Source organism: Pontibacter sp. H249 (assembly GCF_037892465.1).
Taxonomy (GTDB): domain Bacteria; phylum Bacteroidota; class Bacteroidia; order Cytophagales; family Hymenobacteraceae; genus Pontibacter.
This window is the reverse complement of the sequence record NZ_JBBKTR010000014.1, coordinates 57,672-115,342: the sequence shown is the minus strand read 5'-3', so window position 1 is coordinate 115,342 and position 57,671 is coordinate 57,672. Positions and strand designations below refer to the sequence as shown.

Here is a 57,671-nt window from a genome sequence, read left to right as displayed (position 1 = left end):
AGCAAAGGATGGGGTGCCTGCCGAAGAGATGGAAGCAAAGTTGAAAGCTATACTTGCACAGCGCCATAAGTTTTCTGAGAACGACGATATGGCCCTTGGCATTGAGAACACAGAAGCAGAGTTTAAAAAGGTGACGGGGCTTTTTAACGGCATCCGCGTGTTTGTTTGGATTGTGGGTATCGGTACTTTAATTGCGGGTATCGTGGGCGTGAGCAACATTATGCTGATAATTGTAAAAGAGCGCACCCGTGAGATCGGTGTGCGAAAAGCCTTAGGTGCCACGCCTTTTTCTATTGTGAGCCTCATACTTCAGGAGTCGGTGGTGATAACGGCGCTTTCCGGGTACATGGGTTTGCTGGCTGGTACAGGCTTGCTGGCTTTACTGGAGTATGCTATGGTGTCGTCGGGGGCGGAAATGCCATTTTTTGCTAATCCTGAAGTAGATCCCGGGATGGCGCTTTCTGCAACGGCGGTGCTGGTAATTAGCGGTGCCTTGGCAGGTTTAATGCCAGCTTTGAAGGCTGCCAGAATTAAACCAATAGAGGCGCTCAGGGCGGATTAAGCTGATTGCGGATTGTTAATTGTTGAAAGTTTTCGATTAGGATTAGCAACCGAACAGCATGAGCAACATTAGTATCAGATAAATAAATAATAGCTAGGGTAACATACATAACAAGCAACAATAAACAACCAGCAATTAAATGATAGACATCGATAAATGGACCGAGATTTACAACACTGTAAAGAAGCACAAGCTTCGTACAGCGTTGACGGCCTTTGGCGTGTTCTGGGGCATCTTTATGCTGGTTGTGCTGTTGGGTGCCGGCAAAGGACTGGAAAACGGTATTACGAGTGAGTTTAACATTGCCAAGAATGCTGTTTTTATATGGACACAGCGCACCAGTGTGCCTTATATGGGGCTGAAAGCGGGCCGTTTTATACAGATGACAAATGATGATGTGGATGCCATTCGTGCCAACATTCCTGAGGTGGCAGTAATAGCCCCAAGCAACCAGTTGCGCGGTGACTTCTCGGTAAACTATGGTACCAAAAGTGCTGCCTTTACAGTGGACGGCGAAACACCAGACCTGCTGCACGTAAAGCCGATCAAAATTAAGGCGGGCAGGTTTTTAAACGAAAAAGACACAAAAGAACGTCGTAAAGTAGCCATTGTTGGGCCCAGAACCTTAGAGCTGCTTTTTAAAGACGAAGACCCAATTGGGAAGTATATCCGCATCAAAGGCAGCTATTTTTTAGTGGTGGGTTCTTTTGAGCCAGTTGGTAAAGGCGAAGACATTGTAGAGGATTCAAAAATCATTTACATCCCAAACACTACGCTGCAGCAGACATTTAATCAGCCGAACCAGGTAGGCTTTATGGCACTCACGCCAAAGCCAGGAGTACCGGCAGCGGTAATAGAAGAGAAAGTAAAAGCGCTGCTGATGAAGCGCCACAACGTAGCACCGGAGGATCTGAAAGCTTTTGGCTCTGCTAACATCGAGAAGGAGTACCAGGATGTTCAGGGCTTGTTTTTAGGCATAGCAGGCTTTAGTTGGCTGGTAAGTATAGGCACCATCTTCGCGGGTATTATCGGGGTGGGCAACATCATGCTGATTGTAGTGAAAGAGCGTACCAAAGAGATTGGCGTACGAAAAGCACTTGGCGCTACACCTTGGTCCATCATCAGCCTGATCATACAGGAATCTGTTGTGATCACGGGCCTTGCCGGATACATTGGTTTACTTGGAGGTACAGGATTAATTGCAACTATTGAGTATTTCATGAAAAAGTATGATGTGCAGGCAGGCTTTTTTGGGGCTCCGGAGGTAAACTTAAGTATAGCAGTTGCGGCAACCGTACTACTAGTGCTAACTGGTGCCCTGGCCGGCTTGATACCCGCCACTAAGGCTGCGCGTGTAAACCCGGTGGTGGCTCTCCGGGACGAATAATGAATGAATAACAACGAATAACTAAAGTATGAAAAAGGTTTTTTTAGGCTTGTTTATCGTGGTGTTCCTAGGCCTTTCGGGGTGGCTAGGGTATTACTTCTACAACAAAGCAAACACCGACCCTGTGGTTTATAAAACCGAGGCGCCTTTCGAAACAGAAATTGTGAAAAAGACGGTTGCCACTGGCTCTATTGTGCCGCGTAAAGAGGTGCAGGTAAAGTCGCAGGTGTCGGGTACGGTAGAAGAGCTGTATGTAGAAGCAGGGCAGGTGGTAAAGCAGGGGCAGTTGCTGGCTAAAATTAAGATTGTGCCCAACATAGTAAGCGTGAATAACGCCGAAACGCAGTTGCAAACCGCCAAGTTAAATTTTGATGAGGCCAAACGTGAATTGACGCGTTACGAAAAACTGTACGAAGAGAAAGTGGTGGCAGAGCAGGAGTTTAGAAAGTATAAAGCCGACTATAACCTGAAACAGGAAGCATTGCAGGCAGCTGAGAATAACCTGCAGCTGGTGCGCGAAGGCTCGTCTCGGAAACGTGGGCAATCGTCTAACCTGGTGTACTCTACCATAGATGGCATGCTGCTGGATGTGCCGGTAAAAGTGGGAACATCCATTATAGAACGCAACAATTTTAACGAGGGCACTACTATTGCCACTGTAGCCGATATGCGCAGCCTTATTTTTGAGGGCAAAATAGATGAGTCGGAAGTAGGCAAGCTGAAAGAGAACATGGATTTGCTGCTAACCATCGGTGCTATTGAGAACCGTGTATTTAATGCCAAGCTGGAGTACATTGCGCCCAAAGGTGTGCTGGAAGAAGGTTCTATTAAGTTTCCGATACGTGCCAAGGTACTGCTAGATGAGAAAGACTTTATACGTGCAGGCTACAGCGCCAACGCCGACATCGTGCTAGATAAGCGCGACAAAGTACTTGCTATAAAAGAAAGCATGCTTAAGTTCGAAAAAGATCAGCCTTACGTGGAAGTGGAAACGGCGCCGCAGGTGTTTGAGAAGCGCGTCATCAAAACCGGTCTTTCGGATGGTATCAACATAGAAATCGTTTCGGGACTTGAGAAGAAGGAGAAGATTAAAGTACCGGATGCAAGCATTGCCACGATATAAGCAAACATATAGTTCTGTAGTATAAAAGCGGGCAAGTCCCGCTTTTATACTTTATAGCCTTAGTTAAAGATCCAGTTAAGTATAATGTGCGATGGCAGGTAAACAACAACCGGGAAGAAGAACAGCGAAAGTATAAAGTATAACAAAGGCGGTATCTTTTTCTGTGGATCATCACCAAAGCCAAACACCCAGTTGATGTTCTCTTTAGGCGGCGTTAAAAAGTAAGTAAGCAGCAGCACCACCCAGGCAAGTACCGTTTGCCAGTAAATAGCTCTGGTTTCATAGCCCCACTCTATCAGCAGCCAAATTACAATAGCCGGTAAAAACACATGGAAAAGCGACAAGCCGCGCAGGAACAGGTTCTTGTCCTTGTGAAACATGTAGTTGCTCAGCCCCAGCAGTTGTTTGCCTGTTAGTAAACGACCAAAGTAGTCTACACACCACACTAACTCCAGGCCTAGCACCCCGACAGCCATCATACTTAACAGCAGCTTATTTTCCGTCCAGAGCACAATGCACACCGAGAAAAGCGCCACATCCGAAAACCAAAGAAAATTGGCTGGTCCGTAGTGCCTCCAGTAAACAGGTATAAGTATCAGCAGAAATAAAGTATAGGCTATCGGCAGCCAAAGCGGAATGGTATCGCTCATACTTTTAAGGCTATGTATGTAAGGCTTTATACTTTAATGCGGAATAAAAAGATAGAACCTCTGCTGCTGTGCCTCCTTAATAAGCAAACTTGTGCGTAACGGTTACTTACAATGCTGCGTTTGCTCATGAAACACAGCTGAGCAAAGTATACCTAACTCCCGGGCTCGGCAGCTAAATAAGCTAAACAGAAGTATGGCACAGATAGGATATCATATATCGCATGAGCAATTTCCGCCCAGCGAACTACTAGAGTTGGCAAAAAAGGCAGAGGCAGCAGGCTTTCAGTTTTGTCTTTCCTCAGATCATTTTCACCCCTGGATGGAGAGTCAAGGCCAATCTGGTTTTGCCTGGTCGTGGTTGGGGGCTGCTATGGCGCAAACTTCTTTAAGTTTTGGAGTGGTAAACTGTCCTACTTTCCGGTACCATCCGGCCATTATAGCACAGGCTGCTGCCACACTAGATGAGATGTTTCCCGGCCGCTTCTGGATTGCACCAGGCAGCGGACAAGCATTGAATGAGGCTATTGTGAGCGAACACTGGCCTGAGAAAAGCATACGGAACAGCAGGCTCAAAGAGGCTGTAGAAATAATGCGTGATCTCTGGAATGGCGAAACCGTTACGCGCCACGAGTTAATAAAAGTAGAAAATGCCAAGCTCTATACCCGCCCCAAAACAAAAATAGCTGTAATAGGCGCGGCCATAACTCCAGAAACAGCTAGTTGGCTGGCAGGTTGGGCAGATGGTTTGATTACTGTTTCCAAGCCTATCGATAAACTAAAAGAAGTTATAAAAGCATGGCGCGATAACGGTGGCGAAGGCAAGCCCATGGTGCTAAAGGCGCAGCTTTCTTATGATAAAACGGAGGATGAAGCCCGTAGAGGAGCCCACGAACAATGGAAGAGCAATGTGTTTGGCAGCAGGCTGCAGAGTGAACTTAAAACGCCAAAAGATTTTGAGGAGGCCGCCAAGTTTGTTACACCTGACCAGATGGATGAAGCCGTGAACATCTCAAGCGATCCGCAGCGGCACATCGAGTGGCTGCAGGAGTATATAGATCTGGGCTTCGATAAGATTGATCTGCACAACGTGAACAGAAAGCAGGAGCAGTTTATAGAAGTGTTCGGCGAAAAAGTACTGCCCGCCTTAAGCAATAAGTAAAAGTATAGAATCCATTCCTGTTCAGGTCTCTGTTACCTTTTGGTGGCAGAGACCTGTGCTTTTGTAGCGGTTACATTTTGAGTAGACTAGTGCTTCGCTTAATTTTGCAGCACTCGCATTATACTTACAATGGCACAGCATTACAATACTCCGTCCGCAATCCAGATCGTAGACTTTAACCCTTTTTACGCAAAGGCTTTTTACGACCTCAACCACGAATGGATATCCAAATATTTTGTGATGGAAGATGCTGACAACAAATCTCTCTCAGACCCACAGGGCTATATCATCAGCAAGGGAGGTTATATATTAATTGCGCTGTTTAATGGAGAGCCGGTAGGCACCTGTGCTTTGATAAATGATGGCGAGGATGTATACGAACTGGCTAAAATGGCTGTAGCTCCCAAAATGCAAGGTATGAAGATCGGCAAAATGCTCGGAGAGGCTGCTATAGACAGAGCCAGCCGCGTAGGTGCAAAAATGGTGTACATAGTCTCGAACAGGCGCCTCGAAACTGCCTTAAACCTTTATAAGCGCCTCGGATTCATAGAGGTACCCATGCCGCCCAGCATCTATGAGCGCGCAGATATTAAGATGGAGCTTGTCTTATAGAAATCTTTTACGTTAAGCTGGTTTGCTTAGCTGGTTCCATGCGTGCAATGCCTTCTGTCATCCAACAGCCTTTATATGCTCCTTTTCTTTGCTTGGCAAGTATAAAAAGGTACACATCTTCTGTTCCGTCTCTACCTGTAACTACCACCAATTGGTAAGCTTTATCATCTGTAACTACCATCTGTCCGGTTTTGTAACTTTTAAAGTTTAGCATTGTACGATAAGCAGGGTCACGAACGATAAGTCTAAAGTGATTTATGGGCCCGATGTGCATTCTGTTCTTCGGCGACGAGAAGTTAAATACAGTAATTATGCCGCTGTCGTAAGAGTCGTTTTCCTGGAGTGCGCGCATCTGTATACGGATAACCTGGCGTGGCGAAAGTGCTTTATCCGGCTTGATATAAGTCCATTTAGAGGTGGAGGTTGTTACCTCGGCAGGGGAAGTATGAACAGTGTAGTGCTGTTGATCAGGGGAAGGCATGGCAGGGAACTGCCACCATAGCAAAAGCAACAAAGCGATTCCTGTTGCAAGCATAATCTTATCAAACACTTGATCTAACCCCTTCATACTAAATATGTACTTTATTTAGACAAGGAGAGTTGTGTTATGACGCATTTTTAAAGGTGTATAACTCTAAATTAGCAGGCAACAACACCAGCCGGCAAACAAAAGAGCATCAACGCGTATAGCATAGCAACAGCTCAGCGCCATGAAAAACCCATTATCTAATAAAGTAAAACAGGCACGGCAGTGGCTCCTGGATCACTCGGTAGTCAAAACATTTCAGTATAAGTTTCCCAAAGCATCGGAATTTATTGGAAACAGGTTTCAGACACAGAACTTTCTGGGGCTACCTTTAACCTTACTGGTAGTAGTAGCTTATGTTAACATATCGCTGCTATCGGAGCTTACAGAAAGCGTAATGGACGCTGAATGGATAGTAGTTACAGATCTGCAGTTTACCACCATGCTATATAATACACGTTCGCCGTGGCTAAGCCAGTTATTTTTTGTTATAACAAAACTGGGCGAACGCGAGGCAGTTTTTGGAATTGGGGCAATTGTAACGGCCATTTTTTTGTACCGCAGGCGCTTTGTAGCGTTAGTTATATTTTGGCTGATAATGGCAGGAGTTGGCCTATCGGTGCAGTCTGCTAAGTCGTTTATTAGCCGGGCACGGCCTGCTAATGTAGCCTATTACGAAGTGCAGCACTACTCCTTCCCGAGTGGGCATGCCACTACTGCCTTTGCCATGTACGGCCTGCTGGCATACTTCCTGTACAGGCACTATGATCGTGAAAAATATCAGAATCTTACTTTTTGGGCAGCAGTTATACTTATTATACTGGTGGGTTTTAGCCGGATATACTTAGGAGTGCATTACCTGTCAGATGTGTTGGCTGGGTTTCTGCTGGGCCTGCTCTGGATGCTGGTGGGCATAAGTTTAATGGAAATGATGATGTACCGCAAAAGCAAACGTCCGTTTAATAATCATACCTAATTTCAGCCACTTTATTTTGTGCGACGTACTTCTTGTGTTATGCTATCTACATTACACCGCAGCTTCTGCTGTTTCGCCCTTATACTTTTCTGTGCCGTTTTAAAGCCTACGGGTGCAGATGCTTATAGTGTGCTTACGCACCAAGCTGTGATAGATGCCGCTTGGGAAAAAAGTCTGCAGCCTACCTTACTTAAGCACTTTCCTAACGCTACCGAAGAAGAATTACGAAAAGCCCGTGCGCATGCCTATGGCGGCTCTATTGTGCAGGATATGGGTTACTTCCCGTTTGGCAATGCCTTTTTCACAGACCTGGTGCACTATGTACGCACCGGCGACTTTGTAGAAAACCTGATCACATCGGCCAAAACATTAGACGAACTAGCTTTTGCCCTTGGTGCACTGGCTCACTATAACGCAGATATTTACGGACACCCCATTGGTACTAACAGAGCCGTACCGCTGGTATATCCCAAAGCAAAGGCAAAGTATGGCGACACTGTAACTTATGCCGATGACCCGGTAGCGCATATAAAGGCTGAGTTTGGATTTGATGTACTGCAGGTGGCGCGTGGCAACTATGCACCCGAGAATTACAAAAACTTTATAGGGTTTGAGGTGGCGCCAGAAGTACTGGAAAGGGCTTTTCTAGAAACCTATAGTATAGAGTTGAAGGACGTCTTTACAAGTTTGCCTATGGCTATAGGCTCTTATCGTTATACTATCCGCAACCTAATTCCAGAGTTAACTCGCGCAGCTTGGCAGGCGAAAAAGCATGAGATACAGGAAGAGCACCCAGGAACAACGCGGCGTGAATTTGTGTACCACATGCGTATACCGCGTTACCACGAGCAATGGGGCAACTGCTACGAAAAACCTAATCTATTTGGGCGCTTTGCTGCCTGGGTTATAAGAATAGCACCTAAAGTAGGCCCGTTAAAACCGCTGGCTTTCGTGCCCCCGGGGCCGGAGGCAGAGGAGCTGTTTCAGGAAAGCTTTAACACCACAGTAAAAAAGTATAGCGCCACCTTACAGCAATTGCAGGCAAAGGAAAAGCCAAACCTCCGAAACCCTCAACTAGATACCGGTGAGCCTAACGTAGCCGGTAAGTATAAATTAGCTGATGAAACATACGCCAAGCTACTGGAAAAGCTATCAGACCGGGACTTTAAATACCTTAACGAGCAACTACGGACAGATATCCTGCAGTTTTACAGTAAAGCTCAAAAGCCAAAAACCGATAAAGAAGATTTAAAGGAGTGGGAAAAGACAATGCAGGCACTGGAAAAGTTAAAGAAACACTACCTGTAGGTAATTTTTGTGGAATTGTACCATAACACAGCTGTTACTGCCTGAAATAGCCTGATTAGCTGCTTATTGTATATGTAAATATAACATGTTTTAGTGTTTCCTTTCTATAAAAGCATAAGATAGACGTAACCCTAAGCTAAATTTTAGCGATAAAATAAGTCTGAGGCCTACTCATCTAAGGTCTTTTTTTGAGTCTGGGTGAGAATAGAGGGCTATCGAAAATAAACTTAAAATCAAAGACCATGGAAAACAATCAAGGTAATACGAACAATAAAAATCAACAATCGCAGGCGCAAGCCAGAAACAATACATCATCGTCGCAAAGCAATATGCAAAGCTCTGCTGGCGGCAACCAGTCATCGGGCTCAGCTCAAAGCAGAAGCAACATGACAAGCTCAAGTGGTTCTTCTTCATCAGGATCTTCGCAGGCTAACCAGAGTGGCAGAAACTCAGGTAACTCTAATTCTGGTAACTCTAACTCTATGCAGGGCCGCAGCAGCCAGCAGGCAACTACAGGCCAGGGTGGTATGAAAAACATTCAGGACAAGTTGCAGCAGTTTAGCAATACAGCTATGCAGCGTGTTAACGACATGAGCACAACTCAGAAAGTAATTGGCGGATCTCTTCTGGCATTAGGAGCTGGCTGGCTTGCAATGGGATCAAAGAATAAAGCTAATATCAAGAATAAAGTGAGTTCTATTGCTTCAAAGAAATCAAAAGGAAGTAAAGGCACTTCAGGCTCACCTAACATCAGCCCAAGGTAAAAGCTTGATTTGAGAATAAAGCGAAAGAGGCGCCAGGCATATTTGCCTGGCGTTTTTTTTATGAGTCAGTTTATAATTTGATGCTGTTTATACTATGCAGTAGCGATACCTTCGCGTACAAGTATACTTTAAAGAAGAAGCAAGTATGGCAAAAAAAGTAACACTCCATTTTAGCGGTAACTTAAGTATGGTAAATGAGAAGCATGTACGTGATGGCCTCTCTGCCGCTTTTCGCACAGAAAATGATCTTTGGCTTAGCTGCGACGAAAGAACCACTATAGAAAGGCTGTCGCTACAGCAGGACGGTTCGTTTGCTGATCATACTTCCTTTGAATTGGCCAGTTACTTAGACCTGCCTGCTAAAGACAAAAGCGAGATTGATATAGAGGGCATTGGTATGGCCGGCAACTACCTGTGGATAATTGGCTCCCATAGCCTTAAACGAAGAAAACCGAAGCGCCATCAAAGTATAAAAAAGCAGATGCAACGGCTGTCAGAAGTTATCAGCGACCCAAACCGTTATATCTTGGCCCGTATTCCAATCCTTAAAAACGAAGAAACCGGCCATTACGAATTGTATAAAGAAACTACTGACCCTTTAAGGCCTGGCCATACTTTAAGGGCTGCGCAGTTAAAAGGCGACACTACCAGCTCTCTCTTAACTGAGGTGTTGCAGCACGATGAGCATATAGGTCCGTTTATGAACATACCTGGTAAGGATAACGGTTTTGATATTGAAGGTTTGGCTACATGCGGCAGACGCATTTACCTGGGTTTGCGCGGACCTGTGCTGAGGGGTTGGGCTGTTATACTTGAAGTTGAGGTAGAAGAAGACGAAAAAGGAACGCTGCACCTTAAAAAGCTAACAGAAGAACATTATTACAAAAAGCATTTCCTGAACCTGCGCGGCAAGGGCATCCGGGAGTTACGTGTCTTTGGTGATGATATTTACATATTGGCCGGCCCAACCATGGACCTGGATGGTGTAATAGCTATTTACCGCTGGCCTGGCGCCCTGAAAGGTAAAACAGAGCACATGGTGCACCACAACGAGCTGGAGCGTCTGCACGAGGTGCCGCACGGCACAGGAGAAGACTCGGGTAAAGATAAAGCAGAAGGCCTGGCTGTGTTCGATGAGCAGCACGTGCTTGTTGTATTTGATAGCCCTACCGATAAAAGAAAAATAGGAGAGGATAGCGTAGAGGCTTTGTTAATGAAGGTAGTAGACTAAGCTGATTGGGTTGGGAAAGTATAACCTTTACCTGCATCTTCAGTTTAAAATGTAAACAAGAACAGAAACCGCTAATATATAAACTATGAACAATGCTTTAAAAGCCATGGCAAGCGGCCTGGCCGGAGCCGTGGTCTTAACTGTGGTGCATGAAACACTGCGCAGATTTGTGCCCGACGCACCTCGTATGGATGTGCTGGGTATGCGCTCTATAGAAAAGCTAATGACCAAGGCAGACGAAGAGCCGCCACAGGATAAACAGGAACTGCACAACTGGGCACTTGCCGGAGATGTGGTCTCAAACTCACTTTACTATAGTCTGGCAGGTGTAGGCAGAAATGCTTGGTGGCGCGGAGCCGTGCTGGGAGCAGCTGCAGGCGCAGGCGCTGTGCTTTTGCCGGGGCCACTTGGCTTAGGCGAGGAACCAAGCAACAGGACAACTAAAACACAGGTAATGACAGTAAGTTATTATCTGCTGGGTGGTTTGGTGGCAGCAGCTATCGGGTATGCCTTTGGTAACGATGAGGATGAGGAAGTATAAACTGGCTTAAACAAAAAATAAAAGGGGCAGGCGCTGTTTAAGCGCCTGCCCCTTTTATTTTATAGTCGTTGTTAATTATTGTCCGGTAGTCGTTCCCGTTGTACTTCCAGTGGTTGTACCAGCGGTTGTACCGGTAGTCGTGCCTGTGGTAGTGCCAGTCGTTGTGCCTGTTGTATTCTGAGCTGTGTCTAACGGGCTGATATTGTCCTCTGTCATGCCGCCTTCCTCTTCGTTGTTCAGTCTGCCGTCCACTTCGTTATCTGTTGTCTGCGTATCTACGCCGGTAGTGGATTCTGTGCTACAGCCAGGTAAGGCTGTAACTATTAGCAGAGAGCCTGCAAATAATAAAACATATATTCTTTTCATAGCTTTCAAAGTTTAGTTAACAATTATAAAAGGCTTTTACGGGTATTGTCTAATCCTGGCTATTTTACTTACACTACTACTTATACTACTCCGGCAGATTTGCACAGGTGCATAGTACTTCTCTGGTTGGGGTGGCAACCTGGTAATCAGGTAAAGAGGGCTCTTTCATATAAATTACCTCTAATTGCTTAATTTGTTGGTTTGGGTGCGCCTCATTCCAACGGCGAACCAGGTAATTACAGTAGTATGGCCGCGCGTAGGAATGGTGAATGAAGAGGTAATTTTCAGAGTACTTGCGCCAACGGTCGTTCTTGAAAAGCGAAACGACAGATGCCGGCTTATTATGATCAACCTCTTTGCCCTGCTGGTTCAGGTCTATCTTTTTGCCGTTGACCGTCTGGCCTTCCAGCACATACCATCCATCATCTTTAAAAACTACAGGTGCAAACATGCCCCAATGCTGGTCTAAGCGTAGCAGATAGCCAAACCACCTGCTATTTTCTGGTATTTTTTGCAAAGGAAGTTGGGTGCCGCTTAAATTCCACCAGATACAGTACAGCAGTACTGTGCTCACAAACAAATTCTGTAGTTGTGATACACGGTGCGGGGGCAATTTTGGGGTTCGTAGCTGTACCTGCAGGCTTATAGGCGAAGGCTGCCTCAGGCGCTCAAAAATCTTTTTAAACTGGCCGGTTCTAGGCCTGCGCAACGATGACAGAAAGCGTTTATCTACCCAATCCATAACAGGGCCAGGCACGAGACCTGCTACAGAAGCAATGTTTATCAGGTAAAATAAGCCTACAAAAAGTGTAAGACTGATACCTATATGGAAGCCTACCAGCACCACCACCGCTACCATCCGGAAGAAGTTGTTGTAAAACGGAATGAGCAGCAGGAAAGGCAGGAGCAGCTCTGTATAGTATGCTGTAAGTGTAAGAATGCGCAGCAGTTCGGGGTATGGGTAAATTAACCGGCCACCTGGCATCAGTATCTGGTCAAGGCTGAGGGCATAGTATAAAGCTGTGCCTTCGGTGGTCCATTCGGGAGAGTTTTTAAGCAAGGCAGTACTTACGTATACCAAGCCTATTTGTACAATGTAGGCAACCGTGGCGGCGCTAAAGTAATTAGTGTTTGTATTGCTTAAATCTTTGTTTTGTGTGGCATCATATGAGTAAAATTTACCCCATGGCAGGAAAATAGCCCAGAACAACAGCATGCGGAGCAGGTCATCGCCGCCCTGGCCAATAAGCGGGTTGCGGTTTTGCAGGGATAGCAGCAGCAGCCAGCTTGCAATGGTGGCTATGCGTGTTTTATATCCTATAAGTAACCACACGGCAAAAAAAGCAGCCAGCAAAAAAAGTACAACCTGAAACTGCCATAAGCCACTTAATGTGTGAAACGAAAACAGGTGAGGCAACCACAAATGCTTGTGCAGTACATGCAGGGGTAATACTCCCATGTTAGAGTAGTGTGCCTCTAGGTCTGTTGCTCTGATTGCAAGATCAGTTAGAAGAATGCCAGCTATCCATATCCGCATAATAGCCAGCGCACGCAGGTCTACAGTAAAAACTTTGCGGAAGTATAGCTCTAGGTATTTCATGTACAGCTCCTGCTAGAAGTGGTTAAAAGCAAAAAGGCAATACCGCGCTGATCTTGCCTTTTTGCTTTTATAATGTCTAAAAACTACGACCGAACTACATAGTAGTTGTGCCAGTCGTGGTTCCTGTAGTTGTTCCAGTTGTAGTGCCTGTTGTTGTTCCGGTAGTCGTACCTGTTGTGGTTCCGGTTGTTCCTGTCGTCATACCAGTTGTTGTGCCAGTGGTAGTTCCTGTTGTTGTACCGGTTGTAGTGCCTGTAGTAGTTCCAGTAGTTGTACCAGTAGTTGTGCCCGTGGTGGTTCCAGTGGTAGTACCGGTTGTTGTTCCGGTAGTCGTGCCAGTGGTAGTACCAGTTGTTCCAGTTGTCATGCCAGTTGTGGTACCCGTTGTTGTACCCGTAGTGGTACCGTAATCCTCTTCAGTATCCATGCCTTCCGAGTCAGTTGTTGTATCAGAACTGGTGCAACCAACCAAAAGCGTAGCTACTACAAACGATGATGCACAAAGGTTAATGAAAGTCTTTTTCATAGCGTTAAAATTCTAATTACTACTTTATTTATTTGTTTAATCTAGAACTTTTACGAGCTGCATTAAAAAACGGTGATAAAATGTGCGTAAATAGCTGGTTTTTGGCAGTTTATTCAGGGTGAAATAAGTATAAAACAGTACTAAAAATCAAAGTTGCTATGCAGGATAAAGTACAAAATCAGGCGCTACGAAGATTGCCTGTATCCGGTGTTTCCTGTAAATATTCTTTTCGTGCCTGTTCGAGTTCAGCAACAATCGCCTCACGTTGCGCACGCAGATCCTCTACCACCTGCTGGCGCTTAAAGAACAAGCGTAGCAGCAGCCAGTGTTCTCGGGTATGTGTAGCAACGTTCCAATAACCGAGGGTAAAAAAGCCGCTCAACGGTAAGCTCAGGATATACAGTAACACTAAAGGTGTACTTGGTTCGAGCCATTTTGCTACCAGCCATACTTCCAGCGCATACAGCACCGGAAAGCTAAAGATGCCAACCGTTAGCATAATTGGAGCGTACCACTCCTCTTCTTTTGTTACAGCTCTGGCTACCTTCGATGGAATGATGTACGGAATATAGTTGTGCAGTAACCCGTATAAGTAAACCGGCAAGCCCAGTATCATCAATATTAATCCTGTTATACTTTGGCGGATTATGGCCTGATGCCCTTTGCCAAGTATGGCATCTTGTAACCGTAGGCGCTTTAACTGCAGCATGTAATCATTAATATGCTGCTTAAGGGCAGCTACACGTGCTGGCGAGGTCTGACTGAAGTGAGTTATACTTTTTACAATAGCGCGGGTAAGATTGAAGTCGTGTTCGTGTGGTGGTTCGGAGGTCGGTGCCACTGCGGCAATTCTCCCTTTGTACAGCACCTCTACCTGCCGTGCCAGTTCATCCTCTTCGTCGGTAGGCGTGTGTATAATTAAGTTCTCCATGCGGTTTCTGATTTCGTCAGTAAGAGCTAGCACGGTATCCTGGCTGTCTTCATCAAACAAATGCGCATAATCAGCCACTGTAATGGGCTCTCCAATGTTAACAAATACTTCGCTGCGGAAGCGGCTAGGGGCAGAGTAGTTTAAGCCTACTGGCAGTATTTTCAGGCCAAGCATGTTCTGGTTTTCAGCCTCTACGCCAAGGGCAATACGTGCCGTGCCTGTTTTTATTTTGCGCAGGCGGCGCTGGTTAAAGCTGTTGCCCTCCGGGAATATAAGAATGGTTTTACCTTGTTGCAGCGCCTGAAAGCTTGCAGCAAATGCTTCGTCGTTACTTACAGCCGTGTCGGGGTTGTCTTCGCGGCGGTTTATCGGGATGAGGTGCATCTGGCGCAGTATCCAGTTCTGAAGCTTGCCTCCAAACACGGTGCTTTTGGCAATAAAGTATACTGGCTGCTTCAGGAGTGAGGCCGTAACGATGGGGTCCATAAAGGTGTTAGGGTGGTTTGATACTACCAGTAAAGGCCCTTTGCCCGGGATAAGGTGGCGGTTGCGCACCTCAAATTTTTTGAAGAACACCCATAGGCCAGCTTTGTAAATAAGCTTGAGTAAAGTATAAAGCATAAAATCTAAATCCGAAGGGAAAGTATAGTCTGATAAACACCATCAACTACCTGTGCCATTCTGGCAAAATCCAAAGTATAAATGGTGTCGCTGGGCTGGTGATAGTTTGCGTTGCGGTAAAAAGATGTATCGGTTATCATAAGGGCACTAAAACCGAATTGCCAGTAGTTTAAATGGTCAGAGAAGTCTACGCCTGGTATTGCTGCCGGTGCCTTTAATGATTTCACCGGCAAGGTGGCGGCTCGGTTAAAGTCGCGCAAAAAGCTGCGTCCGAACTTACCGTTGCCAAAGCGCTGTACCACGGCAATGTAGTTGCCTTTGCTGCCGTAAAAAAGCTTCATGGGTGCAAGGGGGTAGCGCTGTGTCTTTTTCTCCTCTTTAAAATACCCGATCATCTCCAGCGATACCATGCCCAGCACCTGCTTCTTTTGCTCTGCAAGACTTTTGGCATGTACATAGCTACCCATGTTTGATGTGCGGAAGTATGGCGGCTCTTCTAACGTATAGGCTACAAAGTCGATCCTGAAGGGTAATGTATGGCTTTGCAGCAGCCTGGCAACTTCCAGCAGACCCGCTACACCGCTGGCATTGTCGTCGGCCCCGGGTTGGTTGCCACACACATCATAATGCGCACCCACTACCAGCAAGGGAGCATTAGCGGGGCCCGTAGAATATATAATGTTGCGGTAGTCGGTTCCGTTAACGTTATACGCCTGCTCTGTTACATTACCCTGCAGTTTGGTGAATTGAGCTTTGATGTAATCTGCTGCTTGGTTAAGTTCCTGCAGGTTCTGGTGGTTTCTGGCTTTTTCGGAGGATGTAAGTGCCAATACATGCTTGTGTAGTTGCAAGGTATCTGTAGCGCTTGCCCAAAGCGTAGGTGCAGCTAAAAGGTAAGTGAATAGTAATAGCAAGGGTGCTTTCATAGGCGAATTCGTCAGAAACAGCCTTCTAATATACTCTTTTAATGGAAATCTTTGCGCTATAGAGCACGAACTTCATCTATATCGATAAGCTAAATCAGAAAAATACAGGAAATTTAGAGGACAAGGTACCCTGCCGACCTGTTTTGATCAGAAATTTGTACTAGCAGGAAAAGAAACGATGCCTTTGGCACAGATAGTTAGGCTTCTACTGAAACGAGCCAGTCGTAGGCAGAAGTAAGGTCTTCAAAGGCTTGAACCTCAAAAGGTATAGGGTAACGCTTATCGTTCAGGAATCTTTTAAGGTGCTCGGCTGCATGTTCATCAAAAGAGTTTAGTACAGCAAAGCGTTTCAGGGGGAGCTGCACGAATAGCTCTAGAAAATCATTGAGCGTCCATTCAGCATCTTTTTGAGAGAGTTCAGGAAGCAGGCGTCTGTCGGCTATGGCGTAAGAAACATTGTACAATCGCACATAAGAGTTAAACTTAAGAAGAGCTTCCCGGTACTCTTTGCTGGTGCACTTGCCATACCATTGCGTGATCAACACACCGGGTTCCTCATAAAGCTCTACATGCAGATATTCTGAGTCGAAACATACCATTCGGAGCGAGGTTAAAGGGTGGATTTACATATAGTAATGTTAAGCATTTAGCTCTAAAAATCAAAGTTTTACCTGCTAAAGTTTATATCCGTTCCAAACTTTTTAGTCAATCCCTAAAACTCTGCATTTAAATGTATCCAGGTATAAAAAATAAAACACCAAAAGCTATCATTACAAATTGTAAAAGCAGCTTTTGGTGCTCAGTTAGTGTTCTTATTTTGTGCGTAGGTTGTTGGCGTTGCTACCATCTAGTTCTCGGGTATCTTCCTCATTTTTAGCAGCAGCGTTGCCTCCTTCTTCTTTGCCTTCCGGCTCGTTGTCTATAATGTCAGTTTCTTTCTTTTTTGTACCGGTTAAAGGTTCCGGGTTCTCGTCCGGGAGTTTTTTGCTCTCATCGGCATTGGTTATAATATCATCGTCTTTAGGCATTTCCATAGATATAAATTGTTTCAGGTTTATACTTATAGGTACGCAAGAGCATATTATAGTTTGCCTGTAGTGGCTCTTTAAAATTTAATTAAGCACTTAAAGTTCTCTTAAATTGATGCTGATAAAGTGTTTTTATTTAAAATTTGGTAAATAATTATTTACTAAAAGTAAAATATTTTTTACTTTTAGTAAATTTAAACGCACAATAAGTATAAAATCAAAGCCATGAAAGAAAGTATATTCTCGGTTACATTACTGCCATGCAAATACAAATATGCCGGCAAATGGGTCCTGATAGCAGGCCTGCCTGTGGTTGCAGCTATAGTTTATCTGTTTAAAAGCACGGGCGTGATTACAGATTCTAGGTCCTTTTTTGATGAGTGGAATGATGCTCTGGTATATTATCCAATCATAATTGGGATGGCATTACTTGTTTTTTCGGAAGAGAAGCAGGAAGACGAAATGGTGCAGAACCTGCGCTACAAAGCTTTTGTAAGTGGTGTCTTTTTCCTGATCATGGCTATACTGTGGTTGCCGGTCTTTGGTAGTATAATGGCTTTAATAAGAGGAAAAAGTATAGGAATGCCCGATGCAGGCGGTATGCTCGGAGCGCTGTTTTTACTTTTGCTCTATACCTACCTATCTTTTAAATACAACCTATACCGAACACGCAAGGCCCTGGAAGCAGATGAGGAATAATATTAAGGTAGAGCGGGCCAAAAAAGACATTACACAAGAGCAGCTGGCTGAGGTGCTGGGAGTAACACGGCAAACTATCAACGCCATCGAAAAAAACAAATACCTGCCTTCTACGCTGCTTGCCCTTAAAATGTCGGCATACTTCGGAATTTCTGTAAACGAGCTTTTTATACTGGAAGAAGGCGATTAAAGCCCTTTTACAAGTAGCTTAAAGGTTAACGGTTTTAAATTAAATCTAAACTCGGGCATTTTTACGTTGCGGGGCCCAACATTTTGCGCTAACTTTGGGCAATTTATACATACCACACCATGCCTAAAGACACTTCTATAAAATCTGTTCTGATCATAGGCTCCGGCCCTATCGTTATTGGTCAGGCTTGCGAATTCGATTACTCCGGCTCCCAGGCTGCCCGTTCTTTAAGAGAAGAGGGGATAGAGGTTATACTTATCAACTCCAACCCGGCCACCATTATGACCGACCCGGTAACGGCGGACCATGTGTACCTGAAGCCACTGGAGAAAAAGTATATTGTAGAGATCTTAGAGAAACATAAGATTGATGCTGTACTGCCAACCATGGGCGGACAGACTGCCCTGAACCTCGCCATCGATTGCGATAAAGCGGGCATCTGGAAAAAGTATGATGTTCGTATTATCGGTGTAGATATCAAAGCCATCGAAACCACCGAGGACCGTGAGCAGTTCCGATTAAAAATGCTCGAGCTCGGGGTAAATGTTTGTAAAGGAGAAACAGCTACCTCGTTCCTGGAAGGAAAAGAGATAGCACAAGAAATAGGCTTCCCATTGGTGATTCGCCCTTCGTTTACTCTTGGTGGTACGGGGGGCGGTTTTGTTAATACCCCTGAGGAATTCGACGCGGCTCTTACACGCGGCTTGCACGCTTCGCCAACGCACGAGGTACTGGTAGAGCAAAGTATACTTGGCTGGAAAGAGTATGAGCTGGAGCTGCTACGCGATAACCTTGGCAACGTGATCATCATCTGCTCCATCGAGAACTTTGATCCGATGGGCATCCATACCGGTGACTCTATTACCGTAGCTCCTGCCATGACGCTGCCAGACACCGTGTACCAGCACATGCGCGATCTGGCCATCAAGATGATGAACGGCATCGGGCAGTTTGCCGGCGGCTGTAACGTGCAGTTCTCGGTTAACCCTGATGACGATACCATTATTGCTATTGAGATCAACCCACGTGTTTCCCGCTCATCAGCCCTGGCCTCTAAAGCAACCGGTTATCCAATTGCGAAAATCGCCGCCAAGCTAGCCATCGGTTATAACCTGGATGAGCTGAAAAATGCCATCACTAAAACTACATCCGCATACTTTGAGCCTGCCCTGGACTATGTGATCGTTAAAATTCCGCGCTGGAACTTTGACAAATTCCCGGGTGTAGACCGCAGACTTGGTTTGCAGATGAAATCAGTGGGTGAGGTAATGGGCATTGGCCGTACCTTCCAGGAGGCGCTGCAGAAAGCTTGCCAGAGCTTAGAGATTAAACGAAACGGCATTGGCGCCGACGGCAAGGAAAAAACAGATTACAACGAGCTGATCGAAAGTCTGAAAAACCCGAGCTGGAACCGCCTGTTCAGTATAAAAGATGCCATGCGCATCGGTATCCCAACCAGCACTATTCAAAAACTGACCAAAATTGACCCATGGTTCCTGGCGCAGATTGAGGAGCTGGACATGTTGGAGAAAGAGATTGAAAAGTATAACCTGAGCACCTTTCCAGCAGAGTTGTTGCGTGAGGCAAAGGTAAAAGGCTATGCTGACCGCCAGATAGCACACTTGCTGCGCTGCAAAGAGAGCGAGGTATTTAACGTGCGCCAGGAGCTGGGTATTCGCCGTGTTTATAAAATGGTGGATACCTGCGCTGCCGAATTCGAGGCTGAAACGCCGTACTTCTACAGCACTTTTGATGGCGAAAACGAAAGCATCGTTACAGAAAAGAAAAAGGTAGTAGTGCTAGGCTCAGGTCCGAACCGCATTGGCCAAGGCATCGAGTTCGACTATAGCTGCGTGCACGGGGTGCTGGCGGCAAAAGAGTGCGGTTACGAAACCATCATGATCAACTGTAACCCGGAAACGGTAAGTACAGACTTCGACATTTCCGATAAGTTATACTTTGAGCCGGTGTTCTGGGAGCATATCTATGAGATCATCTTGCACGAGAAACCCGAAGGTGTAATCGTACAGCTAGGCGGACAGACGGCCCTGAAGCTGGCTGAGAAATTAGACCGTTACGGTATAAAAGTAATGGGTACAAGCTACCAGGCCCTTGACCTTGCCGAGGACCGTGGTTCGTTCTCATCGCTGCTGCGCGACCTGGGCATACCGTACCCGCCGTTTGCCGTAATCGAGACAGCCGAAGAGGCGCTGGAGCTGAGCAAAGAACTGAAGTTCCCGCTGTTGGTGCGCCCTAGCTATGTACTGGGTGGCCAGAACATGAAGATCGTAATAAACAATAAGGAACTGGAGGCCCACGTAATTGATTTATTAAAAGACCACCCGGGCAACAAAGTGCTGCTCGACCACTTCCTGGATAATGCCATAGAGGCTGAGGCCGATGCCATCTGCGACGGCGAGGACGTGTACATCTGCGGTATCATGGAGCATATTGAGCCGGCAGGTATCCACTCTGGCGACTCTTATGCAGTACTTCCTCCTTTTGACCTGAGCGAAAACGTGATGCGCCAGATAGAGGAGCATACTAAAAAGATTGCGGTTGCGCTTAACACAGTGGGAGTGATCAACATCCAGTTTGCGATCAAGAACGAGGTCGTATACATCATCGAGGCGAACCCACGTGCATCGCGTACCTTCCCGTTCATTGCCAAAGCATACCGTGAGCCATACATTAACTACGCTACCAAAATTATGCTGGGCCACGCCAAGGTAAAGGACTTCAACTTTAACCCGCACAGAGAAGGCTACGCGATTAAGGTGCCGGTGTTCTCTTACAACAAGTTCCCGGAAGTAAACAAGGAGCTTGGTCCGGAGATGAAGTCAACAGGCGAGGCCATCTACTTTATAGACGACCTGCAGGATGATTACTTTATTAAAGTATACTCTGAAAGGAATTTGTATTTGAGTAAGTAAGCTTTACAATCCCTCCTAAAAGCAGAAGGGTAAAATATGAAGTTGTAAAAAAGCTCTCCTCTATTTTCAGAGGAGAGCTTTTTTTATTCTTTTTTAAAGTAAAATAGAGGCTTGCCGCACAACATGGCCGGATAATTGAGAGGTATCTAAAGCCGGTAAGGCTGATTATCCGTAGTGTTATTTTATTTGAGATCTTTGCAGTAAGATTAGAAATATGAGAGGAAGTATACTTTTGAAGGGCAAGGCTGTATGTGGCTTTTTGTTCTTGTTGGTTTTGGCAGCTGGTTGTACGGCGCCGCGTGCTGTCATCAACTCTGGTAAGGTAACAGCTCCGGGCAAGTTTAAAGCAGGCGTTAACTTTGGCGGCAACATTGCCACAGAGCCTATCGGCCAGTTAGATGATATTGCCAAAGCAACCGTGGATGCCATCGTTAAAAAAGACTCCGTTTACTACGACAACGAAATAGAGACTGCCACCAAAGCACTTCTGGCGTACGCCCTGGATCCGGTTGGCCCTACCTTTGATTTTTACATTCGCTATGGAGTGGTACCGCGGCTAGATGTAGGCTATAAATATGCCTCTGGTGTGCATGTGTTCGATACGCAGTACCAGTTCATGGGCCCGACAGGTACGCCCGAGAACCCCGGTGTTGGCGACTGGTACGGAAGTATAGGCTTGCAATACGCCGGCCAAAGCTCCGACTGGATAGATAACCTGTTCCTGGACAAACTGCAGCCGGTGCTACAGTTCACAGCCAAACGCCGCGACGTAACAGTTCCGATCATCTTTAGTAAATCTTTCGGTCCGGAAGAGGAGAAGGGAAGTATAGCTTTTGGTGCCGTTTATAACCATACTTCCATTGAGTACGGCTTTGAGCCAGGCAAATTGTTTGAGCGAGTGGGCGGAGAGGTAGAGAAAGTAAATCCGCTAATGGAGAAAAACAGCTTTGGTTCCTATGGCTTATTTGCCAATGCCAGAATCGGCTTCAAGTATGTCTATCTGGTGCCTGCTATTACTATTTACTACCAGGATTACGGCAGTTATAAGCTGCTTCGTAACACTACCCAAAGTTTCTCCGGCATGACCTTTATTCCGTCTTTGGGTATACAGGCTAGTTTTGGTAGGGGCAGGTAAGGTAACTTAGCTTAACCCTCTCCTAAAAAAGTAAATATCTCCTGCCGCGAGATTCCATATTGTGGTTAAGGGTGGGGCAAGTTTACATCTTGCGTGAAAGTATGGTTTTCTCTTTTGCTGTCATCCTTTAAGGAGCTTGGTACGGGCAGGGTTAAGCAATGGCTATGAAAAAGAAATATTGCTGAGTAGAAGCTTATCTGTGTATAGCCAGCTTTTCGCCTCGCCGGCTGGGCCTCACTTTTCTCCTTGATGAGAAAAGTAAGCAAAAGAATCAAGACGCTCCTTTCTCGAGGGCCCCTACCCCCACTCGCTGAACGCTCAAACAGTGGACCGTCGTAAAGTGCACATGGCATAAGCCGTTGCGTCGATGCCAAGTACAAAACCCACCACTAGTCCCTCCGAGGAGGGGAATTTCAGCTGTTGCTTTATACAAGCTTATACTTTGTAGCAACGGCCATCCCTCGGATAGGTCGCGACCTGTCCCTACGAAAATACTAACACGAAAAAGGTCGGAGCTTGCTGTTTCAAACTGTAGTGATCTGTAGCTATGAGAAATTTATCAGTCCTTGGGTTGAGCGCCTTGTAGGTTTCCGGTGCCGAAGGCATTGCGAGGTACGAGCAAAGGAAAGATACACCGCGCGATACCAAAGGACGAGGCCTTGCGGCCGTGAGCACACCAAAGGCAGAGATGAAACAAGACGCAAGTTAGACTGAGGAATAGCAGTGGCTCGATAGAATAGCGGAAAAACGTAGGCAATAGTAACAGCCGGTATTAAAAAGTATAAACCCACACAACAAACAACTGCGGAACTAAGCTAAACTCCCAAGCATTAAACAACTATACTTCTTATCTTTGCCATACTACGCCAAAACGTCAGAAACAAAAGTTTTGGCAAGAGGTTTGTATAACTAGGTTAGGTACTGTTTTTGCAGTATTCTCGTTAAGCAAGAAAGCATTAGCATGATCAAATTCATATTCGTTACCCTACTTATTATTTTCTTTATCCGCTTGGTAGCACCTTTCCTATTTAGGTTCCTGATCGGGTTGTTTTTGAAAAAAAGCCTGCGCAACGGCACGTTCTTCTACAGCAACATGAAGCAACAGCAGCAGGCGTATCAGGACTTCCACCAGAACAATGGTCAGGATAATGGCAAAACCAAAGGAGGTGTTAAAATCGACTACATGCCAGAACAGAAAGACCGCAAGGATTTCGACGGAGGGCAGTACGTGGATTATGAAGAAGTAAAATAAAACTGCTATCTTTCAACTCCTGTTTAGGATTTTGAAAGATATGACAACACCCTTCAACTTCAAGCGTGATGTGCTCCCGCACCTTATTGCTGTAGCAGTTTTTTTACTATTAACGGCGGTATACTTTGCGCCGGTTTTATTCGAGGATAAAGGCCTTTCGCAACACGACATCCTGCAGTTTAAAGGCGGCGCCAAAGAGATACAAGACTACCGCGAGGCAACCGGCGAAGAAGCCCTTTGGACAAACTCCATGTTCAGCGGCATGCCGTCTTACCTTATCAACACCCGCTATCCCGGCGACTGGTCCGGCGTAATTCACTCTATACTTACTTTTGATATGCCTGCGCTGGCGGGTAATATCTTTATCACCTTACTCTGCGCATACCTACTTTTTGTAGCGATGGGCATGAGTTCCTGGCTGGCTATCATAGGGGCCGTTGCGGTAGCGTTTACCTCTTACAACATCATCATCCTGGAGGCAGGGCATAATACTAAGTCGCTTACCATTGCTTATATCCCAATGGTACTGGCCGGCCTGATTGTGACGCTGCGCCTTAACCTGTGGTTGGGGGCTGCCTTGTTTGCACTTGGTCTTACGCTTAATCTGCACTTCAACCACCTGCAGATGACCTACTACATGCTGCTGCTGGTGATAGTCTTTGGCATTGTTGAAGTTGTCTTTGCTATTAAAAATGGTACAATTGCAGAGCTTCTGAAACGAGGAGCCGTACTGGCAATAGCAGCTATACTTGCCGTAGGCGTAAACTTTGGCAGGCTTTACACTACTGCAGAGTACACCGAGCACAGTATTAGGGGCAAATCGGAATTAACGCAACCCAACAGCGGCGAGAATGTAGGTAGCGGCCTTGATAGAGAGTATGCCTTTAACTGGAGCTATGGCGTAAGCGAAACCATGACCTTGCTCATACCAGACTTTTACGGCGGTAGCAGCAGCTCTTCCTTAGACTCAGATTCTGAAACATACAATGCTCTTTTAAAATTAGGAGCACCACCGGCACAAGCCGAGCAAATTGTAAAACAAGGCTTGCCAATGTACTGGGGGCCGCAGCCCATGACAAGCGGACCGGTTTACGTGGGTGCCATTGTGATATTCCTGTTCGTGCTAGGTTTGTTTATCGTAGACCGCCGCTGGACCAGCTGGCTCGTGGCTGGTACCATACTTTCTATTGTGCTGGCTTGGGGTAAGAATTTCGAGGCGTTCAACTATTTCATGTTCGATTACTTCCCGCTGTACAACAAGTTCAGGGCAGTATCTTCGGCATTGGTAATTGCCCAGATCACAATTCCATTCCTGGCCATGCTGGCGCTATGGAGGCTGTTCAAAGATTATAGCCAGATCAAAGATCTGGATAAAAAGCTGTTAATTTCAGGAGGTATAACTGGAGGCATCTGTTTGCTGGTATGGCTGTTTGCAGGATCTGCCAGCTTCGTTTCGCCGGTTGACCAGCAACTGATGCAGGCGCAATTTCCAATCGATGCCATCCGTGCCGATCGTGAAAGTATGATGCAATCGGACGCGCTCCGCTCTTTGGTGTTTATACTTCTGGCAGCGGGCGCTTTATACTTCTTCGTGAAAAACAAGCTGTCGGCTACAATAGCCATGGCCGCTGTAGGTATACTTATACTTGCTGATTTGTGGATGGTGGACAAGCGTTACCTGAACAACGACGATTTTCAGCGCCAGGTAGTGGCTAACTATTTCCAGCCAACGCAGGCCGATCAAATCATACTTCAGGACAAGGACCTGAGCTATCGTGTGATTTACCTGCCGAATCCGTTCAACGATGCCCGCACCTCCTACTTCCACAAGTCGATTGGCGGGTATCACGGTGCCAAGTTGCGCCGCTATCAAGATGTAATTGATCGCCACATTTCTCAAAACAACCTAGAAATATACCGCATGCTGAACACGCGCTACGCCATTACCGGCGACCAGCAGCAGCCGGTGCAGCGTGTGCCGGGAGCGCTGGGCAATGCCTGGTTTGTAGAGCAGGTGCAGCCGGTGCAGTCGCCGGACGAGGAGTTGGCAGCGCTAAGCGATTTTGATGCAGCTACAACTGCCGTAGTAGACGTGAATAAATTCCCGGTAAAGCAGCAGAAATTCTCTGCTGATAACGCCAATATCGAGCTGGTGGCTTATGATCCGAATAACCTGAAGTATGAGTACCAGGCAGCGCAGGGTGGTTTAGTTGTGTTCTCGGAAGTATACTACGCTGACGGCTGGCAAGCTTATTTAGATGGTGAGCCAGTTGATCATATTCGTGCCAATTACATTCTACGTGCTATGCAGGTACCAGCTGGCAAGCACACCATCGAATTTAAGTTTGCTCCTAAATCATACTTCCTGGGTAATACCATTTCGCTTGTTTCTTCTATTCTTCTGATTGTGGTGGTGCTGGGCGCCATCGCCTACGGTGTAAAGAAAAAGCAGCGGGTAGAGGAAGTGGATAAAGTTAAAAGCTAAAAGTTTAAAGTATAAGTAGAGCCTCAGCAACAGCTGGGGCTTCTTTTTTGAATTAAATGTCATTTCGGATTTGATGAGAATTCTGGAGCATTGCATAACCCCGCCATGTTTCAGATTCCTCGCGTAGCTCGAAATGACAGCTAAGTACCTGAAAATAGTACGTACCTTTGAGCATGGAAGCACCGCTGCAAAAGCTACACGACCCGCTGCTGGAGGCACACGACATAACGCTGTGGATTAAGCGTGAAGACCTGCTGCATCCGCACATATCGGGGAATAAATGGCGTAAGCTAAAGTATAACCTGCAGGCGGCCCAAGAGCAGCAAAAGACTACATTGCTTACTTTCGGCGGTGCTTATTCCAACCACATAGCTGCTACAGCCGCCGCTGGCAAAGAGTATGGCTTTGGGACTATCGGCATCATCAGGGGAGAAGAGCACTTGCCATTAAACCCAACCTTAAGCTTTGCCACTTCCTGCGGAATGGAGCTGCACTACATCTCCCGCGAAAAGTATAAACTCAAACATGAAGCACCTTTTTTGCTGGAGCTGGCAGCGCAATTTAATAACCCTTATATCATACCGGAAGGCGGCACAAATAACCTTGCTGTAAAAGGCTGCACCGAAATCGTACAGGACATCAGCATAAATTACGACTACATCTGCTGCGCATCTGGTACAGGGGGAACCATAGCAGGTATTATTGCCGGGCTGGCAGGAGAAAAGCAGGTGTTGGGATTTCCGGCACTGAAGGGAGGAGAGTTTCTGCAGCAGGAAATTGAGCAGTTGGTGCACAACTACAGCGGGCAAAAGTATAGCAATTGGCAACTTATTACCGACTACCACTTTGGAGGCTACGCGAAGGTAAAGCCGGAGCTTATAGCGTTTATAAAAGCTTTCCAGGGGCAGCACCAGATACCGCTGGAGCCGATCTATACTGGTAAAATGATGTATGGCCTGTTCGAGTTGATTAAGGGAGGCTACTTTAGCAAAGGAACTACCATTTTGGCAGTTCATACTGGTGGCCTGCAAGGCAATGCCGGATTCAGAGAGCGGCTGGGGTTAGAAGTATAATACATTTATACCTTTAGCTTTAGGAATGGTTGTTGCAACTATTGCAGCATGATAACGGTTGACTAGTCATATACAAGTTTTCTGAACCTTGCTTAAATAGTACCCATGCCCTTACTCCGACTTTTTATAAAACTTCTCCCTTGGATCATTGTTTTGGTGGCCGGATTTTTCTTCTGGCGTTTTATTAGAGACTTTTTTGATGAACCTGCCGCTAAAAAAGAGCCTGAAGTGGTGGTAAACTATAACACCGTTCTTACTTCTGTAGAAGACTTAGGCAAGATGGAGTTGGTGCGTTACAATTTCAAGGATGTGGTGGAGTATGAGAAAAACGTATCGAGGTGGGTGCCAAAATCTAAAGTGGTGTTGATTGTTTCTGGCGAGGCAGTTGGCTGCGTGGATTTCACTAAAATAACTAAGGCCGATATTGTTTTCGAAGGCGACTCGCTGGTGCAGATCGGGGTGCCGGAGCCGGAGATTTGCTACTACAAAGTAGACCACAGCAAATCTAAAGTGTTCAGCAAAGAGAACACCTACTTTCAGGATGCCAGCCTGGTGGAGGAGAGTTATAAGTATGCCGAGCGGAACGTAAAGAAAGCAGCTTTAAGATCTGGTATACTTCGCCAGACACAGGAGAACGCCGAAAAGGTACTAAAGCCGATGCTGGAGGAAATTACAGGCCGCCGGGTAGTGCTGGTGCAGCAACGAAGAATTGAGAACCCAAAGTTGCCGCCGAAGCGGTAGTTTCGTTGCTAATTTATGTAACCATACCGCAAGCTTAGTTTCAGCACAATTTGCGGTATGGGAACAAAAGTATTATTGAATACTAGCCTTCACTTTCTGGCCTCTACCAATTAACAGGTAAAGTATGGCTCCCAGAACCGGTAAAAAGACAATAAGTATAACCCAAATCAGCTTATTGATGCTGTTTTTAAAATCACTTCGAAGCAAATCGATTAGTGCCCAAAGCCAAAGTATGGCCGGAATGCCTATAAAGAATAAAAGAAGAAGAATTTCAGCTCCTCCGATACCACCAATAAAGAGTAGAGTGTTTAGCATAGTAAGTTTGTTTAAAAGATACTTGTAGGATTTTAAGTACTGGTAATGCTAAGAATTAGCATCCTCTAATATAGTGCTTTATTTAAATAAATAGATAGCTCTGCGCAAGTTATTCACGACTCCAATCCCTTTATCGCATCCTGCACCAGGTCATTCTCATAGCCTTTGCTCATGAGGAAGTATGTTAGTTTCTGGCGGCGGGTGAAGGGATTCTTTTCTTTTTCAGTGGCGTTTTTCTTTTCCAGCAGTTGCAGCAGGTTCTGTTCGTATACTTCAGGGTCTATCTCTTTCAGGCCCTGTTTAATGCAGTAATCGGAAATGCCTTTGCTTTTGAGGCCCTGCATAATTTTGCGTCGGCCCCACTTTTTCAGGCCATACTTTCCGCGCACGTAGCTCTGGGCGTAGCGTTCCTCGTCAATCAGCTTCTCTTGGCTCAGGCGTATTATCAGTTCTTCTATATCGTCAGGTTCTAAACCATAAGTATACAGTTTGTCGCGCACTTCCTGCTGGGTACGTTCCTGGTAGGCGCAGTAGGCGGCGGCTTTTATTAAGGCCTCTTTCGGGGTATAGGTTTTCTGTTTTTTCTGGCGATCCAAAATAGTGTGGTTGGTTACTCAAATATAAACAAGTTACCGTAAAGCAGAGTTCTGAGTTTGCGGTTTATACTTCTGCTAAAAAAGCTTCTTTCACAACGTATAAACCCGGACATTTGTAGTGAAAACAGTTTAACGTATGTTATCTAAAGGGGTACGGCACATGCTGCTGTCTACGTTCTTCTTTTCTTTGATGAACGTGTGTGTGAAAGAGGTGTCGCATATACCGGCGGTGGAGATTATACTTTTCCGCTCCGGCGTTTCATTAATTATGAGTTGGGCCATGCTGAAACGGCAGAATGTAAGCGTGATTGGTACGCATCATGGCCTCCTGATTGCACGGGGAGTAGCCGGGGCAGCTGCACTTATCCTGTTCTTCATCACGCTCCAGAATATACCTTTGGCTACAGCTGTCACCATACAATACCTGTCGCCAATTTTTACCACCATACTTGGGGTGTTTATTGTGAAAGAAAAAGTGAAGCCGTGGCAGTGGGTTTTCTTCCTGATTTCGTTTGCGGGCATACTTGTAATTGAGGGGGTTGATGTGCGTATCTCGCCGCTATACTTAGGCTTGAGTGTGGCCAGTGCGCTGTTTGCAGGCATTGCCTATAACATGATTCGAAGGCTGAATACGCGTGAGCATCCGTTGGTAATCGTGTTTTATTTTCCGTTGGTGGCGTTGCCCATAACTGGTTTATACTCTATTTTTAATTGGGTACAGCCAGAAGGTTGGGATTGGGCTATACTGATACTAGTTGGAGTGCTTACCCAGTTGGCGCAGTATTACATGACCATGGCCTATCAGTCGGAAGAGCTTTCTAAGATTTCTACCCTCAATTATATCGGAATTATTTACGCATTGTTTCTGGGGTATACCTTCTTTGGCGAAACGTTTAACGTGTGGTCTTACGCAGGTATGGCGCTGGTGCTGCTAGGGGTGGTGCTAAATGTAGGCTACAAAAACCAGCTGTCAAAAAAAGAGGCAGCTGCAGCAAAGGCAGGCTAAATTATTATACTTTGTAAAATTTAAACACAAGATTAGGCGTTTGGCGTTAGAAGTATAAATTGCACAGCCAATGCTAGTGGTTATGGCTTTTTGTGGTTATTTAGGTAACCGCTCAGCCTATTTTTACATCTATTTCGTAGTGCGGTTTGGGATTATAGTAAGTTGGTTGGATGTGGTGTAGGTATTTTAACTGCCTTTGCGTACAAGTTTTTAAAGCTACAAAACATGCGCCCTTATTTTTTTTGGTTACTACTGCTTTTACTGCTGCCGCCTATACTTACCCAAGCAGGTATACTTCGCGGACGCGTTACCGACGAGAACGGCCAGGGCCTGCCGTTTGCCAGCATCTACATTGCCGAAACCACCAGCGGCACCGCCACCAACGACCAAGGCTACTTCCAGCTGCAACTCGATGCTGGCACTTATACCTTGGAGTTTAAGTACGTTGGCTACCGCGCCCGCACCGAAAAAGTAACGATAGACGATGGTTCCCAGGAATTGAATGTGCAGCTACTGCCAGAGGTGCTCAATCTGAAAGAAGTAGTCGTACATGCCTCCGACGAAGACCCTGCCTATGCCATTATGCGCAACGCCATCCGGCTAAGAAAATACCACCAGAACGAAGTAAATGCCTGGAGTGCACAAGTATACATGAAAAGTGTGGCCCGTATGGATAAAGTACCGTCGAAAGTGCTGGGCATACGTGTAGTAGATGTGGATACCGGCATAGTATACTTATCAGAGTCAGTATCAGTCCTCAGCTTTAAAAAGCCGAACAAGATTCACGAAAAGATGATCTCAAGTAAGGTAAGCGGCCAGAAAAAAGGCTTCAGCTTTAACCAGGCATCCGAAATGAACATCAGCTTTTACGATAACCTACTGAAGGTGCAAGGATTGAGCGAGCGCGGTTTTGTTTCGCCGCTGGCTAACAATGCGCTGTTCTTTTACCGCTACGAGTATTTGGGCACTTTCCAGGAAAACGGCCGCACCATCAACAAGATCAAAGTTATACCTAAACGCAAAAATGATCCCGTTTTCTCTGGTAACATATACATTGTAGATGGCAGCTGGCGCATCCACAGCACCGACCTGCGGCTGACTAAAAATGCCGGGATAGAATTTGTAGATTGGATACGGGTGCGACAAGTGTATGCACCGGTGGCTGCAGAAGTATGGATGCCGGTGTCCCAGCGGTTTAGTTTTGAGGGTGCCGGTTTGGGCTTTAAAGGCGGAGGCTATGCCATGGGCGTATACTCGAAGTATAAAGTACAGCCTGCCTATAGCAAACCACCTGTGCTGCAGGAGGTAACACCAGAAAGCGAAAAAGAAGCTATAGCACAGGCAAAATCGCCACGTAAGGTAAAGGTAAGGCTGGTGAAGCCGCAGGAGGCTAAAGCCGAAGAGCAGAGGCCAGTGGTAGACGAGAAACTGTTTACTAAAAAGGAAGTGCTGGCGATAGAAAAAGAGGCGAATAAACGCGATTCAGCTTACTGGGCAGCCATAAGGCCGGTACCACTTACGCAGGAGGAGGTAAAAGATTACACCAAAAAAGATAATATAGAGGTAATCAAAAACTCCAAAGCCTATCAGGATTCTGTTGACCATATCCGCAATAAGCCAACAATCGGCAACTTTCTGTTTGGGGGCTATACGTTTAACAATACTTACAAGCGCATTCGCTACAATTTCGACCCTATAGTTGGCCTTACGGGCGGCGCAAGTATACTGCAGTACAATACCGTAGAAGGTGTATCGGCTGATGTGCGTATGCGTTACGTGCAGCGCTTCGAAGACCGCCGCTCTTACGCCATTGAGCCAACAGTAAGGTATGGCTTCTCTAATGAGAAACTCAATGCCAAGCTAATGCTCAGTTACAGCTACAATCCTTTTAAAAGCAGTACTATTTCTGTAGAAGGAGGCCGTTATGTGTACCAAATCAATAATCTAGAGCCTATTTCGCCTTTCGTGAACAGCATTTATACGTTGGCCCTGGAGAGAAACTATACGAAGCTGTACCAGCGGGATTTTAAGCAGGTGTTGTATCGTACGGAGTTATTGAATGGCTTAACCTTTAATGGCATTATAAACTATGCACACCGCATGCCGCTGCAGAACACCACAGATTTTACCTTCAGGAAAAGTGATGGGGAGGATGAGAGCAGGTTTACGCCTAACGTTCCTGGTAATGCGGAGCTGAGAGATGCTTCTTTTATACCACACCAGGCGCTAACGCTCACGGCCGCACTTAGCTTTAAACCGGGCATGCGCTACATCTCGCATCCCAACGATAAAATTAACTTAGGATCGAAGTACCCACGTTTTACCTTTACCTACCGCGGAAGTATAAAGGCTTTGGGCAGCGATGTGCAGTACAACCTGGCTAACCTGACCATCAGTGATGACGTGAGTTTTGGGTTATTTGGCGCCAGCCAGTACAGCTTAACCACCGGCACATTTTGGGGCAAGGAAGATATGCGCCTGATGGACTACAAACACTTTAATGGCAACCGCACCATTTTTGCCGGTGTGTACAACGGTTTCCAGTTGCTGGATTACTACCGCTACAGCACAAACAACAAATACCTGGAGGCACACTTTGAGCACCATTTCAACGGTTTTCTGTTTAACAAAGTGCCGCTGTTCCGTAAGCTGAAGTGGCAGGAGGTGGTAAGTTTAAACTATCTGAATACCAGAGAATCCAGAAACTACCTAGAGCTGGGCATAGGCATTGAGCATATCTTTAAAGTTGTTCGGGTTGATTTTGTAACATCGTTTCAGGAGGGCAATAAGGCCAGAACCGGTTTCATGATTGGCGTGGGCTTTTAAACTAGCTGCCGCTGCTGCAGCCTCGGCATAACCAAGTATGCCTTGTGGCCGTTAAAAAAAGCACAGTTAATATTAAAACCGACATGAAAACGATAAAGAATATACTTAAGACAAGTGCTGCTGTAGCCTTTTTTGCTATCATAGGCTTTGCATGCGGCCAACAAGACACTGACATTGACGAAGATACTGGTACCGCAGAAGCAATAGTTGAGGGCGACTCCTCGGCGGCCAACCTAAGCACCCCGCGGCCAGCTCCAATCGGCGACACCTCCGAAACAGCTCAACAGGCAAACCGCTTCGGCGAAATGAACCCGAACCAAGACACAGCCGCCAGAGCCCTGCATCAGCTGGAAGAAAAAAGAAAGAGATTAAAAGAACAGCAACAGCAGGTACAATAACATGGCTGAAGTATAAAAGTATAGCCCCGGCAGTTAAGTTACTGCCGGGGCTATACTTTTAATGAGCTTTCATAAAACTCTCTTCCTTATTTTCCTACGGCAGTAGTGCCCACCGGAGGTATTATTAAGCCATCTCCTTTTTTCTTGCGGCCTTTCAGGTTTAGGTTATAGATGATTACTGAGATAAAGATGATGATATAAGCCAGCACCTTTAGCGTGGTAGTTTCCTCGCCGAAGTATAAAAATGCCATCACAAAGTTCAGAATCGGGTTAATGTACATCAGGATACCGATGGTACCGGAGGTGAGCTCTTTTAACGCAAACAGGTTCAGGAAAAGCGGCAATACCGTAAACATAGCGCTCAGCATAACAATGTTCAGGTAAAAGTCTGTTCCCAGCGCCACGGTAGCACCCTGGCTAAAGTAAGTATAAAACGGCCCGATAAAAGCAAAAGAAAGCATCAGCTGCAGTGTAAGCAGTACGATCTTATCATAATCTTTTAAGATGCGCTGCGTGATCAGGTAAAAAGCGTAGCTAAGGGCAATAAATAAGCTAAAGAGCAAGCTGGTTATCTCTCCGGATCCTACTAAGGCACAACTTACGGCACTTAATGCAATGGCGATCCACTGGTTTAGGCGCAGCTCTTCTTTTAAAAGTATAAAGCCGAGCACAGCCGTAATAATAGGGCAAAGCAGGTACGAGAAAGAACCCGTTTGTATGTTTATATGGTTGATGACATAGATAAACAGCAGCCAGTTTATTGTAAGCAGTGCTCCTCCCAAAATTGTGAAAAGTATAAACCTGCGCCTGTCTTTCGGCTGGCTGTGCATTACCTGGCTCAGCGTACTTTTAACCTGCTTCTTCCTGAACAGCAGGCAGATCAGCAGCAGCAGTGTTACCGAAAGCGCCACCCTGAAGTATAATATCTGGCCGCTGGGGTACTCTGCCAGAGCCTTAAGCGGAAAAGGTATAAAACCCCAGATTACAAATGCCGCCAAGCCGGCAGCGTAGTATGGTTTCGTATTCGTAGTATTCACGATCAGGACAAACTAAAATTGCGCAAAGGTACAGAATCTGGAACCCGTACAGTGTAGGTTGACGGTTTTAATGGTAAAAAATGTTTAAACATGGGTGAAGGAATGTTAAGTTTAAAGCAGCACACCTGTAACTCTTAGCTAAACACCTTCTATCTTTGGAGAAAGTATAAGTATACATAATGTTAACAGTCGAACAGCTTGCTACAGTAATTCAGGGCCAGGTAGTGCGGTTTGTGCAACAATTGCCAACAATGCACCTGCTCACCGATAGCCGAAAACTATCGCAGCCGGCAGGTACCTTGTTTTTTGCAATAAAGGGGAAGTATAACGACGGGCACAAGTACCTGCAGCAACTGTATACACAAGGGGTTAGGCAGTTTGTGGTGGAGCATGGGGAGGAGGCGGAGCTGATACACCAGTTTCCGGAGGCAAACATACTGCAGGTGCCGCATGGCCTGGAAGCACTTCAGAAGCTGGCAGCCTGGCACCGGGAGCAGTTTAACATTCCGGTAGTTGGTATTACGGGCAGCAACGGCAAAACTATTGTAAAAGAGTGGCTGGCGCAGCTGCTGAGTCCTGATGAGCTGGTAGTAAAGAGCCCGCGAAGTTACAATTCCCAACTAGGTGTTCCGCTAAGTGTGTGGCAACTGGAGCCTAACCATACGTTTGCTATTTTTGAGGCAGGCATCTCGCTGCCCAGCGAAATGCAGAAGCTGCAGCAGGTAATTCAGCCAACGCTGGGTATTTTTACAAACATCGGCAGCGCCCATAATGAGGGTTTCAACTCACTAGAGCAAAAAGTAGAGGAGAAGCTAAAGCTTTTCGAAGAAGTTGATTTACTCTTTTACTGCTCTGATTACCCGGAAATACATGAAGCGGTTCAAACCAAAAGTATAAAATCCTTTACTTGGAGCCATCAGCATAAAGAGGCTGATTTATATATTAGTGGCACCACTACAGCCGGGCATAAAACCATTATAGTGTATACTTTCCAAGGTGAGAAGCAGCGGCTTTCCATACCTTTTACTGATGAGGCCTCAGTAGAGAATGCTTTACACTGCCTGGTTTTCTTGCTTTACCGCCAAGTACCACTTTCCGACATTCAGGACCGCCTGGATAGGTTGCACCCGGTAGCAATGCGTCTGGAAATGAAAGAGGCTATTAACGGCTGCTACCTGATAGATGATACCTACAACAACGATTTGGCAGGTTTGGCTATAGCGCTAGACCTGTTGGCAAGTCAGCCGCAGCGGGGTAGGCGCACCGTTATACTTTCTGATTTGCTGGAATCTGGCCTGGCAGAGGAGAAGCTGTACAGCAAGGTGGCGGAGCTGGTGCAGGCACACGGCGTGGAGCGTCTTATTGCCATTGGGCCTGTCATCAGTAAGTATAAAAGCATATTTACCTTACCAGTCGAATTTTATACTTCCACACAGGATTTTTTGCAAACTTTCTCTGCTGAGCGATTCCGGAATGAGGTAATTCTGGTGAAGGGAGCTCGTGTGTTTGAGTTCGAAAAGATCGTGCACGCGTTTCAGCAGAAAGTACACGGAACGGTGCTGGAGGTAAACCTGGATGCGCTGGTACATAACCTGAACTACTACCGCTCTAAACTGCAGCCGGGCACTAAGCTAATGGTAATGGTTAAAGCATTTGCCTATGGCAGCGGCAGCTTCGAGGTTGCTAATTTGCTACAGTTCCATAGGGTAGATTACCTGGCTGTTGCCTATGCCGATGAGGGTGTATTGCTGCGTGAACATGGTATTACGCTACCTATTATGGTGATGAACCCTTCGCCGGATAGCTTTGCCAAGATCAAGCAGTATAACCTGGAGCCGGAAATTTACTCTTTGGAAATACTGCAGGCTTTGCTAAATACAGCAGCGGCAGGCGTAACGTATAAAATACACCTGAAGCTGGATACTGGCATGCACCGCCTAGGCTTTGTAAAGGAGGACTTTAAATTACTTTTTGCCTTGCTGCTGCAGCACCCGCAGGTGCAAGTAGTTAGCGCCTTCAGCCACTTAGCCGGCGCCGACGAGGCCGTGCACAACGATTTCTCGCAGCTGCAGATTGCCAACTTCATAAGTATGGCCGCTGAAGTAGAGGCACGCTTAGGGCATGCTGTAATTAAACACATACTTAACTCGGCAGGCATTGCACGCTTTCCGGAGCACCAGTTGGATATGGCCCGGCTAGGAATTGGTTTATATGGCGTAGAAGCAACAGGCTCGGAGCAGGAGGCGCTGCGGCCGGTAAGTATACTTAAAACCACCATATCGCAGGTTAAAAGTATAAAGCAGGGTGATACCGTTGGCTATAGCCGCAAAGGCATAGCCGCTACAGATAAAAAAACTGCCACTATTGCCATTGGCTACGCCGATGGCTACGACCGCCGCTTCAGCAACGGAGCAGGAGAGGTGCTGATTAGTGGCCAACGCTGCCCCATCATTGGCAACGTGTGCATGGATATGTGCATGGTAGATGTTACAGGTTTGGAAGTTAAGGCAGGCGATGAAGCTATACTTTTCGGGCCCCAGCTTACGCTGATAGAATTGGCACAGCGCATAGGCACAATCCCGTACGAACTGCTCACGAACGTAAGTACGCGGGTAAAGCGGGTATTTTATGCGGAGTAAGAGTACTTTAGCGTTTTCGCATTAAGTATAAACTCCTGTCAGAACTGCTCAGTTGCTTTTTCAGCAGCACATCAAAATACATTTTAAAGGCTTGCTCGAATCCTTCTTCCGTATAATCTGAGAATATGTCCTTACGCGCCTGCAGCATAAGCCTTACCTGAGAGTCCTTTTTAGGTATAAATTCAACAATAAGATATTCACACTTAGATGCAAACAGTTCGGCAATTCTAACTAAAGGTATATTGTTGGCAATAGCTAGGTGGTGCACAACAGCTAACGCAAGTATAACATCGGGTTGTATCCGCTGCAAAAATGAAGTTCGTTCTTTGTTAAACCAACCAATGCTTGGGCTAGGATTCGTGATATCCGAAACCAACGGAACTATAGCTGTAGCTTTCTCTGACTTTAGTTGCTGGTAAAGCAGTTCTACGGCACCGTAGTCAAAATCTGTGGCAATAACCTGGTTGGCATAGTTTGAAGCTATTCGGCTAAACTTTCCGGTGTTGGCGCCTACGTCCCAAATAGTGTCAGTAGCTATGCCTGTTAAAAACTCCTCTACCAATTGCGCTTTATGTTGCATACTGGCATCGGAGTAATTGTTGTTCTCGGTGTAGTAGCTTGCCCATACTGTTTTGTCGGGTTGCCAGTTCAGATTTTTGACTGCGCTTTTAAGGTTGGACACTAAATGCATTACGCTTTGCTGACTGGCCGCATGCTTGGGTATAGAAGAGGTTTTTGTTTGGCTAAGCTTCTGTTGTGCCTTAGCATGCAAGTGCAAGTGCAACAGCATTCCAAGCGACATGTACGACTTTGTCGGAAGCAATTTACTGGCCGTGGATAATGGAATACCGTCTATGTTGCTCTGCAGTAGTTTTATTAGTTCAGGTGAGCGGTAAGCAGCCAAGGCCAGAGGTGCTAAAAAGTGCTGGCAAAACTGTTTATAGGCTATCCAAGGTTGGTCTTGGTTATACTGTTCAAAAGATAAGGTATCTAAAAATATCGGTCTGTCTTTATAGAATGTGACATTATAAGCCGAGGCATCTTTTAGCGTAAGGTTATACTTTAGCGCCTCCAGTTGTATTTCCAGCGTTAATAGTGCGGCATCTTTTAGTTGCCCGAAGCTCCACTCGTAAGGGTAAGATATAAAAGGTAGCTCAACAGGCTTTAAAGTATAGCTGACAGCAGAGCTAGTTTTTGCTAAGTGTATTTCTTCGTGCTGTACTAGCCATCCCTTTTCCACCAAAGATTGATACAGTCCACTTTTTATAAGGTGCTCGTACGTAGGCTTATAGGCTTGGCTCACGCTCCTATACAGAATACCATTGTCGCCTCGGTACACATATCCAGAAGGATCTCGGAATGAGCTGTCAGAGGGGGCAAGCATTGCTACCTTTTTCGGAATAATTTAGAAAATAACAGCTTTATGCGAGTCCAGAACAGCTTCATACCATAGAGTGCGCCTAGTAGCCCAGCTATAAGTAACTGGAAGAGCATGCTGCCTGAGCCTGGATCGATGTATAGTAAAATCATTTGGTTATGGTATCTTATGGATTATCGACTAAAAGTGAGTCTGTGATATCTTTAAAATGAAATTTATTTTCGTAACCTGAGAAAAATACTTTGTCTTCTTTCAGTTTAAAGCCAGCATTAAAGTAATTATTAAAGATTAACCTGAAAGTGTTTACTGGAGAAATTTCATTGTACAGTTGCTCTCGGGGCTCGGAATCTGGCAAGTAGACCGCATTCAGAATAGACATTCTTTCTGCATAGCCTGCATTGTCTTTTATTTTGAAGCCCGGTAGTGACCAAGGGCCATGGTCGCCTTGCAGTATGATAATTGATTTTCTGTTTTTGCGGCTTTGTATAGCGTCGATTGTTTTAAGTAACTCTTTGTTGCCGTATCGCACCTGATCAATATATCCTTTTATATAAGCTGCCTTATAGGCTGTATCGCTATCGTAAGTGTTGTGCATACCTAATGCAAAAGGCCCTTCTGGAGTAACTGGTGCGCCTTCTTCGCCTAACACAAAAGGAGGGTGTGCAACAAGTGCGTGCACAAATGCCATAATAGGTCTGCCTGGCTCTAAAGGAAATCCATTGCGAGGGGCTTCTAAAGCCAGCTTTATTTTTTCACGGTGTTGCTCAAACAAAAAAGAGCTGATGAAGCTGACATGGGTATCGCGTATAAATTTTTGAACAAGATCGTTTTCAAAGAAGAATGGGAACACAGAGTTATTGTAAACGGCGCTTTCGAACTCAGAGAATGAGTATGCTGGAGTTATGGTGTGGCTTGTATTTAATGAGCTGGTAAAATCGTAGCCAGTGGTTGTGTTTATAGTAGTATAGCCTAGCTCATTAAAGTAATGTATAGCTGCATTGTTTCTAAATAGATCCCTGAGGTTAGCCGTTGGCTGCTTTGTAGTATAAAATATATCCTGTAAATACTCCATGTTTAAAGAGGAAGTAACAGATAAGATTGTTTGCGTATAGTTGGCATGGCTTTCCTTGGCTACATAAAAACCGCGTTTCTCCAGCTCTTTGGTAAACGCTGAGTTATCAAAGCCGAGCCGCTTACGGAGTATATCTTCTCGGCCATAGCCATCAAGTATAAAATAATAAATATCTGGGGCAGTTTTATTTACCAAAGACTTTTTATACTTCTCTACAAAATCGGAGTGTGTACTAGCTGCTGCTACGTTCGGCTGCCAATAAGATGTCAGTAAGATAATAAGGGGCATTGCCAATAGCAAAAACGAGCATATACGGACTATTCTACTTAACTTATCGGCTGTCTCGTCACTTACTTTTCTCAAGAACCACCATAAAAATACAATAGCAAGCACGGAAACAGACATAGTGTAGCGGTGCTTGTGCAGATCGAAACTCCAAAGTGTAAGCTGGTCTGTCGCTCTATAAGAACTACCGTAGGTAAGAAAAACAAGCATCACAAAAGAGGCCAATATGCCTGATTTGTGCCTGTTGTGAACAAAATGGTGAAGCAGCATCCAAACAATGCCAGTAAGTAACAATACAGCTAGCGTAGGGGCTACAACAGAAGTGAGGCTAGTGAGGCCCAGGTTGTTTGTTAAAATATTCAGCACTGGAAACATGGCTACCCAAAAAGGGTAAACAGGGATTTTTAATATTTTTCCGAATCTTTTCACCATGTGCGGGTATGCTATTTATAAAGCGGTTTTAAGGAGCACAATGTACAAAGATAATAAATAGTTCTTTGGGAGGTACAAAGCAGCTCTCTAAGTTATACTATCAACTGCGTAACAAAAAATTAACATCTTTTGCTTTAAAGTTGAACACCTTGTAACTTGCAGTTGTTTATAAACAGTCTAAATAAAGAGAGGGAAAGGTGCAACATACAGCAGAAGAGCATAAAGTACGCAAATCGGTGCGTGACCTTAAAATTGGTGAGAGTGGCGTTATTTGTTGCTTGCAAGACCCTGAAATGGGCTTAAAGCTCCTTGAAATGGGCTGTATTCCTGGCACAGAGGTTAAATTGAACAGCCGTGCCCCCTTTGGCGACCCTATCACAATTATCGTAAACGACTACACCCTTTCCTTACGATTAGACGAAGCCGAAACAATTTTGCTTAAGTAGTAAACCAAGTACATGTCTGTAACTACCCAGCCTGAACTTTTAAGGCCAGAGAAAGCCACAGCCAGCCATATAATGGCTAAGATAGCCTTAATCGGAAATCCGAACTCAGGTAAAACATCGCTTTTTAACCAGCTTACCGGCCTTAACCAAAAGGTTGGCAATTTTCCGGGTGTTACAGTTGATAAGAAAACAGGTTACAGCCAGCTTACTTCTAATTTGCGTGCCGAGATCATCGACTTACCCGGCACCTACAGCTTATACCCAAAATCGCTGGATGAGCGTGTTATCATAGACCTGCTCTACGATCCGGGTTCGAAGCATTACCCTGATTTAGTTATTGTTACAGCCGACGCCTCTAACCTGAAGCGTAATCTGTTGCTGTTTACCCAGCTGGCTGACCTGAAGATACCAGCGGTACTGGCGCTGAACATGGTAGATGTGGCTGAGAAGGAGGGGGTAAAGATTGACATACCTGCGCTTCACCGTGAACTTGGGGTGCCAATCATCCCGATGAATGCCCGCAAAGGCATTGGAGTGGCTGCCCTCAAAATTGTAATGACGCAGCAACTGGAGCCAACTAATACCTCTTTCTACGAGATTCCGGTAGAGCTTATTCCGCTGCTGCAAAGTATAAAAGAACGTTTTTCGCTTACCAACGATTACCTGGCGCTACACTACGCGCATCAGTATAAAAACCTCCGCTTTCTATCTGAAGCAGATGCTGCCTGGATAGAAAAGGAGCTGGAGGAGCATAACTTTAAATCAAATACACTACAGGCTAGCGAGACAATTGAGCGTTATACGCGCATTAATGAGGTGCTGCTGGATGTGGTGCGGGTAGAGAAAGCCACCAAAGACGAAAAGTTCAGTAACCGCCTGGACCAGGTGCTAACGCATAAGGTTTTCGGTTACCTGATTTTCTTTGTTATCCTTTTTCTGATATTCCAGGCCATTTTTGCTTGGGCCAGTTACCCTATGGATCTTATTGATCTAGGGATTGCTAATCTAAATGAGCTAATTCAAAATAATTTTGAAGGGCCGTTGGTAAACCTACTAACAGAAGGCATAATTGCCGGCCTAGGCGGTGTGCTGATATTCATACCTCAAATTGCTATACTTTTCGCTTTCATTGCCATACTAGAGGAAACTGGCTACATGGCCCGTGTTACCTTCATGATGGACAAGATCATGCGCAAATTTGGCCTTAACGGTAAAAGTGTAGTGCCGCTTATTTCAGGTGTGGCCTGTGCGGTTCCGGCTGTTATGTCGGCACGTACCATCGAGAACTGGAAAGACCGTATGATCACCATCTTTGTAACACCTTTGATGAGTTGCTCTGCGCGTATTCCAGTATACACAGTATTGATAGCATTGGTAGTGCCGGAAACATACTATTTCGGGTTTCTAAACCTGCAGGGTCTGGTGCTGATGGGCTTATACTTGATCGGGTTCTTGGCTGCTATTTTCTCTGCCTTGTTACTTAAGGTTATACTTAAAGCCAGAGAGCGCAGCTACTTTATCATGGAGTTCCCGGTATACAAAATGCCACGTTGGAAAAATGTAGGCCTTACCATTTTCGAGAAGTCAAAGACCTTCGTGTTTGAGGCGGGTAAAGTGATTGTAGCCATTTCTATTATACTTTGGGTGCTTGCTTCTTACGGTCCCGGAGATAGTTTTGAGCTTGCCGAGCAGCAAGCGTTAGTTGAAGCGCAAACCGAAAACTTATCCGAGGAGGAGACCGAATTTAGAATAGCCTCTCACCAATTGGAATCGTCTTATGCAGGTATTGTTGGCCATGCCATTGAGCCTGTAATAAAGCCACTAGGCTATGACTGGAAAATAGGTATTGCCTTGCTCACATCGTTTGCTGCCCGTGAGGTGTTTGTAGGCACTATGTCTACCATCTACAGTATAGGCGAGGAAGAAAATGTCTCTACAATAAAAGAGAAATTAACAACTGTGAAGGATGATAAAGGTGAGCCATTCTTTACACCTGCGCGTAGCTTTTCACTTATGATCTTCTACCTTTTTGCTATGCAATGTGTAAGTACGCTAGCTATCGTGCGCCGCGAAACCAAAAGCTGGATGTGGCCGATGGCTCAGCTAGTATACATGACTGGCCTTGCATATGTAATGGCTTTTATCACGTATAATATCTTTAGCTAAAACTTTAGCTCAAGTCTCTGCATTGGCAGCCATACAAGGTAACTAGCTTTGCTGATTTGTGTGGCTGCCAGTGCGTTTATAGCTCGCCTATATATCCTAAATAAGCCTTCCTCAACTTTTAATAGCTTAACAATTGCATGTAATTTAGCTGTTCTTAGTATTGTTCAATTTCATGTTTAGCTATTTTTAATCTCCTGTTAGTTTTGTTTAACGTATAGCTAATCTACTAGCTCACCTAATTAGTAAAGGACAATTTTTGGTAATTACTACAGTGTCAGATATTAAAAAATTTTAATACGGTGTAAGTTGTTGTAAATCAAGTTATTGCTAAGGGTTTGTGATTCGTTTTATAGCTGTGTTATCGTTTTTTTTATAAAAAATTTTGTGTATGATTTGCAATAGTATATTAAAGTGATTATAATTGAAATATATCTCACTTTAAACAAACATTAAAATGGAAAGGATTATCTTGTCACGCAAGTCAATTCATCGCAGTTGTATTAGTTCTTTTTCTATCTCTTCTTTTCGTATCCGGCAGCGGGAACATCCATAAAATTTATTAAATAATACCATCTGCTATTCCTGTTTATAAGAATGGTTGCTTTTATGTTCTAAATCTTACTGTTAGTAGTAAGAATACTGAGTTATATAAGTTTACTTCTTCTTGTAATCGTATGCAGGTGCATTCGCTTTTCTTTTTACCCCTTAGGGGTTAATGTGCTCTAGTGTTATTCTTTAGTAGCTGAACCAGGCTTCTTTGTCATAATTAATTTAGAAGCCGGAATCCCAAACAGAGGTTTTTCTATAAAATTTATTCCTGTCATACTTGATGAAGAAATTTGTCAGGGTTGATAAGTATTGATTATTAATTCATAATAATCAAGTAGTTGTAATAAGCGGCTATAAGTATATGTTTAAACATATATTAGGTGCTAAAATATTGGCTATCATTTAATTAAACATTAAAGGGACTATATGAGGAACATCTACTAAACGAATTATTTGAACAATCGCAATCAAATCCTCTCATAAAGTCTGTAGGAGACTTACATTTTGAGAGACACATCTTCATTATCCCAATCCGACTGTATAAGCTGGATTCATTTTTAATAAAATCAAGCTTTAATATTCTTTTTATAAGACATAGTTGCATAAATACAGCTGTGATATTTTAAATATAAATATTTCAATCTTTAATGAAATTATATCATTGTAAGCATAGTGATAAAAATAGGATTTAACCAAATATAAATTATAAATAAGATGTAATAGCTAGCCTAAAAAGAGAGAATTACTTATTAATCAATTAACCTTAAACCAAACAGAAGAATGAAAAGAATAGTACTACTATGTCTATTTCTGTTATCAGCACTGTTGCCTGAGGCAATAGCGCAGAACAGGACGATCACCGGTAGGGTGACAGACGCAACTAGTAACCAACCGCTGCCAGGTGTAACGGTATTGGTGAAAGGCACAACTGTAGGTACAGCAACATCAAGTGATGGTACCTATTCCATTGCTGTGCCGCCAGGAAGCAATACACTGCAATTTAGCTTTATTGGTTACCGTACCACTGAGCGTAATATTGGAGCCGGTTCAACTGTGGACGTGGCACTGCCTCTCAACTCAGAGCAGTTGCAGGAGGTTGTAGTAACAGCCTTGGGAGTTCAAAGAGAAGCCAGAACAGTTACTTATGCTACGCAGCAAGTAGAGGCAAAAGATTTGAACATTACGCAGAACGTTAACATTAAAGACGCCCTTGCCGGTAAAGTAGCAGGTGTTCAGATTAATGGCCAGGCCGGCTCTAAATTAGGTCAATTTGGTAAAATCCGTATTAGAGGTGCTATTTCGTTAACTAGCGATAGTGATCCGCTTTACATTGTAGATGGTGTTCCGGTTCTAGACCCTAATGATGTAGACATGGAGAACGTAGAGTCAGTAAACGTTCTGAAAGGACCGAACGCTACTTCTCTTTATGGACAAAGAGCTGAGGCAGGTGTAGTTGTAATTACTACTAAAAAGGGCACTGGCGGTATTTCTGTTGAGATTGCTAGCTCTACTACATGGGATAAAATAGCTTATCTGCCAAAGTATCAAAACTTGTATGGCGGTGGTTATACGCAGGATGCTTTTGGTACATTCGACTATAATGCAGGTGCTATATATGACTATGATGACGATGGCAATCCTTTAAGTGTGCCTTATCCAACCGAGTGGGGCATCTTTGATGGGAAGCGTTATCTGTTGTGGGATGAAAACTACGCGGATGAAAGCTGGGGACCTAGATTTGACGGGCAAGAGTATGTGCCATGGTATGCATGGTGGCCAGGTACAGAGGATAACCCTAACCCATACTACGGCCAAACCGCTAAATATGAGGCACAGCCGGATAACATCAAAAACTTTTACGATACAGGCTTAACTAAAAAGAATACGATTGCCTTTGGTGGAGGTAACGACAAGTTTAATGCCCGTATCTCTTACACTAACCTGGATCAGCAGGGCATAACACCTTACACAGATCTGAAAAAGCATTTCCTTGGTACAAACTTTGGCTTTAATGCAACTGAAAAGCTTCGTATAGATGCGAATATCCGCTATACTACATCTCAAATCAGGGGAGATCAGGATGATGGTTACAGCAACCAGACTTCAGGTATGTTTAACTCATGGTTTGCGCGTAACGTTGACACAGATAAGCTAAGAGAGCTAAGAAACCTGGAAACTATGAATGAGCATCAGGCATCTTGGAACTGGTGGGGGCCGGATTACTATACAGCGTATGGCGAGGGCTTTATGAAACCTGCTTTCTGGTTCAACCCTTATACATTCTTAGAGCGCTTTAAGCAGATCCGAACAAACAATAATTTAACGGGTAGTTTAACAGCTGCTTATAGCTTCAACGATAACTGGAAACTATCTGCTACAGGTTCAAGAACTAACACAGAATACCTGTTAGAAGAATATTTGCCATTCTCGGTCTCAAACTCGGCCGCACCTGAACTTTACAATGCATGGATAAACAGCTTTGGAAGGTATGAACTGTCAGACTCTGAAAACAATTTTTCTGCTGACTTAAGATACGAAAACCAGTTCGGCGACTTTGATATCAATGCCTTTGTAGGTGGTAATATTAGGCAAAATGATTACAGCGTGTTCCAGGCTCGTATGAACCCAGGTGCTAATACAGGTGGTCTGATTATCCCTGACCTTTATATTTTCCCTAATGCTGGTATAGTACCTACTGCTCAAACAACTCTTAGAGAACAAGAAGTGCGAAGCCTTTACGGTAGTGCATCAATTGGTTTCAAAGATATGGTTTACTTAGATGCAAACGTAAGAAGAGACTGGAGTTCAGCACTGCCTGCAAACAACAATGGGTATACTTATCCTGGTGTTGGTGCCAGCTTTATCTTTACTGAGCTAATCAATGGGTTTGATGCACTTTCATTTGGTAAACTGAGAGCCGGTTGGGCGCAGGTTGGTAATGACGTAGCAGCTCAAAGAATTAATCCGGCTTATGGCTTGGGCTCACAGCCTTGGGGAGGCTCCAACCTGCTAGTATATAGCCGTACAGTATTAGTAGATCCAAATATTAAGCCTGCGCTTAACTCTTCTTTCGAGTCTGGGTTTGATTTGAAATTCCTGAGGAATAGAATTGGATTGAGCTTTACCTACTATGACGAAAAGAGAAATGATGAAATTATTCCTGTAAGTATTTCTCAGTCTACAGGCTATAGCGACTTCTTGACAAATGCTGGTGCATCTTCTAGAAGAGGTATAGAGGTTGCACTTGATGGGGATGTTATAAAGTCAAATAACGGCTTTAACTGGAACATACTTTTGAACTACGCCAGAAACAGAACAACTGTTGATAGACTTCCTGAAGGTTTGGATGCTATTTCTGCACCAGGTGGTAGCGATGACTGGGAGTTCGTAACAGTGGTACACGAGCTTGGGAACAACTGGGGTCAATTGAGAGGTATTGGCTTTGCTACAGATGATAATGGAAACTATATCTACAATGAGAACGGTCTGCACGTAACAGAGGCTAACAAGTATTTTGGTAGCGTACTTCCTGATTTCACTGGTGGTATCCTGAACAGATTTGGTTACAAAGGCCTTTCACTTACAGCAGCGATAGATTTCCAAAAAGGTGGTAAATTCTTCTCACTTAGTGAGCAGTGGGGCTATTATTCTGGCCTGTTAGAAGAAACAGCCGGTATCAATGATAAAGGTAACAATGTGCGTGATGATGTTGCTGCTGGTGGTGGTGTACATGTTACAGGTGTAAGCCCAACTGGTGAAGTAGTTGACACTTACGTGGACGCAATGGACTACTTTATGCAATTCAATGCGAACTCTATCGCTGAGCCATTTATCCACGACGCAAGCTTTGTTAAGCTAAGAGATATCAACTTATCTTACGACTTCTCCAGCCTGCTTAAAGAAGGATTTCTGAAAAACAGATTAGTTAAAGGCGCATCAGTTGGTGTGGTAGGCAGAAACTTATGGTTGATCTCTGTTTCCAAAGACAACAAGCATCGCTGGGATCCATCTGAACTTTCTCAGACTTTTGGTGAAAACAGCCAATTGCCAGGTACAAGAAGCTATGGTGTAAATGTTAGGCTTACATTCTAAAATATCAGAAAAATGAAGAAAAAACTCTTATATATGGCATTAAGCCTTGTGCTTGCGCAAAGCTTTACTGCCTGCGAAACAGTAGATTTTGGGGACACGAACGAAAACCCTAATGGTCCACAGGAAGCATACCCTGCCGGTTTGTTATCCGGTGCTATACAGTCTTATGCAACTATGACCGGCCGCCAAGGGGTTTTAAACCCTACGCTGTATGTTCAGTACCAGTCTCAGGTTACTTATACAGATGAGATGTTGTATGCAGAAACACCTGCATCATGGGAAACTTATTACAACCGGGTATTACCAAACTTAAATACTGTTATCAGCATTACTCGTGATGAGAGCCAGCACACACAAGAACTCTTAGCTCAAGGAGATCCTGATAACCAATTAGGTGTAGCTTTGATTTTTAGAGCAATTGTTCTGAAAAGGTTAACAGACACCTGGGGTAATATTCCTTTTAGTGAGGCCTTCAAAGGATTAGATAACCTGACACCTGCATATGATAAACAGGAGGATGTTTACAAACAAATTATCTCTGATCTAAAAGAAGGTAGAGATCTGCTGAATAGTGGTGATGCCCCAGTTGGTGATATCCTTTATAGTGGTAGCATGAGCAATTGGAGGAAGTTAGCTAACTCTGTTCTATTGCAAACTACTATGCAGTTGTCAGAGGTAGATGCTACTTCTGCAATTGATGCGCGTGCAGAGTTTAATGCAGCCCTGAATCACCCAGCTGGTGTAATTGAAAGTGTTGGAGAAGAAGCATGGTTCAGATATGAATCAGTAACAGCTTACCAAAACCCATTCAACCGTAACAGAAGAGCAGACTACTTCTTAGCAGGAGAGTTTGTAGACGCTTTACAGGGAGACCCAATGGCTTCTTCGTTGAACCCTACTTCGAACACTACTCCTGACGCTCGTATTAAAGCTTATGCAACTTCAGAAACTGCTGAAGGCGTGCCTTATGGATACAATGATGAAAGTGGTACCGGAAAAAATAAGATGTCAACAAAGATTTGGGCTGCTACAGCTGAACTGCCGTTGATGACGGCATCTTATACTTTCTTGAACAGAGCAGAAGCTGCAGCAAGAGGCTGGACATCAGAAAGTGCTGAGGAGATGTTGACAAAAGGTATTGAAATGTCTTTTGAATCATGGGCAGAAAAGGTAAAAGTTGATATCGCTGAACAGGGAACAGCTTATGCACTTGCACGTGTTGCTGACGCTGCTACAGTTACTGGAGGTATGCTGCAGGTAGTTGCTGAAGAGAAGTGGAAAGCCCTGTATCCTCAAGGATTTGATGCTTGGGCAGAATGGAGAAGAACAGGTTATCCTATGTTGGATCCTGCCACTGACGCACTTAATGACGGAAGTATAGTAAGAAGATACAATTATCCTGTTGAAGAAGCCACTTTGAACAAAACCAACTTAGAAGGCGGTATTTCTAGCCTGTCACCGGGCACAGATAAAAATTCATCTAGAGTTTGGTGGGATGTAGATTAATTAATGTTATAAAGGTAGAATAGATAGATAAGAATACTAGGTAGTAGTCTTCTTCATTTTGTAAAAACCACCGGTTTCCGGTGGTTTTTTCTATTTAAATAAAAATACTGGCCAATATTGTAGCTGAGGCTCTCTATCTTAATATAATTTACTAGAGTTACCTATAGATCAAAAACACAGCCGGCTGCTTATGAATATCCGGCAGCTTGTCTTTCCATTGCTGTATGGTTTTGGTTTGGATTAGTTCGTGCTCCGGGGAGGTGATGTTGGCAGCAATGCAAAGTTTGGTTTCCGGGTGTAAAGTGGCAAGTAGGTCCTCCAGCAGTTTGTTATTGCGGTAAGGTGTTTCCATAAAAATCTGTGTCTGGTTGCGCTGCTGCATTTCCTTCTCTAGCTGGCGGAGTGCCTGTAAGCGTGGCCCCTTTTCGATAGGCAAATAACCATGAAATGCGAACTGCTGCCCGTTAAAGCCGCTGCCCATCAGGCTTAAAAGTATAGCCGATGGACCAGCAAAGGGCACTACTTTTATATTTTTTTGGTGCGCATACTTTACCACTTCTGCACCTGGGTCTGCAATACCCGGGCAACCAGCTTCTGAAATTATACCGACATCTATGCCCTTTTCGAGCAGAGGCTTAAGCGATGCTTGTACTTGTGCAGGCGTGGCATCTTTATCAACCTGTACAAAATTTAACTGCTCTATCACCTGCGCTGGGCATATACTTTTCACATAACGCCTTGCCGTACGCAGGTTCTCTACAATAAAGTATGTCAGGTGCTCTACTGTCTCTTTTACCTGTGGCGAGATTACCTGATCCTGTGTGTTTTCTGCAAGTATAGTGGGTATTAAGTATAAAGTACCTGTCTTTTTCATAGGGCAAAGGTAATTAGATTGTTGATTGTTAGTTGCTGATTGTTGGGAAATGGTCAAACGAAAACTGCCACAGCTTTTGTGGCGGTGGCAGTTTTATACTTTGCTGGCAAGACACTCACAGGTCTGGAAGACGCTGTGAGGCGTGGTGGCTTAATCAGTCTCTAGAAATCTTGTTACCAAATCATATACTTCGTCAGGGGCTTCGGCGTGAACCCAATGGCCAGCATTCGGTATGGTTTCTATTTCCACCATGGTAAACAGGTGCTCTATACTTCCGTAGATATCTTCCTGCTTAATGTAACCGGACCTGCCTCCTTTTATAAACAGTGCATGTTTCTTGAAAGGTACATCTGCGGTAATGGCGGCGGCAATGTGCTCATAATTTTTTTCTAATGCATCCAAGTTCATGCGCCAGCCAAAAGTGTTGTCTTCTTTGCGGTACAGGTTCTTCATCAAGAACAGGCGCACATCTTTCTGGCTTATACTTTTTGCCAACTGCGTGTCTATTTCGCCTCGGCTGGTTGCTTTGCTCAAATCAACGGACTGCAGCGCATCGATTATCTCATCGTGGTGCGGTGGGTAAGCTTTCGGCGCAATATCTACTACAATTAATTTGGTAAGTCGGGTCGGATATTTTAGCGCATACTTCATGGCTACCTTACCGCCCATCGAGTGGCCCATAATTGCCGGAGTCGAGATCTGTAGCTCATCCACCAAGCGCAACACGTCGTCGGCCATAGCATCATAATTATGCTCTTCGTTATGCGGTGAGCGACCATGGTTGCGAAGGTCTACCAGGAATACATTGTAGTGCTCGGCCAATCGTTTAGCGAGGGTTGCCCAGTTATCTAATGTGCCAAACAAACCGTGCAGGATAAGCAGCGGCTGGCCATGGCCCATTTCTTTGTAGTGTAGTTTCATGTATTCAGAAATATATAGTAATCTGTTATAGTACCTTTATTAACTGGCTTGAGTTATCTCTTTCTTTCAGTACGCCAAGTGGTTCCAGTTGTAAATTATACTTTTCAAAAACAGCCAATACATCCTCGCGTCCTTCTGGATCTACAGCAACTAAAAGTCCGCCGCTGGTTTGCGGGTCGCAGAGCAGGTGTTTCTGGTCTGGGGTAAGATCTGCTATTTTATGGCCATAGCTGTCGAAGTTGCGGTGGGTGCCGCCGGGTATAGCTTTTTGTGCCAGGTACTCCAAGGCTTCAGGTAGCACGGGTACTTTATCAAAGTATACTTCTGCGCTTAAATTGCTACCCTCGCACATCTCAGAAAGGTGGCCTAGTAAGCCAAAGCCAGTTACGTCGGTCATGGCTTTTACCTGTGGTAGTTGGCCCAGTTCTGCACCAATTTTATTTAGCTGCATCATCTGGTTTGGAGCCAAATGCGCATGTTCTGGTTTGAGCACCCCTTTTTTTTGAGCGGTAGTAAGTATGCCCACGCCAATTGGTTTGGTTAAGTATAATTCGCAGCCGGCGGTGGCGGTGTCGTTGCATTTTAAGTTTGGGATGTCGAGTATGCCGGTTACAGCTAAACCAAAAATTGGCTCGGGACTGTCGATGCTGTGGCCGCCTGCTAAAGGTATACCTGCCTCGTGGCAAATGCTGCTGCTTCCTTCTATCACTAGTTTCGCAACCTCAGGAGCTAGTTTATCTATAGGCCAACCTAGCACGGCAATCGCCATCATAGGCGTACCACCCATCGCGTACACATCCGAAATGGCATTGGCCGAGGCAATTCTACCAAAGTCGTAAGCATCATCTACAATCGGCATAAAAAAGTCGGTGGTACTGATCACAGCGCGGTTATTTCCGATAGCATACACAGCGGCATCATCGCGGGAGCTGTTGCCAACCAGCAGGCGCTTTTCTTCAGGGTACGTAACATCGGAATGCAGGATGGCATCAAGCACTTTAGGCGATATTTTACAGCCGCAGCCAGCACCGTGGCTGTACTGGGTTAGTTTTATAGGTTGTGTGGATGTCTCTTCCATAGCTGTTAAATCAGTTGATGTTGTTTTGCAAAAGCCAGTACTTCGGCTGCGTTTTCTTCGGGATTTATACTTTGTAGCTCTAGCTGCAGTACGTGCTGCTTTTGGGCCAGGTCAAATGTATAAGCTTTGTCGTAGTAGGATAGGGCTATGCTCACCATCTTCTCCATATCATCGGTTTCAATAGCTTCTAATGCCTCTTTGGTGGCTAAACCCCCTAAACGTTTTTTAATTTTAAGTATGGCTGCGGTTAGTAAGCTCTTATCGGTGCGGCAATATTCTTCGGTTAGCTTCTGCACCCGTAGTCGCTGCGGCACTTGCAGTACAACAGTTGGCGACTGCTGCATCTGATCAAAAAATGGCTTTGGCAGCTGTACTTTGCCTATGCTTATACTTTCATCCTCGAGCCAAACAGGCTTATCGCTGTTAAGTTTAAGTAGCTGGGTACCCAACAGATTTTCGAAATGCTCTGTTGTGGGCTGAGGTGCCATACCTATACTCCCAAAAGCAGAGCCTTTATGGTTGGCTAGCTTTTCGAGGTCTATTGCTTGTTGCTGGTGCTGCTGTAAGTAAGGGAGCAAGTCTGTTTTACCGCTGCCGGTAAAGCCACTAAGTATGAGTAGCTTGTGTGGCCGCTCGAACTGCTGGTGTAGGTGCTGCCGGTATACTTTGTAGCCGCCCTGCAGCAGGTGTACGTTAAAGCCAGCGAAGTCGAGAAGCCAAGCCATGGCACCGCTGCGCATGCCACCGCGCCAGCAATGCAACAGTACCTCTTTCTCTGGTGCCAACCTTGCTGCCTCACGCACAAACTCCGACATTTTTGGGCCGAACAAATCTAAGCCAATAAGTACAGCCGGGTCGTGGCCCTGGTGTTTATAAGCGGTGCCTACTTTGGCGCGTTCCTCATCCGAAAAAATAGGAAAGCTCTGCGCTACAGGTATGTGGCCAACTTCATACTCTTTAGGTGCGCGGGCATCCAGTACCGGCAGCCGCTCTGCCAGCCGAAGAAATTCTTCTATGGTAACGGGTTGTACCACTACTTAAGCTGGGTCAAGTAACGTTGTATGGTATCCTCTAGGCCAAAGTATAAAGCGTCGCAGATAAGGGCGTGGCCAATGCTTACCTCCAGTAGCCCCGGCAGCGTGTCGTGCAGGTACTTTAGGTTATCTAAGTCTAGGTCGTGGCCGGCGTTTAGGCCAATGCCAAACTCCTGTGCTTTTCTGGCAGCTGCTAAGTATGGCGCTATGGCATGCTCGCGGTTGCTGTGGTAGTTAGTAGCGTAAGCCTCAGTATATAGTTCTACCCGGTCTGTGCCCACCAGTTTGGCACCCTCAATCATACTTTCGTCAGGGTCAACAAAAATGGATGTTCTGATACCCAACTCTTTCAGTTCTCCGATGATGTCTGTCAGAAAATCTTTGTGCTTTATAGTGTTCCAACCGGCGTTGGAGGTAATAGCATCCGGCGCATCCGGTACGAGTGTAGCCTGCTCCGGGCGTACTTCTTTTACCAGGTTCAGGAAGTCTGGCGTAGGGTTGCCCTCAATGTTGAACTCTGTCGTAACTACCTTCTTCAGGTCGTACACATCCTGGTAGCGAATATGGCGTTCGTCGGGGCGTGGGTGTACCGTTATACCCTCTGCTCCGAAGCGTTCGCAGTCTTTGGCAGTCTGTACTACGTTTGGTCTGTCGCCGCCGCGCGCATTACGGAGCGTGGCAATTTTGTTTATATTTACACTCAGTTTAGTCATGCTATTAAATTTGCAGCCTTATGCGGCTCTTTCTCGTCATACTAGTATAGAAGACTAAATTAGTGGAAATTTGGCAAAGATGTTAGCTTATAATCTTTCCCTGTTTTCCGTATAAGCAACACACTTGTATTTAAAAGCAGATTCTCAACAGTATAAGTATAAACACATATAAAGACTATGTCATTAAAAGACCGTATTAACGCCGATATAAAAGAAGCTATGTTGGCTAAAGATAAAGCACGCCTGCAGGCCCTTAGAAGTATAAAATCGCTGATATTGCTGGCCGAGACAGAAAAGGGCGGCACCGAAGGCATTAGCCAGGATACTGAGATGAAGCTACTGACCAAAGCTGCCAAGCAACGCCGTGAGTCTGCAGAGCTTTATGCAAAACAGGGTCGCACTGATCTGGAGCAAATAGAACTGACAGAGCTAAATGTAATCGAAGAATATCTGCCAAAACAACTAGACGAAGGCGACCTACGCATCCGCTTATTAGATATAATTCAGCGTGTAGGAGCTACCGGACCTTCTGATTTAGGTAAAGTAATGGGAGTGGCCTCTAAAGAACTGGCTGGCCAAGCCGATGGACGTGCCATCTCCACCGCCGTAGGAGAATTGCTGAACAATACAGATTTTTAAGTATAAGTATTTGATTTTAAGGATGTAGATGTGTTAAAAGTGCGCAATTATATTTACCTTTCGCTGCGGATTTTTAACACACCTACATACTATGAAAAATATCTTACTAGGGGCAGCGCTTGTGCTGCTATCCGTGCCTGCTCTGGCGCAAAGTAAACCTGACAAAGACAAGCAGCAGATTCTGGAGGTAGTGGAAACCTTCCGGAAAAGCATCATCAACAAAGACAGCGTCAGCTTCAATCAACTTTTTCTTTACGACTCCATCCCCTGGCTAGGCATTACCGATGATAAATCAATGGCCTTCGTACGGAAGTATTATCCCGATAAAAAAGCTTTAGACCCCTCTTCTTATAAAGATTTTATCAGGTTTATTGTATCAACCAAAGGTAAAGTAGAAGAGAAGTTTTTTAATGTTGAAGTCGTGAACGACCCGCTGATTGCGTCTGTGACTTTCGACTACAGTTTGTGGGTGGATGAGAAGCCGCAGAACTGGGGTAAAGAGTCGTGGGAGCTGATGAAGGTAGACGGTAATTGGAAAATTTTCTTTGTGTCGTATTCTGGTTATCTGGCGCAGGTTACACCGGTTCCGGACAATTTAAAGTAAATTATTTTTACAGCCTTTGCCTGTAATTAGCTAAATTAGATGCCGCAGTTCTGCAAGTATAAATGGCAAGGCTGCGGCATCTATACTTTATACTTTACACCCTTGAGTACGTTTGATTTTTTTCTGGCGCTGCCCATACTTTGGGGCGCGTTCCAGGGTTTCCGGAAAGGCCTATTACTGGAGCTGGTGTCGCTGTTGGCATTGGTGCTGGCTATACTTGGCGGCTTAAAACTATTAGATACGGCATTACCTGTAATGGAAGGCTTTATTGGCGATGCCCACGGGCTGTTGCCTTACGTTACTTTTTTGGTAGTGTTTGTGGGCATAATATTATTGATACACTTAGGTGGAGTATTGCTAAAAAAAGTAATAGACTTTACACCTTTTGGCCTTTTTGATAACGTGCTGGGCAGTATACTTGGAGCCCTGAAATGGTGCGTTGCCTTAAGCCTGCTGCTTTACGTGTCGGATATGGCTGGCATTAGCATCTCTAAAGATACAGCCGATGCCTCTATGGTATACCCGGTGGTGCTAAAGACTACCCCCTATGCCTTGGATATCCTCAGCTATGTACTGCCATTTGTAAAGGCGCTTATCAGCTCTCTGAAGCAACACTTTTAGGAGGTTAAGAGTTTGGGAGTTAGATGACAACAAATGATCAACCAATCAACAATAAGTAATCAATAATTACATTCCATGCTTTTGCTGCTCGATAATTTTGACTCTTTTACCTACAATCTGGTAGATTACTTTGGGCAGGCGGGAGTAGAGGCAAAGGTGGTGCGCAACGATGTGCCGTTGGAGGAGCTAAAGCAGCTGCCTGTAGAGGCAGTGGTGCTATCGCCGGGGCCAGGCACGCCAAAGCAGGCCGGTAGCCTGATGGATGTGATCCACTATTACCATGAAAAGGTACCGATGCTGGGGATTTGCTTAGGTCATCAGGCGCTGGGTGAGTTTTTTGGGGCAAAGCTAGAAAAAGGCATTAAACCTATGCACGGTAAAGTATCAGAGATTATTTGCGAAGCCGATCCTATATTTAAAGGCATACCTCCCAAAACAGAGGTAGTGCGCTACCACTCGCTGGTGCTGCACCATACACCCGAAAGTATAAAACCGCTGGCGCACACAGCCGAGGGCGAACTTATGGCTTTTAAACATAAAACACTGCCACTCTATGCGCTGCAGTTTCATCCGGAGGCTGCCTTAACCACTTATGGCTTGCAGATGCTCAAAAATTGGGTTAGTATTGTTAATATTGCAGGCTAATTAACCGTATTAGCCTGAAAATACGTTTCTGTTACAAAGTATAGATTACATGAATTTACAAATTAGAGAAGAAGCCGGATTTAAGTTTATAGATGAAGGTGAAGGCGAAGTGATGGTGCTGTTACATGGCTTGTTTGGCGCGCTAAGCAACTGGCACGGAGTAGTAGACCATTTCTCTAAAAACTACCGCGTTGTTATTCCGTTAATGCCGATCTACGAGATGGCGTTGCATAAGGCAGGCGTACCTGGGCTGGTTTCGTTTGTAGAGGATTTTGTAAAACGCATGAACCTGAACAATCTGACCTTGTTAGGGAACTCATTAGGCGGGCATGTGGCACTGGTTTATACTTTGAACAACCCAACTAAGGTAAAGCGCTTGCTGCTAACCGGTAGCTCTGGCCTGTTCGAGGACTCTATGGGTGGGTCTTTTCCAAAGCGCGGCAACTACGATTATGTAAAAGAGCGCGTAGAGTATACTTTTTATAACCCTGATACTGCTACTAAGGAACTGGTAGACGAAGTATTTGATATTACTAACAGTAACGCAAAGTGTTTGCGCATCATTGCCATTGCCAAATCGGCACAGCGCCACAATATGGCAAAAGATATCACAAACATAAAGGTGCCTACGTTGTTAATATGGGGCCTGAACGATACTATAACGCCACCTATGGTGGCACATGAATTTAACAGGCTTATACCAAACTCCAATTTATACTTTATAGATAAGTGCGGCCATGCACCTATGATGGAACATCCGGAGAAGTTTAACAGTATCTTAGATAAATTTTTAGCAAAAACACCCTTAACCGCCATTACTACATGATAGCAGAAGAACTCATCAACCAAATGATCCCGCCGCTTAAACTCTATGATACCGTAGAGAAGGCTTTGCGCTGGATGGATGAGTTCAGAGTAAACGAGTTGCCGGTAGTGAGTAACCGTAAATTTAAAGGTTTAGCAACAGAACTGGCTTTAATTGAGCTGCCTAACCGTAGCCTGCAGCTAAAGGAGCTGGAGTTAGAGTATCAGGATGTTTCTGTGATGCACAACCAGCACTTTTACGATGTGATGGAGGCCGCCATCAAAAACAAAATACAAGTAGTGCCTGTGCTGGATGAAGAGCAGGACTACATGGGTATTATTACCATTAACGATACTTTGGCAGCTTTCGGGCAAATGTCGGCGTTACAGGGGCAGGGCAGTATACTGGTGCTGTCTATGCCGGAACGTGATTACTCCCTGAGCCAGATTAGCCGTTTGATAGAAGAGGAGAATACAAAGATCCTGAGTGCCTATGTGTCTCCTGACGAGATGGATCCTTATAAAATAAAGCTCACGCTTAAGCTGAATACCACCGATCTCACACGCATTATCGCCACACTGGAACGCTTCGAATACCGTATTACAGCTCAATTTAACGATACTTCCGAGCAAGATATTGGTCGCGACAGGCTAGATATGCTATTTAAGTACCTAGATATTTAGGCAGCGCATACATGAGGCTGTTGGTGTTAACTTTTATACTTTGCTCTTGCCTGACAGCTGTTGCAGCTACTGCTATGCCTTGCGATACCCCTTTTGTGGTGGTACAAAGTATAGATTTTGCCGGCAACGATGTAACCAAGGACCAGGTAATGCGGGTAGAGTTAACATTTGCGCCCGGCGATACAATTGCCGCCGCTGATTTGGAAGCGCTGCTGGAGGATAATCGAAGAAGGCTTTTTAACCTGCGCCTTTTCCACTACGTTAATCTTAATTATACCTGTACAAATGGCAGCCTGCAAGTAACCTATGATGTACAGGAGCGCTTTTACCTATATCCTATACCCATACTTGATTTTGCAGAGCGTAACTTTAACGCCTGGCTAGAACGCAAAGACTGGAGCCGGATTGACTATGGCCTAAGCTTAGTGCGGCGCAACTTCAGAGGGAAAAACGAAGATGTGCGCCTAAGAGTGCAGCAGGGATTTAACAAGCGGCTGGAGTTATCTTACAGAGTACCTTATATTATTAGAAAGTATAATTTAGGAGCCGATTTTGCCATAGCTGATTACAGAAGCCGAACTACCAGTTACACAAACTTTAACAACAAGCAACGCTTTGTAGAGCAGCAGGATGTATTGCCTATTCAAAGAACCTCTGTGGCAGCTGGCATTATACACAGGCAAAGCGTGCAGCGGCAGCAGGGGCTTCGGCTGTCTTACCACAACGAGCAAATATCAGACTCTGTGTCGCGGCTTAACCCTGAGTATTACCATGATGCACTGCAGGAGCGGCAATACATGCGCCTTGAGTTTTATAAAGTTATTAACCTGCGCAACAACTTTGTGTATCCAACGGTCGGGAGTTATTTTGAGGCTGGTATAGCTCAAACTTTTTTCCTGAGGCAGTCTGGCACTTCATTTACTACCGCTAAGGCAAAGTACACGCACTACAGTAAATTATCTGATA

Annotated in this window: 52 protein-coding genes (2 of these 52 cut by a window edge); 33 read left to right on the top strand and 19 right to left on the bottom strand. The window is 45.1% G+C overall.

The window, feature by feature from the left end; translation table 11 throughout:
* From WG943_RS16420 to WG943_RS16410, 3 genes are all read left to right on the top strand, one after another.
* A protein-coding gene (locus WG943_RS16420) for an ABC transporter permease (RefSeq protein ID WP_340410662.1) crosses the window boundary here: on the top strand, positions 1 to 562 show its end. It extends 683 nt beyond the left edge of the window; 562 of the gene's 1,245 nt are visible here — the last part of the coding sequence; its start codon lies beyond the left edge, outside the window; it ends in the stop codon at positions 560 to 562.
* A 139-nt stretch (positions 563 to 701) separates the two neighbouring features.
* Positions 702 to 1,949 carry an ABC transporter permease gene (locus WG943_RS16415; protein ID WP_340410660.1) on the top strand — a complete coding sequence of 416 codons (1,248 nt, stop codon included), beginning with the start codon at positions 702 to 704 and terminating at the stop codon, positions 1,947 to 1,949.
* A 28-nt stretch (positions 1,950 to 1,977) separates the two neighbouring features.
* Positions 1,978 to 3,072 (top strand): efflux RND transporter periplasmic adaptor subunit, encoded by a 1,095-nt coding sequence (locus WG943_RS16410; RefSeq protein ID WP_340410658.1) that lies wholly within the window; start codon positions 1,978 to 1,980, stop codon positions 3,070 to 3,072.
* 59 nt (positions 3,073 to 3,131) lie between these two features.
* Here the strand turns inward: WG943_RS16410 and WG943_RS16405 are convergent, their stop codons facing one another.
* On the bottom strand, positions 3,132 to 3,722 hold the full coding sequence (locus WG943_RS16405; protein WP_340410656.1) for a membrane-associated protein: 591 nt from the start codon (positions 3,720 to 3,722) through the stop codon (positions 3,132 to 3,134).
* Between the two features lie 193 nt (positions 3,723 to 3,915).
* On the opposite strand from WG943_RS16405, the gene WG943_RS16400 reads away from it, so the two are divergent.
* Positions 3,916 to 4,881 carry a TIGR03885 family FMN-dependent LLM class oxidoreductase gene (locus WG943_RS16400; RefSeq protein WP_340410654.1) on the top strand — a complete coding sequence of 322 codons (966 nt, stop codon included), beginning with the start codon at positions 3,916 to 3,918 and terminating at the stop codon, positions 4,879 to 4,881.
* A gap of 129 nt (positions 4,882 to 5,010) precedes the next feature.
* On the top strand, positions 5,011 to 5,493 hold the full coding sequence (locus tag WG943_RS16395) for a GNAT family N-acetyltransferase (RefSeq protein ID WP_340410653.1): 483 nt from the start codon (positions 5,011 to 5,013) through the stop codon (positions 5,491 to 5,493).
* Positions 5,494 to 5,500: 7 nt separating this feature from the next.
* Here the strand turns inward: WG943_RS16395 and WG943_RS16390 are convergent, their stop codons facing one another.
* Positions 5,501 to 6,061 (bottom strand): DUF4864 domain-containing protein, encoded by a 561-nt coding sequence (locus tag WG943_RS16390; RefSeq protein ID WP_340410651.1) that lies wholly within the window; start codon positions 6,059 to 6,061, stop codon positions 5,501 to 5,503.
* 142 nt (positions 6,062 to 6,203) lie between these two features.
* On the opposite strand from WG943_RS16390, the gene WG943_RS16385 reads away from it, so the two are divergent.
* From WG943_RS16385 to WG943_RS16365, 5 genes are all read left to right on the top strand, one after another.
* Positions 6,204 to 6,995, top strand: coding sequence for a phosphatase PAP2 family protein (locus WG943_RS16385; RefSeq protein ID WP_340410650.1), 792 nt, complete (start codon positions 6,204 to 6,206; stop codon positions 6,993 to 6,995).
* Positions 6,996 to 7,034: 39 nt separating this feature from the next.
* Positions 7,035 to 8,303: a zinc dependent phospholipase C family protein gene (locus WG943_RS16380; protein ID WP_340410648.1), complete on the top strand. Its 1,269-nt coding sequence runs from the start codon at positions 7,035 to 7,037 to the stop codon at positions 8,301 to 8,303.
* Positions 8,304 to 8,545: 242 nt separating this feature from the next.
* Positions 8,546 to 9,067: a hypothetical protein gene (locus WG943_RS16375; protein ID WP_340410646.1), complete on the top strand. Its 522-nt coding sequence runs from the start codon at positions 8,546 to 8,548 to the stop codon at positions 9,065 to 9,067.
* Positions 9,068 to 9,212: 145 nt separating this feature from the next.
* A complete protein-coding gene (locus WG943_RS16370) occupies positions 9,213 to 10,298 on the top strand; it encodes a DUF3616 domain-containing protein (RefSeq protein ID WP_340410645.1) in 1,086 nt (361 codons plus the stop codon).
* Between the two features lie 85 nt (positions 10,299 to 10,383).
* A complete protein-coding gene (locus WG943_RS16365) occupies positions 10,384 to 10,839 on the top strand; it encodes a hypothetical protein (protein WP_340410643.1) in 456 nt (151 codons plus the stop codon).
* A 75-nt stretch (positions 10,840 to 10,914) separates the two neighbouring features.
* On the opposite strand, the gene WG943_RS16360 is transcribed toward WG943_RS16365, so the two are convergent.
* The 7 genes from WG943_RS16360 to WG943_RS16330 all read right to left on the bottom strand — a co-directional run bounded on the left by WG943_RS16360 (position 10,915) and on the right by WG943_RS16330 (position 16,843).
* Positions 10,915 to 11,205: a hypothetical protein gene (locus WG943_RS16360; RefSeq protein ID WP_340410642.1), complete on the bottom strand. Its 291-nt coding sequence runs from the start codon at positions 11,203 to 11,205 to the stop codon at positions 10,915 to 10,917.
* Between the two features lie 85 nt (positions 11,206 to 11,290).
* Positions 11,291 to 12,805, bottom strand: coding sequence for an HTTM domain-containing protein (locus tag WG943_RS16355; protein ID WP_340410640.1), 1,515 nt, complete (start codon positions 12,803 to 12,805; stop codon positions 11,291 to 11,293).
* Positions 12,806 to 12,899: 94 nt separating this feature from the next.
* Positions 12,900 to 13,331, bottom strand: a complete 432-nt coding sequence (locus WG943_RS16350; RefSeq protein WP_340410639.1) for a hypothetical protein — start codon at positions 13,329 to 13,331, stop codon at positions 12,900 to 12,902.
* A gap of 178 nt (positions 13,332 to 13,509) precedes the next feature.
* Positions 13,510 to 14,883, bottom strand: a complete 1,374-nt coding sequence (locus tag WG943_RS16345; RefSeq protein ID WP_340410637.1) for a lysophospholipid acyltransferase family protein — start codon at positions 14,881 to 14,883, stop codon at positions 13,510 to 13,512.
* Between the two features lie 5 nt (positions 14,884 to 14,888).
* Positions 14,889 to 15,809: a M28 family peptidase gene (locus WG943_RS16340; protein ID WP_340410635.1), complete on the bottom strand. Its 921-nt coding sequence runs from the start codon at positions 15,807 to 15,809 to the stop codon at positions 14,889 to 14,891.
* A gap of 197 nt (positions 15,810 to 16,006) precedes the next feature.
* The gene (locus WG943_RS16335; RefSeq protein WP_340410634.1) at positions 16,007 to 16,408 is read right to left on the bottom strand and encodes a hypothetical protein; all 402 of its coding nucleotides are present in this window, start codon (positions 16,406 to 16,408) and stop codon (positions 16,007 to 16,009) included.
* A gap of 213 nt (positions 16,409 to 16,621) precedes the next feature.
* Positions 16,622 to 16,843 (bottom strand): hypothetical protein, encoded by a 222-nt coding sequence (locus WG943_RS16330; protein ID WP_340410632.1) that lies wholly within the window; start codon positions 16,841 to 16,843, stop codon positions 16,622 to 16,624.
* A gap of 219 nt (positions 16,844 to 17,062) precedes the next feature.
* Between WG943_RS16330 and WG943_RS16325 the strand changes: the two genes are divergently transcribed.
* The 8 genes from WG943_RS16325 (at position 17,063) to WG943_RS16290 (ending at position 27,345) form a co-directional block, all read left to right on the top strand.
* Positions 17,063 to 17,536 (top strand): hypothetical protein, encoded by a 474-nt coding sequence (locus WG943_RS16325; protein WP_340410630.1) that lies wholly within the window; start codon positions 17,063 to 17,065, stop codon positions 17,534 to 17,536.
* On the top strand, positions 17,526 to 17,726 hold the full coding sequence (locus tag WG943_RS16320) for a helix-turn-helix transcriptional regulator (RefSeq protein ID WP_340410628.1): 201 nt from the start codon (positions 17,526 to 17,528) through the stop codon (positions 17,724 to 17,726). The genes WG943_RS16325 and WG943_RS16320 overlap by 11 nt, the downstream gene beginning before the upstream one ends.
* 119 nt (positions 17,727 to 17,845) lie before the next feature.
* Entirely contained in the window at positions 17,846 to 20,659 is a 2,814-nt protein-coding gene (gene carB / locus WG943_RS16315) for a carbamoyl-phosphate synthase large subunit (RefSeq protein WP_340410626.1), read from the top strand.
* 214 nt (positions 20,660 to 20,873) lie between these two features.
* Complete coding sequence (locus WG943_RS16310; RefSeq protein ID WP_340410624.1) at positions 20,874 to 21,794, top strand: hypothetical protein; 921 nt, start codon at positions 20,874 to 20,876, stop codon at positions 21,792 to 21,794.
* A 961-nt stretch (positions 21,795 to 22,755) separates the two neighbouring features.
* Positions 22,756 to 23,046, top strand: coding sequence for a DUF4834 family protein (locus WG943_RS16305; protein ID WP_340410622.1), 291 nt, complete (start codon positions 22,756 to 22,758; stop codon positions 23,044 to 23,046).
* A 40-nt stretch (positions 23,047 to 23,086) separates the two neighbouring features.
* A complete protein-coding gene (locus WG943_RS16300; RefSeq protein WP_340410620.1) occupies positions 23,087 to 25,531 on the top strand; it encodes a YfhO family protein in 2,445 nt (814 codons plus the stop codon).
* Between the two features lie 173 nt (positions 25,532 to 25,704).
* A complete protein-coding gene (locus WG943_RS16295; protein ID WP_340410618.1) occupies positions 25,705 to 26,604 on the top strand; it encodes a 1-aminocyclopropane-1-carboxylate deaminase/D-cysteine desulfhydrase in 900 nt (299 codons plus the stop codon).
* Positions 26,605 to 26,709: 105 nt separating this feature from the next.
* Positions 26,710 to 27,345: a DUF4230 domain-containing protein gene (locus WG943_RS16290; RefSeq protein ID WP_340410616.1), complete on the top strand. Its 636-nt coding sequence runs from the start codon at positions 26,710 to 26,712 to the stop codon at positions 27,343 to 27,345.
* A gap of 72 nt (positions 27,346 to 27,417) precedes the next feature.
* Here WG943_RS16290 and WG943_RS16285 read toward each other — a convergent pair whose 3' ends face one another.
* Together WG943_RS16285 and WG943_RS16280 are read right to left on the bottom strand one after the other, a co-directional pair.
* Complete coding sequence (locus WG943_RS16285; RefSeq protein WP_340410614.1) at positions 27,418 to 27,660, bottom strand: PLD nuclease N-terminal domain-containing protein; 243 nt, start codon at positions 27,658 to 27,660, stop codon at positions 27,418 to 27,420.
* Positions 27,661 to 27,773: 113 nt separating this feature from the next.
* Positions 27,774 to 28,256, bottom strand: a complete 483-nt coding sequence (locus tag WG943_RS16280; RefSeq protein ID WP_340410612.1) for a regulatory protein RecX — start codon at positions 28,254 to 28,256, stop codon at positions 27,774 to 27,776.
* A 136-nt stretch (positions 28,257 to 28,392) separates the two neighbouring features.
* Here WG943_RS16280 and WG943_RS16275 point away from each other — a divergent pair, with 136 nt between their 5' ends.
* The 3 genes from WG943_RS16275 to WG943_RS16265 all read left to right on the top strand — a co-directional run bounded on the left by WG943_RS16275 (position 28,393) and on the right by WG943_RS16265 (position 32,486).
* Positions 28,393 to 29,262 (top strand): DMT family transporter, encoded by an 870-nt coding sequence (locus WG943_RS16275; protein WP_340410610.1) that lies wholly within the window; start codon positions 28,393 to 28,395, stop codon positions 29,260 to 29,262.
* Positions 29,263 to 29,487: 225 nt separating this feature from the next.
* Complete coding sequence (locus WG943_RS16270) at positions 29,488 to 32,088, top strand: DUF5686 and carboxypeptidase regulatory-like domain-containing protein (protein ID WP_340410608.1); 2,601 nt, start codon at positions 29,488 to 29,490, stop codon at positions 32,086 to 32,088.
* Between the two features lie 83 nt (positions 32,089 to 32,171).
* Positions 32,172 to 32,486: a hypothetical protein gene (locus tag WG943_RS16265; RefSeq protein ID WP_340410606.1), complete on the top strand. Its 315-nt coding sequence runs from the start codon at positions 32,172 to 32,174 to the stop codon at positions 32,484 to 32,486.
* 86 nt (positions 32,487 to 32,572) lie between these two features.
* Here the strand turns inward: WG943_RS16265 and WG943_RS16260 are convergent, their stop codons facing one another.
* Complete coding sequence (locus WG943_RS16260) at positions 32,573 to 33,523, bottom strand: EamA family transporter (RefSeq protein ID WP_340410605.1); 951 nt, start codon at positions 33,521 to 33,523, stop codon at positions 32,573 to 32,575.
* A 179-nt stretch (positions 33,524 to 33,702) separates the two neighbouring features.
* Here WG943_RS16260 and WG943_RS16255 point away from each other — a divergent pair, with 179 nt between their 5' ends.
* Positions 33,703 to 36,162, top strand: a complete 2,460-nt coding sequence (locus tag WG943_RS16255; RefSeq protein WP_340410603.1) for a bifunctional UDP-N-acetylmuramoyl-tripeptide:D-alanyl-D-alanine ligase/alanine racemase — start codon at positions 33,703 to 33,705, stop codon at positions 36,160 to 36,162.
* A gap of 7 nt (positions 36,163 to 36,169) precedes the next feature.
* On the opposite strand, the gene WG943_RS16250 is transcribed toward WG943_RS16255, so the two are convergent.
* Entirely contained in the window at positions 36,170 to 37,546 is a 1,377-nt protein-coding gene (locus tag WG943_RS16250; RefSeq protein WP_340410601.1) for a hypothetical protein, read from the bottom strand.
* Positions 37,547 to 37,706: 160 nt separating this feature from the next.
* Positions 37,707 to 39,329 (bottom strand): hypothetical protein, encoded by a 1,623-nt coding sequence (locus WG943_RS16245; protein WP_340410599.1) that lies wholly within the window; start codon positions 39,327 to 39,329, stop codon positions 37,707 to 37,709.
* Positions 39,330 to 39,526: 197 nt separating this feature from the next.
* Here WG943_RS16245 and WG943_RS16240 point away from each other — a divergent pair, with 197 nt between their 5' ends.
* The 4 genes from WG943_RS16240 (at position 39,527) to WG943_RS16225 (ending at position 48,088) form a co-directional block, all read left to right on the top strand.
* The gene (locus tag WG943_RS16240; protein WP_340410597.1) at positions 39,527 to 39,775 is read left to right on the top strand and encodes a FeoA family protein; all 249 of its coding nucleotides are present in this window, start codon (positions 39,527 to 39,529) and stop codon (positions 39,773 to 39,775) included.
* 12 nt (positions 39,776 to 39,787) lie between these two features.
* Complete coding sequence (gene feoB / locus WG943_RS16235) at positions 39,788 to 41,941, top strand: ferrous iron transport protein B (protein WP_340410596.1); 2,154 nt, start codon at positions 39,788 to 39,790, stop codon at positions 41,939 to 41,941.
* Positions 41,942 to 43,270: 1,329 nt separating this feature from the next.
* Positions 43,271 to 46,582, top strand: a complete 3,312-nt coding sequence (locus tag WG943_RS16230; RefSeq protein WP_340410594.1) for a SusC/RagA family TonB-linked outer membrane protein — start codon at positions 43,271 to 43,273, stop codon at positions 46,580 to 46,582.
* Between the two features lie 33 nt (positions 46,583 to 46,615).
* Positions 46,616 to 48,088 (top strand): SusD/RagB family nutrient-binding outer membrane lipoprotein, encoded by a 1,473-nt coding sequence (locus tag WG943_RS16225; protein WP_340410592.1) that lies wholly within the window; start codon positions 46,616 to 46,618, stop codon positions 48,086 to 48,088.
* 157 nt (positions 48,089 to 48,245) lie between these two features.
* Here the strand turns inward: WG943_RS16225 and WG943_RS16220 are convergent, their stop codons facing one another.
* The 5 genes from WG943_RS16220 to WG943_RS16200 form a co-directional block, all read right to left on the bottom strand.
* Entirely contained in the window at positions 48,246 to 48,962 is a 717-nt protein-coding gene (locus WG943_RS16220; RefSeq protein WP_340410591.1) for an SAM-dependent methyltransferase, read from the bottom strand.
* Between the two features lie 150 nt (positions 48,963 to 49,112).
* Positions 49,113 to 49,883 (bottom strand): alpha/beta fold hydrolase, encoded by a 771-nt coding sequence (locus tag WG943_RS16215; RefSeq protein ID WP_340410589.1) that lies wholly within the window; start codon positions 49,881 to 49,883, stop codon positions 49,113 to 49,115.
* A 25-nt stretch (positions 49,884 to 49,908) separates the two neighbouring features.
* The gene (selD, locus tag WG943_RS16210) at positions 49,909 to 50,961 is read right to left on the bottom strand and encodes a selenide, water dikinase SelD (protein ID WP_340410587.1); all 1,053 of its coding nucleotides are present in this window, start codon (positions 50,959 to 50,961) and stop codon (positions 49,909 to 49,911) included.
* Positions 50,962 to 50,966: 5 nt separating this feature from the next.
* Positions 50,967 to 51,995 carry a tRNA 2-selenouridine(34) synthase MnmH gene (mnmH, locus tag WG943_RS16205; RefSeq protein WP_340410586.1) on the bottom strand — a complete coding sequence of 343 codons (1,029 nt, stop codon included), beginning with the start codon at positions 51,993 to 51,995 and terminating at the stop codon, positions 50,967 to 50,969.
* The gene (locus tag WG943_RS16200; RefSeq protein WP_340410584.1) at positions 51,995 to 52,708 is read right to left on the bottom strand and encodes a pyridoxine 5'-phosphate synthase; all 714 of its coding nucleotides are present in this window, start codon (positions 52,706 to 52,708) and stop codon (positions 51,995 to 51,997) included. The genes mnmH and WG943_RS16200 overlap by 1 nt, the downstream gene beginning before the upstream one ends.
* 177 nt (positions 52,709 to 52,885) lie before the next feature.
* On the opposite strand from WG943_RS16200, the gene WG943_RS16195 reads away from it, so the two are divergent.
* The 7 genes from WG943_RS16195 to WG943_RS16165 all read left to right on the top strand — a co-directional run.
* A complete protein-coding gene (locus WG943_RS16195) occupies positions 52,886 to 53,347 on the top strand; it encodes a GatB/YqeY domain-containing protein (RefSeq protein ID WP_340410582.1) in 462 nt (153 codons plus the stop codon).
* Between the two features lie 91 nt (positions 53,348 to 53,438).
* Positions 53,439 to 53,951, top strand: coding sequence for a hypothetical protein (locus WG943_RS16190; protein WP_340410581.1), 513 nt, complete (start codon positions 53,439 to 53,441; stop codon positions 53,949 to 53,951).
* Positions 53,952 to 53,990: 39 nt separating this feature from the next.
* Positions 53,991 to 54,572, top strand: coding sequence for a CvpA family protein (locus WG943_RS16185; RefSeq protein ID WP_340410580.1), 582 nt, complete (start codon positions 53,991 to 53,993; stop codon positions 54,570 to 54,572).
* A gap of 75 nt (positions 54,573 to 54,647) precedes the next feature.
* Positions 54,648 to 55,217: an anthranilate synthase component II gene (locus WG943_RS16180; protein ID WP_340410579.1), complete on the top strand. Its 570-nt coding sequence runs from the start codon at positions 54,648 to 54,650 to the stop codon at positions 55,215 to 55,217.
* Positions 55,218 to 55,266: 49 nt separating this feature from the next.
* Positions 55,267 to 56,043 carry an alpha/beta fold hydrolase gene (locus WG943_RS16175; protein ID WP_340410578.1) on the top strand — a complete coding sequence of 259 codons (777 nt, stop codon included), beginning with the start codon at positions 55,267 to 55,269 and terminating at the stop codon, positions 56,041 to 56,043.
* Positions 56,040 to 56,705 carry a CBS domain-containing protein gene (locus tag WG943_RS16170; protein WP_340410577.1) on the top strand — a complete coding sequence of 222 codons (666 nt, stop codon included), beginning with the start codon at positions 56,040 to 56,042 and terminating at the stop codon, positions 56,703 to 56,705. The genes WG943_RS16175 and WG943_RS16170 overlap by 4 nt, the downstream gene beginning before the upstream one ends.
* An 11-nt stretch (positions 56,706 to 56,716) precedes the next feature.
* Positions 56,717 to 57,671: the 5' portion of a BamA/TamA family outer membrane protein gene (locus tag WG943_RS16165; RefSeq protein WP_340410576.1), read on the top strand. Its footprint extends 437 nt past the window's final position; only the first 955 of its 1,392 coding nucleotides appear in the window; it begins with the start codon at positions 56,717 to 56,719; the stop codon falls past the right edge of the window.

Bases quoted from the DNA above. Each gene is read 5' to 3' on its own strand.
- WG943_RS16175 (WP_340410578.1), top strand. From the start codon at position 55,267: ATGAATTTACAAATTAGAGAAGAAGCCGGATTTAAGTTTATAGATGAA.
- WG943_RS16385 (WP_340410650.1), top strand. From the start codon at position 6,204: ATGAAAAACCCATTATCTAATAAAGTAAAACAGGCACGGCAGTGGCTC.
- WG943_RS16200 (WP_340410584.1), bottom strand. From the start codon at position 52,708: ATGACTAAACTGAGTGTAAATATAAACAAAATTGCCACGCTCCGTAAT.
- WG943_RS16415 (WP_340410660.1), top strand. From the start codon at position 702: ATGATAGACATCGATAAATGGACCGAGATTTACAACACTGTAAAGAAG.
- WG943_RS16225 (WP_340410592.1), top strand. From the start codon at position 46,616: ATGGCATTAAGCCTTGTGCTTGCGCAAAGCTTTACTGCCTGCGAAACA.
- WG943_RS16285 (WP_340410614.1), bottom strand. From the start codon at position 27,660: ATGCTAAACACTCTACTCTTTATTGGTGGTATCGGAGGAGCTGAAATT.
- WG943_RS16400 (WP_340410654.1), top strand. From the start codon at position 3,916: ATGGCACAGATAGGATATCATATATCGCATGAGCAATTTCCGCCCAGC.
- WG943_RS16330 (WP_340410632.1), bottom strand. From the start codon at position 16,843: ATGGAAATGCCTAAAGACGATGATATTATAACCAATGCCGATGAGAGC.
- WG943_RS16295 (WP_340410618.1), top strand. From the start codon at position 25,705: ATGGAAGCACCGCTGCAAAAGCTACACGACCCGCTGCTGGAGGCACAC.
- WG943_RS16380 (WP_340410648.1), top strand. From the start codon at position 7,035: ATGCTATCTACATTACACCGCAGCTTCTGCTGTTTCGCCCTTATACTT.
- WG943_RS16255 (WP_340410603.1), top strand. From the start codon at position 33,703: ATGTTAACAGTCGAACAGCTTGCTACAGTAATTCAGGGCCAGGTAGTG.
- WG943_RS16220 (WP_340410591.1), bottom strand. From the start codon at position 48,962: ATGAAAAAGACAGGTACTTTATACTTAATACCCACTATACTTGCAGAA.
- WG943_RS16355 (WP_340410640.1), bottom strand. From the start codon at position 12,805: ATGAAATACCTAGAGCTATACTTCCGCAAAGTTTTTACTGTAGACCTG.
- WG943_RS16170 (WP_340410577.1), top strand. From the start codon at position 56,040: ATGATAGCAGAAGAACTCATCAACCAAATGATCCCGCCGCTTAAACTC.
- WG943_RS16410 (WP_340410658.1), top strand. From the start codon at position 1,978: ATGAAAAAGGTTTTTTTAGGCTTGTTTATCGTGGTGTTCCTAGGCCTT.
- WG943_RS16345 (WP_340410637.1), bottom strand. From the start codon at position 14,883: ATGCTTTATACTTTACTCAAGCTTATTTACAAAGCTGGCCTATGGGTG.
- WG943_RS16305 (WP_340410622.1), top strand. From the start codon at position 22,756: ATGATCAAATTCATATTCGTTACCCTACTTATTATTTTCTTTATCCGC.
- WG943_RS16195 (WP_340410582.1), top strand. From the start codon at position 52,886: ATGTCATTAAAAGACCGTATTAACGCCGATATAAAAGAAGCTATGTTG.
- WG943_RS16275 (WP_340410610.1), top strand. From the start codon at position 28,393: ATGTTATCTAAAGGGGTACGGCACATGCTGCTGTCTACGTTCTTCTTT.
- WG943_RS16375 (WP_340410646.1), top strand. From the start codon at position 8,546: ATGGAAAACAATCAAGGTAATACGAACAATAAAAATCAACAATCGCAG.
- WG943_RS16360 (WP_340410642.1), bottom strand. From the start codon at position 11,205: ATGAAAAGAATATATGTTTTATTATTTGCAGGCTCTCTGCTAATAGTT.
- WG943_RS16320 (WP_340410628.1), top strand. From the start codon at position 17,526: ATGAGGAATAATATTAAGGTAGAGCGGGCCAAAAAAGACATTACACAA.
- WG943_RS16290 (WP_340410616.1), top strand. From the start codon at position 26,710: ATGCCCTTACTCCGACTTTTTATAAAACTTCTCCCTTGGATCATTGTT.
- WG943_RS16405 (WP_340410656.1), bottom strand. From the start codon at position 3,722: ATGAGCGATACCATTCCGCTTTGGCTGCCGATAGCCTATACTTTATTT.
- selD (WP_340410587.1), bottom strand. From the start codon at position 50,961: ATGGAAGAGACATCCACACAACCTATAAAACTAACCCAGTACAGCCAC.
- WG943_RS16265 (WP_340410606.1), top strand. From the start codon at position 32,172: ATGAAAACGATAAAGAATATACTTAAGACAAGTGCTGCTGTAGCCTTT.
- WG943_RS16350 (WP_340410639.1), bottom strand. From the start codon at position 13,331: ATGAAAAAGACTTTCATTAACCTTTGTGCATCATCGTTTGTAGTAGCT.
- WG943_RS16300 (WP_340410620.1), top strand. From the start codon at position 23,087: ATGACAACACCCTTCAACTTCAAGCGTGATGTGCTCCCGCACCTTATT.
- feoB (WP_340410596.1), top strand. From the start codon at position 39,788: ATGTCTGTAACTACCCAGCCTGAACTTTTAAGGCCAGAGAAAGCCACA.
- WG943_RS16335 (WP_340410634.1), bottom strand. From the start codon at position 16,408: ATGGTATGTTTCGACTCAGAATATCTGCATGTAGAGCTTTATGAGGAA.
- WG943_RS16250 (WP_340410601.1), bottom strand. From the start codon at position 37,546: ATGCTTGCCCCCTCTGACAGCTCATTCCGAGATCCTTCTGGATATGTG.
- WG943_RS16390 (WP_340410651.1), bottom strand. From the start codon at position 6,061: ATGAAGGGGTTAGATCAAGTGTTTGATAAGATTATGCTTGCAACAGGA.
- WG943_RS16180 (WP_340410579.1), top strand. From the start codon at position 54,648: ATGCTTTTGCTGCTCGATAATTTTGACTCTTTTACCTACAATCTGGTA.
- carB (WP_340410626.1), top strand. From the start codon at position 17,846: ATGCCTAAAGACACTTCTATAAAATCTGTTCTGATCATAGGCTCCGGC.
- WG943_RS16370 (WP_340410645.1), top strand. From the start codon at position 9,213: ATGGCAAAAAAAGTAACACTCCATTTTAGCGGTAACTTAAGTATGGTA.
- WG943_RS16395 (WP_340410653.1), top strand. From the start codon at position 5,011: ATGGCACAGCATTACAATACTCCGTCCGCAATCCAGATCGTAGACTTT.
- WG943_RS16270 (WP_340410608.1), top strand. From the start codon at position 29,488: ATGCGCCCTTATTTTTTTTGGTTACTACTGCTTTTACTGCTGCCGCCT.
- WG943_RS16310 (WP_340410624.1), top strand. From the start codon at position 20,874: ATGAGAGGAAGTATACTTTTGAAGGGCAAGGCTGTATGTGGCTTTTTG.
- WG943_RS16340 (WP_340410635.1), bottom strand. From the start codon at position 15,809: ATGAAAGCACCCTTGCTATTACTATTCACTTACCTTTTAGCTGCACCT.
- WG943_RS16215 (WP_340410589.1), bottom strand. From the start codon at position 49,883: ATGAAACTACACTACAAAGAAATGGGCCATGGCCAGCCGCTGCTTATC.
- WG943_RS16230 (WP_340410594.1), top strand. From the start codon at position 43,271: ATGAAAAGAATAGTACTACTATGTCTATTTCTGTTATCAGCACTGTTG.
- WG943_RS16245 (WP_340410599.1), bottom strand. From the start codon at position 39,329: ATGGTGAAAAGATTCGGAAAAATATTAAAAATCCCTGTTTACCCTTTT.
- WG943_RS16185 (WP_340410580.1), top strand. From the start codon at position 53,991: ATGCCGCAGTTCTGCAAGTATAAATGGCAAGGCTGCGGCATCTATACT.
- WG943_RS16325 (WP_340410630.1), top strand. From the start codon at position 17,063: ATGAAAGAAAGTATATTCTCGGTTACATTACTGCCATGCAAATACAAA.
- WG943_RS16190 (WP_340410581.1), top strand. From the start codon at position 53,439: ATGAAAAATATCTTACTAGGGGCAGCGCTTGTGCTGCTATCCGTGCCT.
- WG943_RS16365 (WP_340410643.1), top strand. From the start codon at position 10,384: ATGAACAATGCTTTAAAAGCCATGGCAAGCGGCCTGGCCGGAGCCGTG.